Source organism: Sporolactobacillus laevolacticus DSM 442 (genome assembly GCF_000497245.1).
GTDB lineage: Bacteria > Bacillota > Bacilli > Bacillales > Sporolactobacillaceae > Sporolactobacillus > Sporolactobacillus laevolacticus.
Map to the genome: position 1 here is coordinate 1 of NZ_AWTC01000015.1, position 57,671 is coordinate 57,671.

Genomic DNA, 57,671 nt, shown 5'->3' on the forward strand with positions numbered 1-57,671 from the left:
CGATCGTCAAAATACAGACGATCAGCGACCTTTTTTGTGTCAATAGTCTCGACCTACCAAAAAAAACATGAGTTTTTCAGTGGCCTCCCTGCACTCCCGCAGGCGTCTCGCGCTTTCGTGTTTGAATCAGAATTTTTTCCTAGCATTGCGCTGTTGATATGAACTCTGAATTAAAAATTTTATATACTTTCTTGCCCTGTAAGGAAAACCAGCCTAATCCTGTTCTTTAGTTATAAAACTGACCGCTGGCTTTTGAACATCACTCTCTGCTCGATTACACTCCAGTTGCTCGTATCAACAAGAACGCTCCGCAGGAGTCTCGCACTTCCGTGTTTGAATAAGAGCTATTTCCAGGCATTACGCCGCTTATATGAACCCTGAATTTATCATGCTTATCTTCAAAAAAAATCCATTCCTCACGATTGTGAAAAATGGATCTTTACTCTTCGATTAATTCTCCGTATTTAAGCATCCTGATGTAATAAATAAAATTGCTGGTTTGACCGATAATACTTGTTTTTCGGAATGCCACACGCATATCGTCTTCAGGAAGTTCCTCAGAACGGACAATTTCAAGATTATGACGCAATGAAAAGGCGTTAACTGCGTCACGAATTGAAGCTGCCTCAATGATTTTCTTTGGGAGCTTGATGTCAATCGGCATCCTGCGTTGACCGTTGAACTCTTCATAAATAGCAAATCGGTTCATCGTTTCTCCTCCTCTGATGGTCTTCATTATTCCTACTTTTCCCCATTCGTGCCATCCTAATCTTACTGATGGATTGCGCCAACTTTATGAGTATGAAAACAATTGTTTTTCGGCACACTAAAAAGTGAACCTTTGGAAAGGCAAAGTTTCCACTTATGAACACTTTTATTAAGAAGTTAATCGGTTTTTCAATCGGTCCGGTCGTCGGCGCGATGATTTCATTTATCACCATTCCTGTGACAACCTATTTTATTAACCCTGCGGAATATGGTAAAGCGAGCATGTTCCTGCTTTTTCAGACCATTGTCGGTACCTTCCTTTTTCTCGGAATCGATCAGTCCTACACGCGTGAATACCACTCAGCAACCGATAAAACGCGACTTCTGCAAAACGCCTTACTGCTTCCAATGGTACTGGCGATTGGCGTTCTGCTGACTGCACTGATCGCTCCGGGCACGTTATCGCGCGCACTTTTTGGGCGCGCGGACTATACACTCCCGACCATTCTTTTTGGTGTGATGACCATTTTCATTGTTCTCGAACGTTTCCTGATGCTCTCCATTCGCATGCGTGAACAAGCATATGAATATTCATTGCAGGCGATTCTGGTCAAATCTGCTGTGCTGATTCTGACGCTGATCTACATATTTTTTATTCGCCGTGATTTTCTGGCTGTGGTCTATTCCACTGTGCTCGGACAAATCACCGGGGATCTCTATTTATTCTGGCGCTACCGAAATTTACTTAATCCGAAAGTATTCCGTTTGAATCGTTCCTTATTAAAAGCGTTGAGCAAGTTCGGCCTACCTATTATGGTTGCCACGTCATTCTCCAGCCTGCTAAATGGCATGGATCGACTCGCACTTCGTTTGTGGAGCGACTTTGATCAAATCGGTATCTTTTCCGCCACTTTGAAAATTGCTGCTATTCTCTCTGTCATCCAAACCAGTTTTACGAGCTTTTGGATTCCCACTGCTTACCGTTGGTATTCAGAAGGTCGTCCAATTGATTATTTTAAGGTTGTCAGTGACGCAATTCTACTTGGCATGTCGCTGCTCGCAGCCGGTATCTTCTTATTTAAAAATGTCATCATTTTTATCTTATCTGATCAATACAGTGACGCGCAATATTTGGTGGGGTTTCTTTGCTTGCAGCCCTTAATCTACACCGTCAGCGAAACCACCTGCCTTGGCATTGTGTTTACGAAAAAAAGCTATTTAAGCATATGGGTCAGCCTGATCGCTCTCATTCCGGCAATACTTCTCGACATCCTGCTTGTCCCGTCCCTTGGCGCTGCAGGCGCAGCGATTGCCATTGCGGTCGCATATTTCTTCTTTTTTACGGCAAGAACCTACTTTTCCGGTAAGTATTGGATAAAACTGCCGGTAACTAAGCACTATGTCGTCTTTCTTTTCTTACTGGCCGGTGCTTTTCTGAATCTCTTCCACTTTCCAGGCATGTTGTTCATTAACTGCGTCTGGCTGCTTTTAACACTTGCCTTGCAGCAGAGCACCGTTCGTCAGCTTTGGAGATTCTGGAGGCAGCAAACATCTCAAAAAAAGAAATGAATGGAGAAGGATAAATGAAATTGGCAATCATCGGCACAGAAAAACTACCGGTGCCTGCTGTCCGAGGCGGCGCCGTTGAAACGTTAATCGACATGTTTATACAAAATAACGAGCGGCACCCACTGCTCGAACTCGATGTATATTCGATTGAAGACAATAAAGCTGAGCGTACAAGCAGGCGTTTTCATCATACACGGTTCATTTATATTAATTCGGCTAATCCTTTGAATCCATTTTACAGCTTCACAAACCGACTGTGTCTTAAATGTCACGTTCCTTTTTATAAGAATATCTTTCTAATGCGGACCATTCGTGAACTGAAAAAGCGGGATTACGACTGGATTGTTGTTGAAAATCGTCCACTTTTTATTAAACCATTGCGCCGGCAGCTTGGCAGTAAAGTATCGATCGCATTGCATCTGCACAATGATACCCTCAATCCAGATCGTTTCTATGCTCAATCAGTGATTCATCAATGCGACCGTATTGTGTCCGTCAGCCATTTTATCAATGAGCGAGTGAAAGCAGCAGCCGATGAACATGATGTACAAAAAATGCGGGTACTCTACAACAGGATCGACACTAGTCTGTTCCAACCATCGCTGGACGCCGGCTTGTCTCGCAGAATCCGTGAGCAATGCGCCATACCGGAAGATCGCCAGGTTGTTCTCTATTACGGCCGGTTGAACGTTGGAAAAGGCGTGCTCAAACTCATTCAATCCTTTGATCGGGCCGTGCAACAAAACAAAGCACTTTACCTAGTCCTTTGCGGCAGTTTTCCTAATAAAAAGGAATATCAAAGAATTCATCCGGCACTCGAACGACTCCCAAGCAATGCATATTGCGTGCTGAATTACATTACCCACGAAGAATTGCCCGCCTATCTTTCTGTGGCAGACATGATCGTGCTACCTTCACTATGGAATGAAGCTTTTGGTCTCACCATCGCTGAATCCATGGCACTCGGAAAAGCGATCATCACAACGAACGCCGGCGCCATTCCTGAGCTGATTGGTAACGGCAGCGGATTAATCATTAAAGCAGATAATCAGATCAGCGACCGTTTATCCGCCGCTATTGTTCGCTTGGCTGCCCATCCCGATCTTCGAAAAGTACTTGGCGAAAAAGCAAGAAGAAGTGCCATGCTGCGTTTTCATCAAGAAGGTTATCTTGATGAATTGCTTGAGAAGCTAAACTAATCATCATAAGATGTGTACGTGAAAAATCCTCGAACTTAGGAAACAAAGTTCGAGGATTTTTAAGCACCACAAGTGAATGCGTATGGTTTCAAATTCCGTAATTCAAATTAATAAACTTCACATTAACGTAATCATCGATGCCTTGATGGCCGTTTTCCCTGCCAAAGCCGGAGTGCTTCACACCACCAAACGGGGTTTGAGTGAACGCAACCGTGTTGCTGTTGACACCAACCATCCCATATTGCAAGCCTTGGCTGACCTTAGCAATACGTTTCAAATCCAAGGTATAAAAATAGCTCGCAAGTCCGTAGTTGGTATCATTGGCCATGCGGATCACTTCGTCCGTATCAGTGAAGGAAATCACAGGGAGAACCGGTCCGAATGTTTCCTGATAGAAAATATCCATTTTGTTCGTCACACCAGTAAGAACAGTCGGCGCAAAGAAGTAACCGTTCGCGTATTCACCGTCAGTTATACGATCGCCACCGGTCACCACTGTTGCACCTTTAGCCACACTGTCCGTTATCTGACGTTTGATTTTGCCAATCGCGTCTTCACGGATCAGCGGACCTGCATCAACACCTTCATCTAAGCCGTTTCCAACCTTGACCTGCTTTACAGCAGCCACCAGTTTTTCTGTAAATTCGTCGATGATTGATTCATGGACAAAAATTCGGTTCGGTGATGTGCAGACTTGCCCGTTATTGCGGAATTTAGAAGTGACCAGATCGTTTACCACTTGATCAACCGGAGCGTCATCAAATACGATAAACGGTGCGTGCCCGCCAAGCTCTAGCGATACTTTTTTCACCGTGTCGGCGGACTGACCGAACAGCATCTTACCGACGCCAGTAGAGCCCGTAAAAGTGATCTTGCGCACGACGTTACTGGAAGTCAAGACTTTGCCAATTGCCGGTGCATCGCCCATGACCAGATTTACCGTTCCATCAGGCAGTCCCGCTTCTTGAAAAATCTTCATCAATGAAGTCGCTGAAAGCGGCGTTTCAGGCGATGGCTTGAGCACAATTGTATTCCCGCCGGCAAGCGCCGGAGAAATTTTCCGTGTAATCATCGATGATGGAAAATTCCATGGGGTAATCGCGCCGACCACACCGAGCGGCTCCTTCTGAACGAGGAATAAATGACCGTTTGGTCCGGGAATCGTTTCTCCGTAAATCCGGCGCATTTCTTCTGCGTGCCAGCGTACACTTTCTGCGCCGCCCAGCACTTCGCCTTTTGCCTGGGCAAGCGGTTTTCCTTGTTCGATCGTCATAATTGCTGCCAATTCGTCTGCTTTATCTACAATCAGATCAGCAATTTTGCGCAGGATTTTCGCACGAGTGTCTACATCCATTGTAGACCATACCGGAAATGCCTTCTGAGCTGCTTCAATCGCTTTTTCAGCATCCAGCGCGCCACCGCGAGCAACACGTGCGATCACTTCACCAGTTGCAGGATTGACCACGTCATCAAGCTCGCCACTATCTGCATCAAGCCATTCGCCCCCGATAAAGAGCTGTTTCGGCGCCTTTTCTACATACGAATCTATTTCTGTCATCATGTGTTCACCTCGTTAGTAATAATGAATCTATGCAAACTTCCAAACTTTCAAATCTATACCAAGCATACCCGATCTCATCCACACTTTCCACAAAAAATCCTGTTTGCGAGATTCCATAAAAAATGTATCTGTCTTAGCAGTTTTTTTCAATAGCTATCTATTCAACATATAATAGTAGAATCAATAATGACTAAACGCTAGTTGCTCTTACAATTAGTTAGATTGGCCAAGTTGAGCCGGTCGAATTCATCTCTCTTTTTTGTGCCTGTACAAACTTGAAGGTAGTTCGATCTAACTTTTTGAGAGGATGGTCTAACTTTTACCCGGTTCGGTCTAACTTCTATTTTTCGAACATTATTCTTCTGAATCTCTATTTTTCTTGTTTGAGAAAAAAGGGCTGCTCCATGTTTCAGGAGCGGCCCTAAATTTTCTTTTTGATCATTTTATTGGAAAGGATGTTTTACGACAGTCGCATCGCTCTTCTTTACAAAGGCAATCCGATGATTATAAGAAACTTGGTAGTATTCATCATTGCCACTGACAACATGGTAGGTTTCGGGAGCGTTAAAGAGCTTCGCATAGTAATAATCCGATTGTACCGGTTTTTCAGCGACATAGTACTGACCGGCTGGCATTGTGTAGATCGGTGCCATGCCGACTGCCGGGATCCCAAACGGCGTATACGCGGCTGCTTCTGGATAAGCGGATCCATAAACAGGAATTGAATCCACACCTTTTTTCGGTGTAATCAGCGTGCCGCTTCCTTTAACGGTGTTTGCGTCTTTCGGATTGTAAAACCATGCCTTCTGTCCGCCAAAATCAATGGCCGTCCAATCCTTCGTCTGATCCACCTTGTAATAAGATCGGCCCGCAACGGCTTTGTCTCCCCAGTCGTTGATCGCTGTCGTCCCGGTTCCGTTCGGATGAAGAAGCGGATCGCTGAGCAGTGGCGCACTGAAACTAGGCGCCGTATACAAATAAACAAAATTAGAAGGTTTTGCTTCAAGTGGTGCGTTATTATAGGTTACATCAGGCTTATTCGTTTGATAATCCGGATTGATCGTTACAATATTGTTGCTCTTACCGAAGCCTATTTTATGTTTGCCGGATGAGAACGGCGCGCCGAGCAATTTAAAGTAGTGCGCCCAATCCCAATATGCGGCCGGATCCCAGTGCATGCCAACTTGGCGTGCCGGAGTCAATCCAGGCACTTCCTCATGCCCGAGAATATGCTCGCGGTCCAGCGGTATATCGTATTTTTTCGCTAAGTATTTAACAAGCTTTGCTGATGCACGGTACATCGGTTCACTGTACCAGGTTGATCCTTCAACGGCATACCCTTCATGCTCTATGCCAATAGAATGGCTGTTGATGTACCAGTTGCCTGCGTGCCATGCAACGTCTTTCGGATCTACCATTTTGGTAATCTGCCCGTCAGATGACCGAATCACATAATGTGAACTCACATAAGTTTGCTGTAAAAAGGTATTGATGGTACCTTCATAGCTGACTTCAGAATCATGGATGATAATATAACGAATCTGCTGTCCATCATACGGACGATTGGCAAGATCATAATTACCGTAGTCGCCAGGAGTGTCTGAAAATGCCTTGTATAAAGCCGGAACGTTTTGCATGTCGACCCCTTGCAATTCATCTCCTTGACTCTTTTTTAATTTATGAAGATGGAGCGCAGCCAAGCCCTGTTTATTAGGCTTTATTGATTCGGATGCAAGTTGAACAGTGCCGGATACGGAAAAGTGTCCTGATGCTCCTTGCTGGATCGTGGTGTACACTTGATCCGCAAAGTCGGAAGCCGTGTCATAATCAGTGGATCCGCTGTATTTTGCGACCGCACTGTACCAATCCGCAGGATCACTTGAAAGTTTTCCAGTGATCTTTTTCTGATAATCGGCAAGAAGTGCAGCTCCGCCTAGAATATTTTTTTCCGTGTCGGTCTTCAATGTTTCAGCGGGAACACCAATCAATTTTGCCGCTTCATCTAATGTATGTGTGCTTTCTTCAGGTGGTGTTGCGCTTGAACGCTTATTGATTTTGTCACCCTTAGCCGAGAGGTCCTCTAAATTGTCGAGTTGAGTCAGATGCATTACACCGTAGCCTCCGGAAGTGCTCGGCTGACCATGATGACTCTCCCATCGTGTCTCATTGTAAGAAACGGACATCAAGACGTTAAGCGGTACATGATATGCTGCCGCGGCTTTTTGGAATTCGGATTGAAGGCTTGTCTTTCCGGCATTTTGCGATTCAGCATAAGCGGGTCCACTTACCGTAAAGATGAGCAAAAATAAAAGAAACAGCCATGAAACAATGCTGTATCGATTCAACAAATTAACACTGTTTTTCTCGGTCATGCGTTCACCCCTCGTTTATTTTGGCTTACCTTTCACAGGCAGAAGGCAGATAGATAGAAATAGATCCCTCGAAAAGACATCACCTCCAGAGCAACAAAGTTAGATTGGAAATTTTGCCGTTGATCTTCCTATTAAAAATGGGACTGACGACCAATTCAGCACTGAAAAAAGCGAAAAACCAGCCCAGAATCTTGCGCAGGCTGGTTTTTGTCTAGGTTTATGTAGACAAAGCAGACGATGTCAGTACGTTCAATATCCTTTGGACTTACGTGCGTACCGAAAAAATCAGCACACCTTTTCCATGAATTTCAGATGATTCAAGCGGCCAACAATGGGTAATTGCGGAATCTCGAAACGTGAAATCCTTTGGAATAAATTCAGTATAGAATCGGTCTGTATAATTGTCAATATTATAAATATTTAGCTTCATCGGAATTTACAGATACTTTAGTCCCGGGACAATCCACTTACCCAATGTAAATGGAGACAGAGGTCCCAGCCTATACGATTACGTGATGCTTTTAAAGTCACCGAAAATCATAATGGTAAAATAATCCAAGTGTCCTTTTTCCTAAATCTCATCAATTTTTTCAAAATTTACGTTTTAAAAATTTTATCTTAGAATGATCGCATTTTTTCGTCTAGCTCTTATCTATCTGTCTTGCTGACCGCCGTCTGATTCACCACAAACTCCGGTTTTTCATGGTGCATGAATTTACGAATGTTTTCAACAGTCACATCCGCCACACGCGAAATGCTTTCCTGTGTTGTTCCGCCAATATGCGGCGAAACAATCAGATTGTCCAGATCCGGCAGTGATTTCGGAGGTTCTGTTTCAAACACATCAAGCGCTGCCCCGGCAATCTGTTTCTGGCGCAATGCTTCAAGAAGAACCGGCTCGTCAATCAATGCGCCTCTAGAGATATTTACAAGGAATGCCGTTGACTTCATCAAAGCAATGGCTTGTTTGTCGATCAAATGATAGTTTGACTGGTTAAGTGCAGTACTGATCACGATGTAATCTGCCTCACGGAGCAGCTGATCAAGCTCGACGAATGTCGTGTTCAGGCGCTGAGCCGCATCGGTATCCTGATAATTTCCATAGGCGATCACACGCATCGTGAACGCACCGGCGTATCGAGCAATCTTTTGTCCAATCGATCCAAAGCCGATAACACCAACGGTTTTGCCGGCCAGCTCATAGCTGTCACCGCTCGGCCATTCCCCTTTTTTGGTTTTCCGGTCCAACATAGGAATCATTCGTGACAAGCTGATCATCTGCCCAAAGGCTAGTTCAGCAACTGAAATCGCATTTTCGCCCGGCGCATTGCTGACCAGAATGCCTTTTTCCGTTGCGTAATCCAGATCAACATTGTCCAATCCCGTCCCAGTCTTTAACACATATTTTAATTGAGGAGCAGAATCAATCACCTCGCGATCGCAGGCCGAGATCGCTGTGATATACACCTGCACATCTTGAATCGATTTTTTGATCAATGCTTTATCCCATGCCTGATCATACATCAGGCAGCTGACACGCGCACCCATCGCTTCCAATTGATTCACCATCTGGCGGTAGATCGGAATATAGGATTTTCCAACACAAAAAAGGATGTGCATGATTAACGCCTCCCCAAATTTTCATCAAACGTTCTGAATACTTCCGGTACGTTTCTTGCATTCGTTATTAATATACCAAAAACATGGATTTGTTCCTAAACAAATGTACCGGATAGCATCAAAAATAAAGAAATTGATAACTTATGGACTTCAATGAACATGTCGATCGGTTGAAAAGCAGTAGTCATCATGCTAAATTATGAACAATGACTAGAATGAGAAAATTTAGAAAGTAGGGATGAGGCAGATGGAAATTAGTGATTCGATACAATCGAAAGTGATGTCACTATTCAACTATTTACATACGCACGCAGAGATCAGCATGAAGGAAATTGCGACAACAGCGTTTATCAAAGAACAACTGGATGAACTTGGCTACCGTACGAAAACATTCGATGACTGCCCGGGTGTGATCGGTGAAATCGGCAGCGGAAAACCTGTGGTCGCTTTACGTGCGGATATGGATGCACTCTGGCAGGAAGTCAACGGAAAATTACAGGCGAACCACTCCTGTGGCCATGACGCGCATATGTCAATGGTGCTTGGTGCCGCCATGCTGCTTAAAGAAAAAATTGGCCAGTTAAACGGTACAATCCGGCTTGTCTTTCAGCCCGCCGAAGAAATCGGTAAAGGTGCATTGGAACTGAGTAAGCGTAGAGTCCTGGATGACGCAGACTACTTCTTCGGAGTTCATCTGCGCCCGATTGAAGAAACAAAAGATGGCCGTGCGCGTCCGGCTATTCTGCACGGCGCTTGTGCGACGATCCGTGGCGTGATTGACGGTGAAGATGCGCACGGTGCACGCCCGCACCTCGGTACCAATGCAATTGAAGTTGCCTCTTCAATCGTGAATGAGCTCGGTCATCTCCATGTGAATCCGATGATCCCAAGCTCGGTGAAAATGACAACCCTGCATGCAGGCTCAGCAACGAACATCATTCCCGGCCATGCAGAATTCAACTTGGATGTGCGCGCGCAGTCAAATGAAGTCATGGCTAAGCTTAAAGAAAAAATACAGCAAGTTGTTAAAGGTGTTGCTGAAAGTTATGGAGTGAACATCACTCTGGATGCCTCACACGGAAGTCCGGCAGCAGTCTCGGATCCGGAAGCCATTGACATCATGGGCGAAGCAATCAAGGATGTTTTGGGCGAGGATCATTTCGATCCGGCCGGACTTTCCAGTGGCGGTGATGACTTCCACCAATATGCAATTCGAACACCTAAGTTGAAGTCGACGATGCTCGGACTTGGCTGCGACCTGAAGCCGGGATTACATCATCCTTATATGACGTTCAATCACGATGCGATGTTCGACGGTGTGCTGATTTTGTCAACTGCCGTACTTAAGACATTTGAAAAAGTGAACGGTTTGACGGTCGCTTCAGCAAAGGAGTGAGTTGAGTGGATACGCATGAATCCGAGTTGCTTCAAAAAGCGCAACTGCTTAAGCCTCAATTAATCAAATGGCGGCGTGATTTCCACAAGCACCCTGAACTTGCTTTTGAAGAGGTTCGGACATCTGAAATGGTCGCTGGTTTCCTCAAATCACTGAATTTTGATGTAAAGCAGCATGTTGGCGGCACTGGAATTGTTGCTTTTCTCAGAGGAGACAAGCCTGGTAAAACGATCGGGCTCCGTGCGGATATGGACGCGTTGCCTATCCAAGAACAAAATACATTTGATTTTCATTCGATTAACTCTGGAAAAAGTCATGCTTGCGGACATGATGCACATACGGCCATGCTTATGGGGGCTGCTCAGTTGTTGAGCACTCATCGGCCGAAGCAAGGCAATATTGCCTTCCTCTTTCAGCCGGCGGAAGAAATTAGTGAAGGAGCGAAAGCAATGATTGAAGCCGGCGCCCTGAATGGCATCGATGTTATGGCCGGACTCCATATCAACGCGGGCGTTGATCTTGGAAAAGTCGCTTTTGCCGGAAAAGTGGGCTGCGGTTCCACCGATTTCTTCTCACTCACCGTTATTGGAAAAGGCGGTCATGCAGCACATCCTGATCTAACAGTGGATTCAATCGCGGTTACAGGGCAATTGATCACTGCACTCCAACAGTTCGCGAGTCGCCAGATGGACCCGGTAGAACCATTCGTGTTGACGATTGCGACAATCCAAGGCGGATCCGCCAATAATGCAATTGCTCCCGAAGTCAAAATGACCGGAACGGTACGGACCCTGAATCCTGAGTTGCGCGAAACTGCGCCGCAACGCATTGAAAAAATCATTCAGGGGGTAACCTTGGCTTTTGGTGCGGACTACGATTTCCAATATACCTTTAGTGCCCCATCTATTATCAATGATGCGCAAATGACTGAACTAGCTGAACGAACAGTTGACATTACGATGGGAACAGGGCACCGCATCAAAAGTAAGCCAAGCCTTGGCGGTGAAGACTTCTCCTTTTATACAGAGCATCTGCCGTCGGTTTTCTTTGTACTCGGCGCCGGCAGCGACTCCATTGCAAGGCACCCGAACCATCATCCAAAATTTACCGTGGATGAAGATGCACTTCCTTATGGATCAGCATTGCTCGCAGCAATTGCGCTGAACTACCTTGATACAGAAACGTCATCCCTGTAAAAATAGCTTAACAACAAGTTGGAAGGACTGGGCAAAAAATACCCAGTTCTTTTTGATTTTGTCTGGCCATATTCGATCCAAACGTTTGCGAATGCATCTTGCTGTTTGAATCATCGATATTCGACAAACGAATCGAGATATATCCGCAGCTCAGAACCGTTCATCGCTGAATTGTTTTCTTAAAGAACAAGAAAAGAACCTTCGCCAATGGAAGATTCCTTTTTCTTAACTATGAAGTTTGATCTCTTAAACTTCCGAATTCGCTTGTTTCATTTCTTTACAGGTGTCGACAAAATGCTTGAAAAGATCGAGCATTAATTCACTTCCGCCTGCCGTCATGGACTCCGGATGCCACTGAACGCCCATCAACAAGCCGTTATCCGTCATGTCAATGGCTTCAATAATGCCATCGGATGAGAACGCGGCAGTTCGTAATCCATCCCCCAGCCGGTCAATCGATTGATGGTGAAGGCTGTTCACGACAATGGACTCTTGTTCTTTCAAAACCTTATACAACTGTGTCTCTTTTTCAAGACTTACGCGATGACTTCCTTGTCTGCGCGGCACTTTTTGCTCATGCTGAATCGGATGATCCAATTCACTCGGAATATCTTGGATCAGCGTGCCGCCCAGTGCGACATTCATGACTTGCAGTCCGCGGCAAATGCCGAAAACGGGTTTGCTTTTTTTGATTGCCAGGCGAACCAATTGAAATTCCGCCTCGTCACGTTCCGTATCGAACACACCGCAACCCGGACTCGGATCTTCCCCGAAATATTGTGGATTTACATCACAGCCGCCGCTGAGCAAAAAACCATCGCATAATTCAGCGTACTGGTCAACACATGGACCTGGAGCGATCGGTAGGATCAAAGGCACTGCCCCGGCTTTGATCAGTGAAGTAATATAGTCCTGATGCGCATAATCGCCTTCTGAAAAATTGCTGAGTTTCACAAATCCGCTGGTGATCCCAATTATAGGTTTAGTCACTGCTTAGCTCCTCTCTACCGTTCTCCTTTATTTAAAAACAAATATAGTGAACTTTCATGCAGGCGTCAACGATTTCTTACTAAATTCCGATATGAAAACGATTGATTTTATGAACGCCTATTTTAGGTTGCGTCAAAACTGATGTTAAGTTCATTTTTCTTCATTTTGCTCAAATAACGGTAAATCGTTGCTTCCGAAGTCTTAAGCTCCTTCGCCACGATACCGACAATACCCTTAAGCAGGAAAATGCCATTGTCATTCAGCTTATTCACAACATCTAGCTTTTCCTGCTGTGACATACGTTCTGAAGGAACGTTCATGCTTGAGACAATATCTTTAATACTGCTGATGGCAATATCTTCAATAGATGGACTAAGATGATCGATATTTGATTCTTCTTTTCCATCTGATCTCAAATCAACTCCGACAAAGTCGCTTAAGTACCGGATCGCTTCTTCCATCTTTTTAAAATTAATGTTGATGCATAACATGCCGATAATTTCATCGTTCTCGTCTCGAATAAAATATGTTGAAGATCTGAGGACGGTTCCGTCTTGGGCTTCTCCCTCAAAATTGGTGATAAATGATTTATTTGATTTCTTTCCTTCGATAAGCATTTTTAAGATCAAATTGGTCACCGGAGAACCGATTTTGCGACCACTCAAATTGGTTTCACTCACCGCAATCACCGAATTCTCCAAATCCCGGACATCATGAAGGATGATCTCAGCATCCTCGCCCATGACATCCCCTAAGAAAGAGACCAGCTTCTTGTATCGATGCAGTTTATCTTTAATGTTTGTCCCCTCCTTATATCACTGGTTTCAGGCAACCTTTTCATCCATTAATTGCTCGTTTCATCAACCATAAAAATCTGCTATGTAGTCCGTTAAATCATAAGATAATTTGTTATTACAATAATAATTTATTTGATGTTTTTATTTTCTTTCTTTTATGAAAATAAGTCAATAACTTTTGTCCCTTTTGCAAAACTTAGCATGAAAAAATTTCCAAATAAAAAACCCCTATTTACTGGGGTTTAATAGTTTTATCTTCTATATTTCTTGAAGGATTTTGTTGATCATAATCTTCTGTGAAAGAAATTCCCTAGACATCGGTTATTTTCCTTTACCGCTTTGAATCAGGTCCTCAATCGCCTTGTGCCGATCTCTACTGTTGAATACTGCCGAACCTGCAACAAATAGAGACGCGCCGGCCTGCAGGCAAAGGGGCAGTGTTTCAGAATTAATACCTCCGTCAACCTCGATTTCCACCGGCAGATTCAAAAACGTAATCATTTCATGCACTGCTTGGATTTTCTCAACCATGGAATGAATAAAGCGCTGACCCCCGAACCCAGGGTCTACGGTCATAATCAAGACATAATCTACATCTTTAATGATGGATGTCAGCGAAGATGCAGGCGTCGAAGGATTCAGAACAACTCCCGCTTTCGCTCCGCCGTCTTTAATGATTTGAATCGCACGATGCAAATGTTTGCAGGCTTCGATGTGGACAGAAATCATGTCTGCACCTGCCTCTAAAAAGGACGGCAAGAGGTTGACGGGTTCCTCAACCATGAGATGTACATCCTGAGCAACCTTTGTTTCGCGTTTCAAAGCCTGAACGACATTGGCACCCATCGTTATATTGGGTACAAAATGACCATCCATTACATCGACATGAATGAGATCAACATCGTTTTCTATATCTCGGACATCCTCGGCTAAAGCCGCAAAATTAGCAGATAGAATTGACGGCAAAATTTTCATCGCGCAGTTCCTCCTCTTTGTGCAAACGTTTTCCAATCAGTCATTTTACGACTTCAAGTCAGTAATGTCAAAGTCATTAAAATGAACATTTGTGCACATAATTAACATTTTTTGCATATTGATACCGTTTCCTTTATTCTAATGGAGTAATAAGCTCTTTCGCAATGAATTCGTTATCTTATCATTGTTTTTCAAGGAGGAAATAGAATGAAAACCATCTATTTTATCAGGCATGGGCAAACACTCTTTAATAAGCTAGGCAGAGTTCAGGGTATTTCTGATTCTCCTTTGACACAGTTGGGTGAAACTGCCGCCGATAAATTAGGAACTCTATTTAAGAAACAAGATATTCATTTTGACGTCGCTTATACCAGTGACCTCGGACGTGCGCGGCAAACAACAAAACGGATTGTCAGTCACTCAAATAATCCCGACACCCCAATTCTCGAATTAACTGACCTGCGAGAAGTATCGTTCGGGGCGTTTGAAGGCGGCCTAAGCGAAACCATGTGGGAGGAAGCAAGTAAATTTTCTGATGGCTTGGTAGTTCGCGATTCATCGTCCGATGAAGATAAAATGAAAATACTTACATCAATCAAAGCTATTGACACTGTCGATCTTGCAGAAAGTTTTGAGGATGTCGCAGAACGCGTCAATCGAGTGCTGGATTTAATTCGTACATCAGACGCTTCAAATCTATTGTTGGTCAGCCATTGCCTTTATATTGATTGTGTCCTTTACGTACTGTCTAATCAAACCTATCACGCTACATACATTCCAAACACCAGCGTCACAAAAATCGTTTATGATCAAGGCGACTTTACAGTTAAATACATTGGCGAAGTTGAACATTTTTAACAATCCACATTCTAACCGAGCGTTTATTGTAGATAAGTGCTGAATCTGCTGTCTTTCGATAAGTTGTGCCTTCTTTGTTTCGTCACATTTTACCTTTGATTCGTTTATTATCAAAAGGTTCCCCTTATCACACGCACTCCACTGCTTCATCATAAAATGCTAACTGAAATAGAGAACCGCGGTCTGCTGCAATGACAGCGAACCGCGGTTCTTCACAAATGAATGATCTTTTATTAAATGGTTTCTGCATGTTCAAGAACATATTCTTCAGCAGCTTTTGACCAAAGACCGTGATTCTGAACAAGGACATCCTTCAATCCTGCATAGAATGGATCGGAATAATCACCGGCAACGATTTCTTCCAAGGATTTCCGCGGCAGATTTTTGTGCGTATAGATTAATTTTTTTCCTCCGGGAATTGACGGCAGATTCAGCGTCGTATCGGCTACAGCATTCAAACCAAGAAGATGCGACACGACTTTTTCAACGTTCACTTTCCGTTCTTCGACGAGCTTGATTGCCGCCCGCATATCATCCGTATTCCCACCTGAAGTTCCAACATAGTGTGTAAAATTATAGTGCACATCGTATAGATTGATCTCAGCCGAGAAATGCTTATCCCGTGGACCGGCGAAGAAATTCAGGCAGCCGTCTTTCGCAAGCAACGTAGATGCCTGTGTAATCACCGGTTTTACAGGAACAAGTGCAAAGATGTCATCATAGGACTCATCATTAACCAGTGACTGCAAGTAAGCGACTTGATCCTCATATTTGCTGACATTTACATAGTAGAGATTAATTCCGTCCTTCTTAGCATCTTCAGGTGAATACAGCTTTGCTGCCGCCTCAATTTTTTCATCAGAGAGATCTGTTACAACCAGGTTCTTCGGATTAATTGGTCCATGAAGGGCGTAATCGATCTGCAGGAGCCCCATAGGTCCTGTTCCACCCATGATCAGCAGATTGCCGCCTTCTTTAATGCCCATCTTGTGCTCGTAAGTGCCTTCAATGAGATGATAATTGGCATTAAATCCACCGATTACACAAGATAGCGGTTCCAACAGTGACCCCTCAAAATAGGTTTCTCCGTTATATTCCAGCAAGCAATCATGTTCCATAACTTCACGCGGAATAACGACATAAGTTGCATCTCCGCCAATATAAGGGAACGAGTAACCTGGGCAATCTGGACGGTCTGGCAGCTGCAGGTTCGGCTGAATAGCGAATTTGCTGCCTTCATGAAATTTATCTTTCCATTTGTCGCCGACCTTTACAATTCTTCCACAGAATTCATGGCCGACAATAATTGGATTTTCAGCGATATCATTGGGTACTTTTTTATGATCCGCACCGATTTTCGCTTCTTTCCAGGAAGACATACAGATACTATCGGTCACAACCTCAGCAAGAATTTCATCACTTTTAATTTCAGGAAGTTCAAATTTCTCAAGTCTCAAGTCTTCTTTTCCATAAAGTCTAAGTGCAGTCGTTTCCATTTCTCATTCTCCCTTTATTTTTTTATATTTAGTCAATTTTTATTTACCTGCTGATTTTCGCTCCATGCGCTCGCATCAACAGGTACGGCCGCGGGCGATCCGCGAGCCTCCTCGCTCGGGTACCTCACTGCGGGGTCTCGCCTGGCTCGCTGGTCCCGCAGGAGTCTCGCACCTTACACTCCATTCAGCAGAATACAAAATCAACACTGAGATTAAACATAGCCAATATCTATTAGATTATTTAAGAATACCTAACCAGTAGCCAAGAATCCCTACACCAAACAGGGCAAAGATTAGCAAAATCGGGCTTGCCTTCTTCTTCAGCAAATACATCATCAAGAGTGTCAACCCAAGGGCAAGAAGTCCGGGACAAAGTTGGTCGAGTATTCCCTGGACGGTCATCGTCGATTTTACGCCAGCTTGATTTGTTGTCTGCGAGATGACAATCGGTACATTGATTTTCGTCCATTTCGTCACGAGCACGCCCATAACAAAGAGTCCGAGAATACTTGCGCCTTCTGTTAATCTCGTTAGCGTGTTCGTAGCCATGTCCTTTACAATGCCCATTCCCGCTCTGTATCCATAAGTAAGTCCATACCACTTAAGTGCCAAGCGAACGGCATTAAAGCTGAAAAAGAACAACAATGGTCCTAAGATGTTTCCATTTAGTGCGAAGGAAGCACCAAGTGCTGCGGTTATCGGCCGGAGTGTTCCCCAGATCAGCGGATCACCAACACCTGCGAGCGGTCCCATCAGTCCGACCTTCAAACTGTTAATTGCGCCATCGTCAATCGCTTCTCCATCTGATCTCGCTTCTTCCATTGCTGCCGTCACACCGACAACAGGTCCGCAAACGGCAGGTGTTGTGTTGAAGAAGGCCAAATGACGTTTTAACGCAAGCTTTCGTTCTTCTTCCGTTTTATAGAACTTTTTAATTGCCGGAATCATGTCGAAGCAAAAGCCTAGCGCATGAATACGTTCATAGTTAAAGGATGCCTGCTGAAAATTTGAACGGACGAACATATTAAACAGATCTTTTTTGCTTAATTTTTTTAGTGTTTCGCTCATCGCCTTCTCCCCCTAATCCTCTAACATGTCATCAGCAAGCGGTGCTGAAGGTCCTGCTGTCGTTACTGATTGGTTTTTCTCGTGATATTTCGGATTGAGCTGTAAGTAGACAAAAGCGATGATCAAACCCACAGCGCCAAAGCTTAGCAAGCTTAAATTTAAGTAGGATGCCAAAATAAATCCAAGGAAGAAGAAAGGCATCAAATATTTTGCGCCCATCATGTTGAGCACCATCGCATAACCAACAGCCACGATAAATCCGCCGGCCACATTCAGCCCTCCGGTAACTACACTAGGAATCGAGTTAAGCAGATGCTGTACACTTCCGGCATTCATAAATACAGATACAAGCAATGCCGGAATGGCTACGCGTAATGCTTGAACAACGAGTGCGGAAAGGTGCAAAAAATCAAGTAATCTAAAATTCACCTTCTCTGCGGCGCGGTCAGCAGCATGCTGAAAGAACACGGTGATTGTCCGAGCAAACACAGTCAATACTTGCCCCGCTGCCGCTACCGGAAGAGCAATCGCAATGCCCGCTTGAATACTTTGGTGACCGACGATGACAAGAATCGCCGATATAATGCTTGCTAAAGCCGAGTCCGGTGATTGAGCAGCTCCAATATTCATCCATCCAAGCGCAATGAGCTCCAACGTTCCGCCAAGGATAATTCCCGTCTGAATATCGCCAAGGATTAAGCCGATAACCGTACAAGCAATCAACGGCCGATGTGTTTGAAACTCATCCAGCACGCTGCCCATACCAGCAATACAGGAGAAAATAAAGATGAGTATGACTTGATAGAATTGAATTTCCATAGTCTCGCCCCCTTTTATTGTGCTGAAGATAATCCTTCAATCTTTTTCATGATGTCCACAGGTGTGTCACTATCAACAACACGTAATTCAAGTTTGACGCCGTGTTCATTCAGTTTTCGAAAAGCTTCAATATCTTCCGGACCCACTGATACCGCCTTCGTAATTTGTGTCTTGCCTTCTCGATACGCCATGCCCCCAATGTTCAACGTTTTAATCGGGACATTCTGTTCGACCATTCTCAGCACATCTGTGGGATTCACAAATAAATAGAAAACGGTTTCATTTTCGTATACAGGATTAAAATAAACTTTGACTGCTTTATCAACCTCACATATGTTCACCTTAGTTCCAGGTGGTGCGGCTTGTTTCAGCAGCGTTTTGCGAATCTCATCATGTGCGACTTCATCGCTACAGATGATAATTCTTTTTGCGTTCGCTTTTTTCACCCATACTGTGGTTACCTGGCCATGGATTAAACGATCGTCAATTCTTGCAAAGTTTATGATCATAGCTGCTCCCCCTCTTCCTGATTAGTTAAAACATCTTTGAGCACTTTGAATGTATCCGGAGCAACGCTTCTGAGCCAGTCAATGATTTCATCCAGTGTTTTGATTTGTTGATTTGAAACTGCCTCAAGACATAATGGAAGATTTACTCCACTAATCACTTCAATACCAGGATTAGTCATTGCGTAGGCGGCAGATGCATTGTAAGGGCTTCCACAAAAGATATCTGTAAAAATAAGTACATCTTTTAAATGATTGCCTTCAATGGTATCTGTTAATTTCTTTTTAATATCTTCCACATTCTCTCCTTGAACAAATCGGACGGGATAGAATGCTTTTGCTTCTCCAAAAATCATTTCTACCGACCTTTTTAATGATTCCGCTAAGTCTCCATGAGCACATACGACAATTGAAAACATTGCAATCACTTCCTCTTTTTGTTTCAGAATTAGCGCGTTACCCTCTTGTTTTTCCGCCGGCAATATTATAAGTCGTCCCGGTAATGTAGCTTGCACGATCTGAACTCAGAAACACAACAAGATCGGCAACTTCAGATAATTTTCCATCTCTCTTGAGCGGAATGGATTTATTCGTATAGCCTTGGCGAAGCTGTTGAACGGTTATACCGCGTGTATACGCCAATGCTTCTTCATAAGCCGGTGTGCGAAGACCTGTTTTTTCAAGAATACCCGGCGCTAATCCCACTACTCGGACATTATATTTGCCCAGCTCTTTCGCCCATGAACGTGTAAAGCTATAAATAGCAGCTTTTGTCGCCGCATAAGCGCTTTGACCTTCCGAGCCCTCTAAACCGCTTTCAGAAACCATGTTGACAATAACACCTTTCCCAGCTTTGACCATCTCCCTGCCTGCCGCTTGTGAGCAGAGAAAGACACCTTTTTGGTTAATGTTAACCATTTTTTCAAAGATCGCATCGTTCAATTCAAATTGACTCTCATCTTGTTTTGGGTCAACCAATAACCGCGGTATATTAATTCCGGCGTTATTGACAAGGACATCAATTTTGCCGTACTTCTTTTTTGCTTCATTTACAATATTTTCAACACTCGACCGTTCAGTAACATTAGTTCGTACAAACAGCAGTTGATCATCATTAGCTTTGTCATACAATTCCTGCTGCGGTTCCTGCAAATCTGCGAGTACTACATTGGCGTTGTTTTCTAGCAATGCTTCGACCACCGCTTTTCCGATCCCTGAAGAACCCCCCGTTACAATAACTGTTCGACCTTCAAGCTCAAGCCATTCACTCATGTTTAAAACCTCCTGTAAATAATTCGTTTAGAAAGAGAAGATGAATTGCACATTTGTGATTACATTGATCATTTGTGATTACGTTTTCAGTATAAAATAGATTTTTCCATTGTCAATCAATAAAATGTGACAAAACAGTTAATGCGTTAAGCGCTTTCATATAAATTTTACAAAATATTGAAAAAGGCATATAATAAACAAATGAAAGTTGCACATTATTTATCCTATTGATCATTTGTGCAAAACATGAGGTGTTTCTATGAACAATCAAGAGTTAAAGAAAAAATACATTCAAATTGCTCAATTGTACTATGAGCAAAACATGACTCAAAATGAAATTGCCCAGAAGACCGGCATTAATCGAACATCGATCAGCCGTATCCTTAAGAAAATTCGTGAAGACGGCATTGTCAAAATCACGATTAACTATGATCTGAAGGATCTTTCACTTGCTGAACAATTAGAGAAACGTTTTCATTTAAAAAAAGCAATTGTTGTTCCTGTTGAACAAGAACAGCCGGCACAGGTAAAACTAACGGCAATCGGCCAAGCTGCAGCACAATTTTTAAATACGATTCTTGAGGACAATGATGTGATTGGCTTCTCGTGGGGAAGCAGCCTGGAGTCGGTTGTTGAAGCACTTGAACCGACAGCGATCCGCAAAAATATATTTTGTGTGCCAATGGTCGGTGGACCGGCAGGGAAACTTGAGAGCCGTTACCATGTGAATACCATCTGTTTCCAGGCGGCCGAAAAACTTAAAGGAAGATCATTAATGATTGACGTGCCTGCCATTGTTGAAAAACCGTCAATGAAAGAGGATTTTACTCATACGTCGTACTTCAAAGAAATCGCAAATATGTGGAAGCACATTAGTGTTGCATTGTTTGGTATTGGCTCGATCAATAGTACCGGCCAGTCTACTTGGCATGCATTCTACAGCGAAAGTGCCGTTGAAAAATTTAAGGATGAAAAGGTTGCAGGGGATATTTGCTCTCGATTCTACGACATTAATGGCCAAACGGTCCGAACGCATCTAACCGACCGAACGCTCTCGGTACCGCTTGAACTTCTCAAAACAGCCCGTTATTCAATAGGCGTCGCAGAATCAAAAGAAAAATTACCAGGCATCCTTGGGGCATTAAATGGCGGTCATCTCAATACACTGATCACTACCGATGAAACCGCACTTGGTTTATTAGCTACTGATCAAAGCTGAGTATGCTTGCTTTTATCAAAAATACTGTGGTGACGCAATTGTCACCACAGTATTTTTTAATTACTTCCATGAACTTGTACCAAAGTGGATAAGTGTTCACAAAATTGCCAGAAGTAAAGACTGATTTTTTTAAATCATTTTACCATTTTGTTAACTTATCCTGTATAGTAGGTATTAGATACTATTTCATGTTTCCTATGCTCACTCATTCCAAGATAATGCCTCCAAGACTTTTACCTCAAACCAATCGAAAGGATGCTTTTCTATGACTTATTCCCAGCACATGAAACCCGGCTTTCCAAATCAAGAGTTTGCTTTTGAACAATTACTGAAAAGATGTCAGCCGCTGATCCATTCATCTGTACAAAAATACATGATCGTGTTTCAGGAGCGGGTGACACAAGAACTGGTTCATGAATGCCGGAAGGCAATCTGGCTGGCGGATCAATCCTTTGACCCTGACGATGTATCGCCAGGCAAGAATCCTGATGACCTTTTTAATGCCTCTCTCCGTACTGCAATAAAAAAGCAGCTTGATCAATACGTCAAGAAAAAATCAGTTAAGCATTATCAACTAGTACAAGAAACAAACCACGACTATAAGCTTCGCCAAGAACGAATTCCCCAAAAAGAACCTCTATTTCAACTATCATTTCCATCATTTACAGAAACTGAGTACAATTTCTACCGAATGTATATGATTCATGGCTATTCGATCAGTCAAATTGCACGCAAGCATCGAGTAACCGCCCACACCGTGCACAACTGGAGAAGACAAACCATGAAGACCTTAAGAAACCATTTTAGACAAAACTAGTATTGGCCCTTATCTCCGATTAACTGGGTGTCTATTTCATAAATCCAAAACATCTTTATTTCCCCGGAAATCGTCATTTATCTACATGGAAAAGTATGAAAGAAAAAAAGCAGTCCCTAATAAAAGAGACTGCGTGTTCCGATCCTGTACTGATTATTTTTTGTTGAGTGAAAAACGTGCTACAATCTGTCGGAGCTCATCTGCCAGTGTTGAGAGATTCGTCGCGTTATTTGCGATCTCTTCCATAGATGCCGATTGCTCTTCTGCTGCAGCAGAAACATTTTCCGTCAGTCCACTCGCATCCTCAGAAAGTTGGGCAATGTCGGCAATTCGTTTCACGATTTCTCCAGTCTCTCCGGATATCGCCTCTACAGAACGTGTCACGTCATCGGTAGCATTTGAGACAGAAGCGACGGTATCTTCGATGTTATTAAAGGACTGTGTCGCTTCATCTGCAACCGCAATGCCTTTTTCCACCTGCTCTGCTCCGCTTTGCATCGATTGAACAAGTTCCTGGACTTTTTCTGAGATCGATTGTTCCACTTCAGAAATTTTTTTCGTAGACTCAGAGGACTGATTCGCCAATTTCTGTATCTCTTCTGCAACAACACTAAATCCTTTGCCATGTTCGCCGGCTCGAGCAGCCTCAATAGCAGCGTTCAGAGACAAAAGGTGCGTCTGAGAAGCAATGTCGTTGATCAGATTGTTGGTGTAATCAATCAATTTCATCTTCTCAATTAAATCATTAAGCGCAGTCATGACGTTATTATTTGTCGAACGGATGATTTTAATCTGTTCAGCAACCTGGGTGAGCGATTGCTTGCCGCTATTAACTGTGCCTGTTGCTGCAATGGATTTATCATGCAAGGTTGAAGCCTTTGTTGAGATGTTCTCAATTTCTTGGTAAATGGCGTCAACATTCTTCTTAGAAGCATCAACCTTCTGATTTTGATCTTGCGCACCTGACGCAATTTCTTGAATAGAATGCGCCACTTCATCGGATGTTGCCTTATTTTCCTCAGTTGAAGCTGTCAATTCCTCGGATGAAGATGCAAGAGCCGTGGCTTTATCATCAACCTGATTGAGCACTTCACTTAATGAATCGATCATTTGATTAAACCCTTGTCCCAAATGCTTGAACTCTTCAAATCCATCTGTATGGGCGTATTCCGTTAAATTTTTCTCCGCAACTTTTCTAGCTACACTAATCAGATTCTTTATTGGACGGACAATCAGTACCACTGCAAATAGTGAAACGATGACGGCAATTAAAGCGGTAATCCCACCAACTAAAAGGGAGCGAAACAGGATGCTGTTCGTGTTTGAAGAAACTTCATCTTTCATCAGGGAACCGATGATGATCCAGCCGGTATCTTTATTTGTCATATAAATATCCCGCTTCGCATCCCCTTTATAAACGGTGTCAAAGGCACCTTGTCCACTTTTTCTCGTAACTTTAAAAAGCTTCGCATCAGGCACCATGGTACCTGGCTTCAGCTTTGGATGGGCAACAATGTAACCGTCTCTACTCAGAATAAAGGAATACCCTTTTTCACCGACTTTAACACCGTTCGAAATGGATTGAATGTCATCCAATTTCAAATCCATACCGACAACACCTTGCCCATCAGTTGTCGTTTCTGAAATGGATACCACATAGTCCTTAACTAACTCTGAACTATAGGGCTCATTCACAACAATATGATCGCGATTTGCCATTGCTGCTTTAAACCACGGCCGCTTAGAAGGGTTGTAACCCGCCGGTTTAATCAACGATTGCGGCGTATACACATAATACCCCTTCTTGTTTCCCACATAAACCTGTGCCAACCCATCATCCGATTGCTGCTGGGATAACAATGTATTTAAGATCTCGCGATTTTCACCGTTAGTCATATTTTCAGCCGATATATGGCTAGCCAAATAGTCCAATCGTGTTTTTTCTTTTGCAATAACCTGTGTTATGTTTTGGTTGAGTAATGTCACGCTCGTTTTCGCACTATTTTCCATCTGATCAGTGACCGCTTGTTTTGCGTTAAAAAATGAAGACACGCCAACAATAGCCGCCGGAAGAAGTGTGAAAAGCACAGCAGCGATAATCAACGATCTCTTTAAAGTTAGTTTAAAAAAATTAATCCGATAAGAAGCCTTCTTTTCTGACATTTTTCTACACAAATCCCTTCTTTTCTCTGTTATTTTTTATATCGGAAAAAAATAGAAAATTGTAAGCAAATTGCAAAAACAAACTGTGATCTATTTAACATTCACTATTTAATATTTCCAGCAAAGCATAGTTACTTCAACTGTTCCATAAAGAAACGAATCGCCTCTCCGCGCATTGTAATATGATTATTCAACTTCTCAGTTTGGTGACCTTCATCCTCAAACAAGGTTAACTGCACACTCTTTCCATACTTCTTCATTTCTTTTTCCAAATTTATGGATTCACTTACGGGAACCCGTGAATCATTCAGGCCATGAAAAATGAGGAGTGGTGATTTTATCTTGGTAACATGATTAATCGGCGCAACCTCTTCAAAAAAATCTTGGTCCGATTCCAGATGACCATATTCGCAGGAGCGTTGTGCCCGTCGCCATTCGCCTGTCTGTGAGAGCATAGATGTGAAATGCGTGATCCCGACAACATCGACCGCTGCTGCCCATAATTCGGGATACTCCGTGATCGCCGACATCACCATAAATCCCCCATAGCTGCGGCCGATAATGCCGATACGTTTTGGATCCACTTGATGATTTTTGATTAAATCCTTTACCAGCCAGGCCAGATCTCTAACAGAATCCATTCGCTTCCGCTGATCGTCTAATTCTAAATACGCGCGTCCGTAACCATTGCTTCCTCGAACATTTGGCGCTGCGACCGCGAATCCTTGTTTCGCCAAGTATTGAATCATTGGATGGTAATCCGGCTTATATTGACTTTCCGGACCGCCATGCACATAGATGACTGCCGGCTTTTGTGCAGATGGCTGCTGTTCATAGTAAAAATAGGGGATGGGCAGGTGATCAAATGATTGATAATGATTAAGTTCGGGTTCGATTAAAAATGAGCCGATGGTTGAAGACTGACTGATCGAAGTCAGCCTTGTCGCTTTTCGGTCAGATAGGTCATATCTCCAAATGTCACCAGCAATAGTGGCACTTTTTAATCCGAGAATCAGTGCCTCTTGATCCAGCCATGCCAATGAATCAATAATACCTTCAGGCATGCCAGTGACGAGCCGACTTTTAGCCGTACTCAAATCGTGTAAACCAAGCAGTGACCGCCCATCCTCATTAACTGTAAATGCAATCTGCTTCCCGTCAGGAGAGCATGTGATTTTTTCAAGATCCCATTTGCCCCAGTTGTATATCGTTTGCAACTGTTCCGGATGCGAAGCATCAAATCTGCAAAGGCGCAGATTATCTGCTCCAGCATCAGTAAGTACATAGCCAACGTTATGATCGGGATGGAAAATCACTGATTGATAGCGAGCGGATACGTTTCCAATTCGCCTTTTTTCTTTTGTGTTGATATTGAGTAAATAAAAAGCGACATTCAGGTTGGTCTCATCAATACGGATTAGTATTTGGTTCTCGTCATACCAGCTAACTGGTACGCAAAATTGATCTGAATTGTAAATCGTTTGTAATGTTCCAGTGTCTGTGTGGAGCATAAAAAGATCAAAGCTGCCCGGATGGCGTCGATTGCTACTGAAACAGATCGATCTTCCATCCGGCGACCAGCCGCCTATATAATGAAAGGAATCCGGAGAAACCGCCAGCGGTTTAGCCTCGGCGTCCCCTGCATGGTACAAGTAGATTTGCTGTTTTTCATTTCCTTTGTGATCCATGCCGATCACAGTCCGGTCTCCAAGCGGAGAGTGTGCATAGTAAAGGACGCGGTCAATTGTTTCCACATAGGGAACAGGCTGCCTTCGTTCATTCAATGTCCATAGCTGTGGGAGGCCAGTAATTTTTGTAAGAAATGTCAACTGTGTCTTCCCTGGAATCCGCTTCGGTGAATAAGCTGCGGTTACCGTCAGATAGTGCATATAATCCTGATAATCTGGGCGCATGTTTTACCAGCCTTTCATACTTTTTTCTATGTCACTGTTTCCTTATTATTTTAACTTATTGGAATGGTGCTCCCAACCCCGCACTTTTTATTCAAAAAAAATACGCTCATTTCTTGTGAGCGAATGCATTCTCCATTAAAATTGACTTTCTTCCGGATTCTTCAGATAAAAACAATAAACGCATTGGTTTTGATGCGCGGATGAAGAGACTGAATCACAGGGCAATTTTCCGCAATCTGAAAAAAAACCTGTTTAATCTCTTCGCAATCACGATCTCTTGTTTTCAAATAAAAGCGCACATCAATTTGTGACACAGGATTAGGATAGTACACATCTAATTGATACTCGAAAAGAACTTTTTTCATTTCGTACGGTATGCCACGATCATCGAGTAGTTTTTCAAATACATAGGTGCTGCACGATGCCGCCGAGGCTGCAACAAGCTGGACCGGTGAAAACCCGGACTCACGGTCCAGCAACCAATTCCCATTCGCGTGAACAAGTTCAAGCGCCTCTGATGGCTGAATCAATTCCATGGACATCACCTCCAAATTGCGGCTCCAGATTGGAGAAAATACTGGCGTTCGAAATAATTTCAAAAAAAATCTTCTAAACACTATATGACACCTATATGATCCTTATGTTCCTACGAATAATTAGCTAGGTTCAGGCAGGACGGTTCACTTTGGTCGGCAATCCATTCCCTTAATCCACCTTTTTGTACAGATTCTGCTTGTGCGTGAAAGCAAATCCGCAAAAAAGTGGGACTTTTATCCATCATATAATGAAAATAAAGTCGAATTTTTGCTATACTAGTTGAATGGAATCGAAAATAATGGACGATCTGAACGACGCCCTGCGCACCATAACCAGCTTCCAAGTGAATTGATATGCGTGAACAGGGAATGCTCGCGTCATATAAAGTCATTCTGCCAGCTAAAAGGAGAAAAAAATGGTTAAGAAAAATGAATCCTCTAATTCAAGAAGTGATTTCAGAAAATCGAGAAAACGGCATAGAGTCCTTCGATATGTTCTGTTAACGCTCGCCTTTCTGCTTGTCGCCGGAACTGCTTTCGGTTTTTATGAATATCATCGGCTCAAGCCAGAAAATCACTTCAGTAATTTGAAAACGATTGGTTCAGCAGCAAATAACACTAATTTGAAAAATTACAAAGAGAAGGCCGGCGTATTCAATGTCCTGCTGATCGGCTCGGATGCACGAAAAGGCAATACGGTAAGCCACACGGACTCTATGGTCCTGATTCACGCCGATATGAATAATCATACGTATAACATGCTAAGCATTCCGCGTGATACGCGTGTGTATATGCAAGGCTACGGCTACACAAAACTCACAAGTGTTCAGTACATTTCACAAGTGAAACACGGTACAAAACAAGGAATTGTTGACGCGGTTACCGCAGTGTCCAACCTCACTGGAGTGCCGATTCATTACTATGCAGAAACCAACTATTGGGGCCTTCAATATATGGTTGATGCCATCGGTGGTATTCAGATGAACCTTCCGTTCAAAGTCACGTTAACTCATGCTTGGTATCAGAGGAATAATGGCAAAACATTTGCTCCTGGTGTCCATAACTTGAACGGCGAAATGGTTGCCGAGCTTACCCATGAACGCTACTCGCTTCCGGGTACGGACTATGGCCGTCAGCAACTGCAGCAAGCTGCGCTGATCGGTATCGCCAAGAAAATGATGCAGCCTTCAAATGTCACTCGCTTGCCGGCATTGTCCCGTTCACTTTCAAAATTCTTGGTCGCGACAAATATGTCCACTGAAGATATGGTCAGCATGGGCTTAGGCGTCAAAGGTGACTTCCATCCGGAACAACAGATTAAATACCGGCAAGTTAAAGGCCGCAGCGCCACAATGTACGATGACCTGCTGAAAGCAAACAACAGTCAAGTCATTCTTGATAAAACCGAACTTCAGGCAACAATCAAAAAATACTTTTCGAATTAATGAGCATAGAATCTTTCTGCTCTATATAGAAAATAAACCAGACCTTTTTATTCGTGGTCTGGTTTGTTTTTACCCATCAAATTACTGGTTTTGCTAACGTTCCGTGTATAAACCAGCTCTAAAAAATGACAATAAACCGAGCAGCTATGTGCTCGGCTTATTTCATTGCCTATATTTTTAAAGGAGGAAATTAACTCTGCAACTCTGAGTGCTTTGCATCTGCTGATAGATCGTGATAGATCGCTTTCAGTCGTTCTTCTGTGATCTTAACCGGATTATTGTTCATATTCGGTGCAAAGCTTTTGCTAACCAATTGATCCAGCTCATCTGCGTGGATGCCGGCTTCTTCCAATGTGGAACGGAGCTGCATCACCCTTTTCATTTGATCAATGCGATCTGCAAGAGCGAACGCATCATTAAAGCCAAGACGTTTACTGAACGCTTGCAGTCTTTCAGCTTCCGGTCCCTCTGTGCTGTTGATTCGCCAGAAGGATGGAAGTGTAAAAGCACACGCCTCGCCATGCGGTATGCCATAGTCCTGAGTCAGCGGATAGGAGCATGCGTGAGCAGCCGCGGTTTGTGTCAGATTGAATGCCAACCCCGCGGTGACAGATGCCTCACTCATTTTTGATCGTGCTTCTTTGTTATCCGGTTCCTGATAAGCAATCAGCAGATAACGAAAGACGAGAGATGCCGCCCGTTCTGCGGCGAGATCGGTTAACGGCTGATGCTTTTTCCCATAGAACGCCTCAAGTGAATGAGCAAGCACATCAAGACCGCTCGCCGCCGTCACCTGCGCGGGACAACTCATTGTCAGTTCAGGATCAACAAGCGCGTACACCGGATATAAATAATCACTGGCAAGCAAGGCTTTTACATCTCGATCCGTATCCGTTAAAACAGACGCTGTCGTTACTTCGCTCGCTGTTCCAGAAGTGGTCGGCACAGCGATCAGCGGAATGCCGGGCTTATCGATCTGCCGTTCCCCAGAAAGAAACACTGACGCGCTGTAAGGCGTTCCGGCAACAAAACAGGCTGCTTTCGCACAATCCATGACACTGCCCCCGCCAAGCGCGATCGCGAACTCGCATGCGTTGTCCCGAAGCAGTGCTGCACAGGCATCAGTATTCGCAACTGTTGGATTGGGTTGAATATCAGAGAAAATTCCTATAATCCGTCCTTCCGACTGCTCAACTACTTCCTGCGCGATCCCAGCACGAACCATTGACGGTGCGCTGATTAATAGTCCGCGATTAACATTCATTTGTTTCATGATCTCAGGCAACCGCCTCAATTTTCCATATCCGAAATCAATCGGAACCGGTTGCTTATAGAAAAATTGCTCCATATGCTCCACCCCTCTTGTTACCTAATTTATTATTTTTGCTTGCCTCATCCTATAAAAATGATTATTTCTTTTTATTACTTTGAGTTGAGCACCTTTGCTCAGTTTTCCAAAAGCGGTCTGTGAATGTTTGGTTCGAATTATTCTTATCATAAAACATCATGAATGAGAAACAAGGCCACTGCGAACGAAAATGATTATGCAGATGCACAAACATTAACGCTGAACGTATGTATAGCGATTAATGGGCCAGCGCTTGAGCAATATGAACGACATCTTCCGGACGTTCAGCTATGTAATCCGGTTTCGCGTTTCGTACATTTTCGATACTGTCAAATCCCCATTTTGCCCAGATAACCTTAATGCCGCATTTCTTACTCGCCACAATATCCCGCTCTTCGTCACCCACATACAGCACTTCTGATACATCGAAATTGTTGTGCTTCACATATTTACGCATTAACCGATCTTTGGCAAATAGCTTTTTCGAGCACAAAATCGTAGAGAAATAGTTAAGCTCATGAATCTGTAGAAATGTGCGTATATTTTTTTCTTCGTTTGATGAAATGATCGCAAGCGCATAGCCCAATTCACTGAGTTCACGCAGCATGTCGACAGCGCCTTCCATCATCTGAATGTATTTCAGTGATTGTTTGTACTGTTTTGAAAGTTCACCGATCAAAAAAGGAATTTTGTGTAAGGGAATGCCTAGCATCGAACATCGCTCTTTAATGGAGAGTTTCTTTAACTCATCAAACAAAGCCCAAGTCATCGCTGGATAACCATGCCTTTCAGCAATCTGATTATAGGCGGAGAGAAATGCTTCTTTGGAATCCGCCAGTGTTCCGTCAAAATCAAAAACAATCGTTTTAAGCATGTACATTGACCTCATTATTCCATTATTTGTCACCTAATAATGATAACTCATAGGACCTTAGATTGCCTTTCTATTCGAAAAGACCCATGACAATTCTTCTGATTTGATCAAATTTAACAGAATAGACATATCTTACATTACTTTTTCATCAGGAAATTTTATCCATTACTTTGGGATAATAAACTTAGAGGAGATGATGATTATGGCACGCCAATTACGTCCATCGAACGAACTCATTCTGGATATCGTCACTTTGCTAAAAAAAGAAAAGCAACCAATATATTCTTATGAGATTGCCCGTAAATTAAACAAAGACGTTCAAGATATCCTTCTAATTTTGTTTAATCAAGCTTATCAAAAACTCATTGAAATTGTCATCAATAAAGACGATACAAATAAAATCTGCCAGCCCTCCTATAAGATTCGAGAATGAAGACCGCAAGAGGTATGTTGTTTGGATAAAGCTCATTTTATAATTCAAGACATTATTTTTAGTAAGCATCTCGATAACAAATCATAGATTCGCTTGCCTTTCCCAACCTAAAAAAAGTTTAATAGAACATCCAGCGAAAACGCACTGATCACGGTTGTAATTAAGGTGCAGCTGGAAACAAACTGGGGTTTAGCATTGAACTGAATCGCATACAATGTCGTATTCGCGGCACTCGGCATCGCCGCCATGACAATGATGACATTCCTCAACAAAGGGTCCACAGGAAACAAGAGACAAACAAAATAAGCGATGACCGGGGAAATAATGAGGCGAATAAACGTCGCCAGACTGATTCGTCCCCAATTCATGTTTCGGATCTTTACATTGGCAAGCTGCATTCCCAAAATGATCATGATAATCGGAATGGATGTTCCACTGACCAATTCAATGCTTTTCAAGAAGTTCCCAGGAATATGGATCTGGAATTTCTGCAAGATCATTGCCGGAATGATCACGTAATTCATCGGCTGCCTGAGAACGGTTTTAATCGCCATTTTTGTGCTGCCTTGTCCATTTGCGGCAATATAGATCCCTACAAACCCCATCAGAATCGCGTGAAAAACCATCAGGGGCATTGCAAAGGCCACACCCTGTTTTCCAAAAGCAAAGAGAATGATCGGAACGCCATAGTTGCCGCTATTCGGAAAAATCGTGGACAACAGGAATGCATTCATCTCACTTTTGCTGTAGTGAAGGCATTTGCACACAATCACGCCAATCACTATTAAAGTGATCATGATAATCGTCGAAGTGATTACAATATAAAAGAAACTAAGATTCATAGGTGTGGAATAAAAAGTAGTAAAGACTAGAAAAGGTAATAATAGATAGACGGCAAGTGTCGAAATCGGTTTAATATCCAACCTGAATATCTTCTGCAAAATAAAGCCACACATAAAAATGAAAAAAACAGGTAAAATGACATCAATAAAAATAAGAATGAATAACCCTTCTCCCCCATATGTACGTTCTCGTCGATTTATGTATCTAAACGCTCTTACTCACATTGATTTAGCCAACAATAAATAGCTGGCAGAATTATCGTCAGTCACCCACTTATTTTACTGTGTCACTTCATTAAAGATCAAGATGCTCGTGTTGCATAGAAAAAATAAAGCAGGAGAAACCGAACTGATCCGGTTTCCTCTGCTTATTTAGAACTTTTGCATGCTGTACAACAAAAAAAGAAATGAACGATCTTTTTCAGATCTAATACAGTTTTTTAAATTTTTCTTGAATCAATCTGCCGCGTCCGTCGATTTCAACTGCTGAACCTGTTCTGCTAAATGGAGCAGATCAACAAGCATTTCGTGACTTTTCGCCTCTAATCCGTGCTTCTTCGCAGCTTTGACAATATAGCCGTTAATATAGTCCACCTCGGTCGGGCGGCCGTTCACCATATCCTGATACATAGACGGACGATGAAGCGGATTGACCTTTGAGCTCTCATGCTCAATGATTTTCGCCATTTCTTCACGGCTCTGCATGAACTGAACGCCGTCTGCCCGTCCTGCTTCGTATCCTTCTTCAATCAGACGGCGCGTTAGTGCATGCGCTCCTGAATAAGCAACATACTCGCCCATTGTGATGTCCATCAAGGTACACAGTGTATTAATGACTGAGTTCATCAGGAGCTTGGACCACAGAGTGCCCTTGTAATTGGTCTGCAGTGTTGGATTCATTCCTGCTTTTTCAAATTCCTGAACGACCTTCAATGTGAAGGCATCCGGTTTTTCAGTCACATTGACCAACTGGGTATGTGCCGCGCCTTTAGCACCCATGAAGTCAACTTTTCCCGGTGCGTCAAGTACAGTAGCAATCAAAGCGATGCCGGCGATAATTCGTTCATCAGGCACAAACTTCCTGATCACATCAACGGATCCGATTCCGTTCTGATTGGTCAATACATAAGTGTGCTCGCCAATAAAATGGCTGCAGGCGTGCATGGCTTCATCCGACTGCATCTGCTTCGTAAATAAAATCACAAGTTCCGGATTCTGATCATATTCCGACGGTAAGTATACATCAACCGGTACTAGGTGCTGATTCTGATGATCACGTGAGACATAGACCCCTCCTTGTTTGCGGATCGCTCGATAACTCGGTTCCCACGGTTCAACAAAATCAACATCATTTCCCACTTCCTGAAGCAACACACCATAACGTAATCCCATCGCTCCTGCACCAATAACAGCAATTTTCATCTTGTGATCACTCCATTCCAATTATGTATGGGCCAGTCCGGCAAACAAGCCTTCTCTTAAACTCATCATACACCATTGTCGTGGAGTCAGAAATACAAGAAGCAAAGCGATTAGATTAGTTACCCAATCTCAATTTCATCACCGAATATCCCTTTTAAATGGTCATCAAAATGTTCGTGGACCTTCTTAAATTTTTCATCAAATTCATTCTGTGAGATGATCCCCTTTTCCATTAATAAATAAAACAATGCTGTAATCCGCTCGTAATTAAGAACCGCCTCTGAACCAAGTTCAGTCAATATTTCATCATTGGTCATTGAACGCATCTCCCATGGAAAAATTATGTACGTACTCTTGTCTTATCATGAGCCGAGGAACATGTTCTTATCCATGAAAAAAAGCTGAGCAAGAAAACAAATGTTCTCGCTCAGCGTCAGGTTAGTTATCTTTAGAGACCAAGACCAACCTTATTGCAAATCTTTAATTATATCTCGGCACATCAAATTTTAATGTGTAAGTGGAAAGGAGACCATATAAACCTTTGATAATGGTTGCTTGTTTGATCGCCCAGCCAATATCGGAGGCATACTGGTGCGTCGCGGGACCAAGCTTTGCCGGATTCCAACGCATTTTATAGAGTGTGTCCTGATGGTACACAGTACTGTTGATGTAATTACTTCCGATAAATTGGGCGCCGCCGATAATCGCAGCCTCCGGTGTGAACCAGCCCTGTTGATAGGCAAATTCAGCACCTTTGGTATTCGGATCGGAATCCACAGCTCCTATGCCGAACATATTGTATACAGTTTTTGATTCAACCGGCTGTCCGTTTATACTTGAGACCTGAATTCCATTTGCGAGTGGTGACGATCCGTTTCCTGTTTCGAGCAGCGCATGCGCAATCAGATAAATCTCATTGATGTGCTGTTCATTTGCCGCTTGAATGAAGGCTGCCGCTTTACCGGCCAAAATGCCTCTGCCATTTAAAATTTTATTATTCACTTCGTCCGCATTAACGGCAGTTGGTGCCGAGAGATTCAAAAATTGAAACGCTCCATCGGTACCGTTCGGAAAGTTATTAGGATCAAGATTATATTGCACATCGGAAGGCGACGCGTTTACCCATCCTGTGTTGAATTTCACTTGGTACCAGTCATTGTTATCAAACTGCAACACTTGAACTGGTTTCCCCTGCGCCAGTTGTGTAACTACCCATGCATTATTATCGGCACCGCCTCGAACACCCGTATCAGCTGTTGTTAACCACTGGCTTCCATCAAAGAAAAGATTACTTTTTGGAACAAACAGACTGTACTTTGCATCCGTCTGTGGAGACGTGCTCATTTGCTTATTAACCGCGTCGCTAAGTGTGTACGGATACTGGGTCGTCACATAACCAAGATCCGGAGGAGGTGTCGAGCCAAGATAATTCGCCTGAACATAACCGGTCGTCCCATCAACCTGAACCAGAGCATACTTATTTCCTTTTCCGATAACCGTCACCTGATCCCTGATTTGCATCGTCCGCAGCACCTGATATTTTGTACTAGCATGATCGCGAATTTTTAGTGTTGGCGAGAGTACGTAAGCTGTATAGGGAGAAAAAGGAGTCGTCGTTAGGTACTTATTCTGCACATAACCTTTTGTTCCGCCCGCACTAATAAGTGCGTACTTATTCCCTTTGCCTACAACCGTAACTTGGTTACCTAAGGTCAGTGTTTGTCTAACCGCATAGTGGACACTTGCATTGCTGCGGACCTTTAACGTGTAAACCGTCACATAAGCATTATATGCTTTATACTTTTGCCTGCTTAGACTACTCGTCTGTACATAACCCGTGGTTTTGCCATAGCTGATCTTGGAATAGGCACCTCTTATTCCAGTCACCTTTACTTTGTTTCCCATAGTTAATGTGCGCAGTGTCCGGTAATGCGTGCTTGACTGACTTCGAACCTTCAGCGTATACGATTTGACATAAGCACTGTATAAAGTACGCGCATACGCGTGATTTTCAATTGGCAAAAAAGCGGCAAACACGAACACAAGGACCAGCATACCTGTAATAAATTTACGCATATGTAATTTTCAAGCTCCTTCCTTTCGTGATCTACCTTATATGTAGAAAAAAACGATTAATAGGTTTATAGATTGCTAAGAGTTGTTTAAAGATTGATGCGATATCAAAAGCCGCATGAACCGAGGCTAAAGCTATGAGGCCGTATTTCACGTGGATCATTACCCAATAGGCTATTTTAATTTTCTCACATTTTATGGAAATCGTCCATGCAATTCTATCCCGGCCATTAAGCTCACTCTGATCATATACAGAATAAAACCCTAGTAAACGCACTGAAGTTTACTAGGGGTACAGTTCATCTTTTCAATTGCTCACAAGTTCTTATCCATACTAAAGGTCAGTTTCGACAGCGACATAGACGCTGTCGTTAATTCCTGCAAAAGTTCGCGCGTCTTACGCAGTGCCAACTCAGCATTCTGATTGCTGGCATCCGTCAGAATACCGGTGATTTTTTCTTGGTCCGCGTTTTCCGCCTCTTTGTCTGCCTGTGCGATCTTACCCAGAAATTGGCTATGCAAATGATCTTTGTAATCGAGCACCTGCTTCAAAAACGCTGTATAATGCGGTTCGACGATTACAGGAATCGTTTTATAGAGCCAATAGGCTGATGAAAGTGATAATTTCATCGGTGTGACCGCATAAGCTTCAGGCACCGATGTGATGTTTGTATAAAACGGAACATAAGGGCTGAAGGTGCCGGCGAGCGATACCCATTGAATACCCGCGAGTTCATCAGGAACATTCGGACGAATCTGCAAAATATGCGAGTCCTGTGTCCGATTCAGTGAAATGGCGCGGAAAGTCGTTCGTTCTGCTTCACTCCCGCTACCAAGCGGATCATAGGGTGTCTCCTGGTAATGCGAGTCCAGAATATAGGCAATGTCTTCCACACCAATTTTACGATTTGCTTTACGCAGAAACGGCAGGTCATTAGACATCGGATCCTGCTCACATTCCGGATTCAAGTATTTCTGCCCGTACCAGACACGCGGTGTATTGTAGTGATGATCAAAGAGCGTTTGTGTGCCGAAAATGTTTCTGAAGTTGATCGTATCAAAGCCGGTATTCAAGTGGTACTTATCGATAAATTCTATCAAATGTGAGGCCAACATGAAATTATCTTTGTCATCCGGATCGATTTCTTGAATCGCTGTCTGATTTGCAACGACCGCATAGGAATCATCGGGAATACGCTGCGCCACCCATTGATGCCCCGTAGCGATTTCCATGTACCAAACTTCATCTTTATCTGAGAATAATACACCGTTAGATTCTGCTGCACCATAAGTCTCGACAATTTCACCAAGCCTACGCACACCATCACGTGCCGATGTAACGTACGGAAGCACAACTGTCACCATACAATCTTCAGCAATACCGTTTTCGACAAGCGGATCATACCCCAACACACGGGGATTACCATAGATGCTTTCTGTCGCACTCATGCCGACATTTTTTTCATTAATGCCCGCGTCTTCGAACGTCACATAGCGATCCTCTCGATCCGGAATCCCAGTGTATCGGTAACGTTCTTTTGGAAGCGTGATTGTAAATCGATTGCCTGGCGACACATAGACTTCATCTTTTTCCAAGACTTGGTGCGGATGTACCGTTACCCTTTTCGGAACGAGTACTTCATAGCTGTCCCCGTTCCGCGCAATCATCGTTGAGCCGTCAAGTGTCGCACCTTTGCCGACAAGAACTGTCGTGCAAGCCGCATGTGAATTCTTTTGCTGCATCGTGCCATCCCTTTGTCCATGTGATTTAGTCATTCAACTGTTCATTAATCTTTACCTTTTATTCTAGTACATCGTCACTCAACTTTGTAGCATGAAAATCCCAGGTAGATCATAAACAGACCTTCTGTTTATTGTTAAAATCCTCTATCCTCAATCTTGTATTTGATTAAACGTACTCAGTCTCAGATTTGTTAATTTAACAGTGGAAGCATCAGAAAATAAAGTGATTAAATCATCGTTCAGTTCTGAATTGATAACATCACTCATCACATACTTTCCATTATCGATAAACACTTCGACTGTTGTTTTATCTACGAACAACTGGACATGATGTACCTGTTGGTCATTCTTGGTCGCCCATTGATCATTTAGAACGGTTGTGCGTTCAAATCGCTTGAGATACTGATCAGGATTAGGGGTAGAAGATCGATCCAAATAAATCTCTTTACCATCGAATCCAAGCTCAACAAAACGTGTTCCGTCAGCCGATTGCCTGAAACGGATCCCTGCATGATTCGTATTTTTCGTTTGTAGGTTAAATGAAAGCTCATAGGAAACGCCCGTACCGATTACTCTTGTCTTTTCCTTTGTTCCATTCACCGACTGATTAGGAAGCGTTTTTTCTGTTTTCGTGTACGCTTCAAGATTAGGGTTCGGCGCGGAGTATAAATGATAACCTGTTCCTTCCTTTTTCAAATTGATCACGCGAACAAGAGAATCCGTTCCATTGAATCCTTCTTTTTCCCAGGTTACTGTGTTCGTGACATAATCCCAGTTATTCATCCATCCGATTGCATAGCGATTGGTTAGTGGATCATTATCTTTACTGTAATTTTCCCATGTCACGCCCGCGTACCAGTCCCATCCTTGATCAAGCCATTGCTCCTTCTCATTTATCGGACGAAAGGTTTTGCCATCGAAATTGCCGACCCAATAGGCATATGTGTTGGGCTCGCCGATGCTTTTACCATTAGCACCTGTACCAAGGATCCAATGAATTGAACCATCATCCGCTTTCATTTGAAAAAGGTCAGGGCATTCAAATACACCAAGATTATCTTTCGAAAATGTTCCGGTCTTCTCCCAGTGAACCAGATTCTTAGATTGATAGAATCCGAGTTGATTACCTTCTGCTAACACCATGACCCATCGATTGTTTTCAGGATCCCATACAACTTTCGGGTCTCTGAAATCTGTTTTCCCCGGATTGGCAAGAACGGGCTGCTGGCCGTAGGCCTTAAAATGTTCCCCGCCATCGATAGAGTAATACAAAAACTGTGCCTGTGGGCGGTCCGGTTTTGTGGCATCTAGAGCGGTCACAATGCTGACCACCGCATTTTTTCCGAATCCAGCCGTATTTCTTTCATCAACAACCGTTGATCCGCTCCAGATACTCTTTCCATCCGGAGCAAGCGCTTTTGGAATCGCATCCCCCTTATCTTGAAACGAGACAAGATCATTTGATTGAGCCAAGTGATAAGAAGTCCCAATGATATTTTTTGAATAATCTCCGTTGTACAGATAGTAAAAGTTGTAATGTCCATTCACATATACCGGACGCTGCGGATCATTCATCCATTCACTAGGAACGGTAAAATGATAGGTTGGTCGATAATTGAGTTCAGCAGTGGAAGTGTTGGGATCGATATTTTGTTTGGCAACAGCGAGGTCAGGATGAGAAATTGTAAGGGACAACAGCAACACAGCTAAAATAATCGATATATGTTTAACCATATTCATGTGACTCATTCCGTTCTCTCCTCTTCTGAAAACGTTTTTATTTTATTTCCTCACAACAAAAAGAGGCCAGCAGCTCTAAAGCTCAGCGGCCTCTCCAAGACGTTGTCATACCGTTCTTTTCTTCTTTGCCCCACCCGATTAAACCCGTTATTTCCTTCGGATATAGTTCCATCTAACGCGTGTCAAAGGTTGCTCATTTGTTGTATTGCTTCAGATCAGACTTTGACGGATCATTTCTCCCAGATGCTTTTGAAATGTGAAGCGATCGCATGAGTGATCGCGACTTTTCCATTGCTAGCAAAGAAAGACAACTTCTTCGAATCAAGCGGATGATCAGGATTTGGGTAGACAACTTGTGTCAGGACTTTTTCACCATCGTTTACAAACACTTCGATTGAAGACGTATCCACATAAACGGTTAGCTTCACGTTCGTTGGATCTCCCTCTAATTTCACTTTGCTATTTGACCGGCTGATATTTTCTCCATCGGTTGTTCGATCGATATATACCAACTGACTGCGTGGATCATAGCCAACCGTAATATACTTTGAACCATCCTCCGATTCTCTGAGATTGAATCCGAAACGATTCGGTTTCTTTTTATCCTTCCATGAAAAATCAGCGCTCACTTTATACTGTGTGCCCGAGAAATTGTTAATTTGAGACGTCTTATATATTTTTGAGGTGGCGTTTATTTTTCTGTCACCTAAAGAAATCGTCCCCTGACTAAGAGTGTCATCCACTTCACCAACAGGCTGCTGTTTCAGTACATAGCTGTCTCCTTGTTTTTCCAATGAAAGTTCTCTAGGCAGAGTCATTTCACCATGCCATGGCGATGTCTTTTGTTCACCAACATAGGACCAGTTCGACATCCATCCCAGCATAATCGTGCGACCAGGCGTATTGCCAAAAGTGACTCCGGCATAGAAATCTTCACCATAGTCCAGCCATTGTGGATTCTTCATTGTATCCTTTGTTTCAGGAATGAACGTCTTTCCATCAAAATTGCCGATAAAATACTGCATGCCTGAACCGCCGGCAGGTGCACCCTGTTGAACACTGATCGATAACACCCACTTCGTTTGGTTCGTTCCCTTAACCTTCATGGGGATCAAATCAGGACACTCCCAAACTCCGTTTCCAACATCATGTTCCCGTTTGATCGCCGATTGATATGTCCAATCCTTTAGGTTAGTTGAAGTAAAGATATCGACCTCCTGTCCGGATACAAGCGGCATCACCCACTGCTTGTTTGCTTCGTCATAAACTACTTTCGGATCACGGAAGTTGCCGGCATCGCTTGTCGGCACTTGAGTCACCGGGATCACCGGATTTTGATGGTTATATTTTGTAAAGGTTTTGCCTCCGTCCGTACTATAAGCCATATTTTGTTCCTGTACTTCTCGGACACCCAAATAATTACCCCATGAATCTTTACTATAATCATCATCTCTAACAGCGACCTGGTAAGTACTTGTATAGTAAGCAATCAGTGTATTCTTGCCGAATCCCGCAACATTATCTTTATCCAAAATGACAGATCCGCTGAATATATACCGCTTCCCGTTTGGATTTCCAGCGTCCCAGTTTGTCGTCGGGCGCCCAATATAATGAACGGGTTTCGCGTCATCCTTCGTCTTCATCCAGAAATCGACCCATGCATTGTCATCACTTTCCGGAATAGCTACAGGTTGTTCCTTCCAGTGAACAAGATCCGTACTTGTCGCATGCCCCCAGGTCATGTTGCCCCATTGATTGCCATACGGATTATACTGATAGAACATATGATAAACACCGTCATATTTGATCAATCCGTTCGGATCATTCAGCCAATTTTGTTGTGCCGAGTAATGGTATTGATCACGGTAGGGTTCTTGATAATAAGCATCTTCCGCCTTTGCCTTGGTAGATAGAACCGGCAAAGTAATGCCAAGAATTAAAAGCAGCGCGATCCATACCTTCACTATTTTCCTCACGTTAACTCCTCCTTGGTTTAAGCGCTTTCATTTTCATCACCGCTTATGCAACATGATCCGTCAATCAAAAAATGATTTGCCCATCTCGTACTAAGCTCGAATAGCCCAGACTTCAGTCAACAGGCAGCTTACGTTTTCTCTGTGCGGACTATCCATTTGATTTGTAGCAATTTTCGTTCCAGTTTGTGTGTCGTTTTCATATCGTTTGGTATCCGGCAGTAGCAATCCTGGTCCAAAGGGAAAAAGGAGCGGGAATGGATTTCAGTATGGACAACCTTTTGGTCACTAAATCAAAAATACAAAACACTTAGCTTGTAAAATAGCACACTAACCGCCGAAATAAAGCGTTTTCAAAACACTGCCAGCTTCTAATAAAACACATTTTTGGTGGCTTTTAAGAAATTTCATATCTTTTCAGATCAGAATTTCACATCTGCAATAAAAAATCGAATAACCGCCTGCAAAGCGCAGGCGGTTACAAACTTAGCTATAATGCGGAATAGTGATCCGTGATATGAGGGACGACGTTACAAATTCTGTTATTTTTGCTGTGCGCGAAATTCTTTCGCAAAGAGTAAGTATTTATTCTTTCCATTTTTAAGATGTAAGTCATGAACAAAAGCGGATTGTATTTTTTTATTTCCCGTTATTCTCCAATCAACACGATTTCCTTTGGCTTCCATCTCTTTTTTCTTGATATCAAACCAATTGATCATCTTGATCTTAGGAAAGTGAACCGATAGGTCCAAGGCTTGTTTTGTATCACCGAAAGTATTAAAAACCTGATTCCACCAAGCACGCTTAATCGCAAGTTCACTTGCTCCTTTTTGCTTCGTGTTATAAAATGCAGCCGTTTCAGTGATCGCCATTGGTTTTTTATGGGTGCCGTCACTACAAAACAAAGCGTAAAAATCGGGTACCGCACTCATGTAGCCACCTAAGCCGTTATAATTACCGGTGATATAATCGGTAAAACTTCTAGCCTCGGGCAATTCATTCTCGAGCCACGGATATTTATTACCCCAGTGATAGACGGACATTCCGACCCAATCAACTGCATCATCCCCTGGATAATAGGGCGTGTACATATCGTCATGCATCGTTAATTTACCATTCTTGTCCGTATCGAGCACTGAAAAATCATTAGTGCCGCGTTTTGCTTCGTAAGGTCCTCCGGAAAATGGGTAACCACCGCCACTGTTTGGTGCCCAAAGCATGGCTGTATTTTGGGTTTTGGCGTGGATATATTTTGCCAGCGAACGAAATTTTTCCTTGTATAAGGTTGGTTGCTGACTCCAAGGATACCAAGAACCATTCATTTCATGAGCAAAACGCACCATAACACCAAGTCCGTGTTTTTCAATTTTCGCACAGAGCGCAGCAAAGTCACGATCGTCCTTCTTACTTATAGCTTTAAGTCCGTCTAAAGGTTCCAATGTAATTAATAAAATACCGCCTGTTGGGGCAATTTCTTTGGTTAAAGCATTTAACTTATCAATATCCTGCTGTCTCATTGGGAATTTAACAAAAGTCACATAAGAAGCCGGGGTAATGCCTATTTTTGCATCATAGCTGTGAATACTTTTCCTCGTGATATCATCTCTAACGATTCCAAAATAGATACCACGCTGAGGCTCGAGCGGTGCATACCCATCTTTAATTTTTGTCATCTTTTTCGAAGATACTGACTGATCATCACTAGTGGTCTTTGGGTTTGAACATGCTGTGATGACAAAAGATAATAAAAGCACCATGAAAAGTAAAATGGTTTTCTTCACACTGATTCACCTCTACTGATTTGTATTTACTATTGGCCAACTCCGTATTCCTACACATTTACACGGTAATAAACCGGGGAGAAAGAGGACATGTTTTTCTCTCCGGTTATTGGTTCTAAATAAAATTCAGATAAGCCTTGATTCAATTTATTTCCCCGTGAAGGACAATGCTTCCGAATAGATAGGATTTGGAACTGTTCCAGCTTCAATCTCTTTCACTCTTGGAACATGAATATACAAGTATTCAACTAATGCATGGCGTGCGGATTGAGACATCGATGAGATCTCAGATCCAACCATTTTGTTTCCCTGTTTTAAATGAGAAACGTGAAGAACATTAATGTTAAGAGTTACAGGACGATTCAAGTTTAGTTTTAAGGTAACCTGATCGGGCAAGTTGTATTCTGCAGGGATAACAAAGCCTGCACCATTCATCGACAAATTGGTTACTTGCACCGGTAGCGCATGTTTATTCCCCATTTTTATTGTCCCTCGTAATTCAAGAGGAAAACGATAGTCATTTCTCATATATTTACGGTTCAATACCGATAATATGGTAAATCCATACAACCCAGTATTTAATAACACCCAAAATACTGCAGCCAGTGTATCTAGATCAGATAAATTAAATGCAAATGAGATTGATCCGTAAATAATGGACAGAGCACAAAAGAGAAAGCATACAAATAGCGGATTGAGCCGTATCATATCCTGCTTTTTCACTGAGACTTCCACAGTTTTCGGAGTGACTTTGAACTTCAGCTGTTTTTGTAATCCAGCGAAGAGTGTGGCACGAATAAATAAAAACATTTTTAGAATATTAAACCGTTCGACAGCGAAATACCTGAAGTATCCTCTTCCCGATGCAACATTGGCAATCATCCCAAGGACGAAATAAGGCAACCAGTAGTATAAAAATGTAATCGGGCTTACAGACATTGGCAATTGCCCGGACAACAAACACCAGGATGGAATAATCAGGAATATAAGCTTTTGATATGAATCAAAATAGGTCCACATTGAAGCAAAATGGCTCAATCTCTGCTTCCAGGAAAGTCCAGGTAAAATCAAAGGATTTTCTTTGCTGAAGAAAATCTTCATGCCTCCCTGAGCCCAGCGCAATCGCTGTACACTGAAAGCTGTTAAGGTCTGCGGCGCAATGCCATAGGCTAAGACTTCATGATGATATTTTATTTTCCAGCCTTTCGCGTTTAGCCTTAATGACGTCTGAAGATCTTCAGTAACCGACTCAGTGGCCACCCCGCCAACATCCTCAAGTGCAGTTCTCCTCACAAGTGAAGGGCTTCCGCACCAGAATGGAGCACCGAGATTATTCTTTCCAGGCTGAATCACGCGATAAAACAGCTGCTGTTCATGCCATGAAAAACGACTTGCAATATGTTGAACTGAATCAAGATTATAAAATTCTTGAGGAAGTTGAACGACAGAAACCTTTTCATCTTTAAAATAACCTAATGTTTTATCAAAAAAATCAGGTTGCGGGACAGTGTCTGCATCGAATATTGCAATAATCTCTCCGTCCGTTTGTAATAAAGCGTGATTAATATTCCCCGCCTTTGCATGATCGTTATTTGGTCGGGTAATATATGCACAGCCCAAAGATTCAGCTAGCTTTCGTACTTCCGAACGTTTTCCATCATCAAGTACAAAAGTTTGATGGGGATAGGACATATTTTTACATCCGATTAACGTAGCTTCTAGTATTTCAATACTTTCGTTATAAGTGGGCACAAACACATCGACCTTAACAGGAGCACTTGGCGGCAAGGGCTGTTCTTCTTTCAAACGCCATGTCATAAAAGAAAATAATAGAAAGTTCATGATTCCATGAGCTTCAGCTGCAAAAAAAACAATGGAAAAGATCATCGCAGCTGGATTGAAAGTTCCCAACCTCCACCAAAGATAATAGATGAGATAGATTCCCGTACACACCGTGATCGTGTGAATCCATAATTCTCGTTTCAAACGAATCAAATTCCTTTCCTAATTAGACTTCAGCGCCATCCGACCTTCCAATATTCATGTTTTTATTTCACGCAATATACATTCCGAATAACGTTCGTATAGGGACACCTCAGCGAACCGATAAAACACATGTAAAAGCAAAGACCGTTACTTTATAAATTGAGATGGAAAACATCTCAAGAATTCTCCTACTAGTCTCCAAAGCTGCTATTTTCAAATTGTACAATAAAGAGATTACGAGATACAGATGATTCCAGAACTTTCCATAATTTCAGATAATATATACCGGTTCTTAGGTCATATATTGATTGAATATCTAAAGCTAGAAAAAACCCGATCAGCCGCGTACTGATTGGCTAATCGGTTTCAATTTTCACCCTATGCTTTTTTACTTTATAAATCATAGATCCTGATTATTTCTTCACATCTTTGCCCCAGACATAACCTATTTTCCCACTATAGACCACTTTATAATAGTATTTGCCCTTCGTCAGTACGATGATCTTGGTATTCTTTTTCAAATTCCTAATGACATGTGATTTCTTTGAAGCTGCTGAGTACAAGGTATGTTTTTTCGTAAGCTTTCCTGTAAACAAGGACTTGTTGATCGTTTTGCCCCAGACATAGCATTTCGCACCTTTATAACTGATCTTTATCCAGGAACCACTTTTCTGTCCTTTGACGGCCGTACCTTTCGGAAGAGTGGCAACCTTCCGTGCTTTTGTCGAGGCCCCGACACGCACCGCCTGCTTTTGTGTGAGATAACCGGTGAAGGACGTCGCTTTGTCGTGCTTCACCTTCTTGTCGATCGTCAGCTGTACCATACTCAGATGCCAGAGTAGTTCAGTCTTGAGACTCCCGGAAGGTAGCTGATTGACCAGTGTCTGCGCAGCATCAACATCTTTCTGTGACTTACTCGATTCTGCCTTTTCAACTGCAGTCGTCGCAGCAATAAATCGATCTTTGGCTTGTTTGTTTATGAGCTGCTGAACAGTATCTAATCGATCCGACAAACTATTTTTCACGCTGCCGTTTGCTAATTTATCAACTAAAGCTCGGGCATCGTTCAAATCACTCTGAAGTCTACTCGATTCCGCTTTTACAACAGCGCTTGTTGCCGTACCTTCAGCGATCAATTCTTGAACCGCATCCAGACGCTTGAGCAGATTCGTCTTTACATCACCTGCTGCGAGTTTCTCAACAAGCGTATTGGCCGCGTCAACATCTGGTTGAGATTTGCTCGCTTCTGCTTTCTCAACAACTGCCGTCGCCGCTTGTTCAGCTTTAGCTGTATCAATAGCCTGCTGAACTGCCTTGAGTTTGCTGCTTAGATCCGCTTTTACCTGCGCATCGGCGAGTCGCTCAACCAGAGTTTGTGCCGCATCGACATCACTTTGGGATTTGCTCGCTTCTACTTTGGCAACCGCAGCTTTGGCTTCTTCAACGGACGACGCAATGACGATTTGCACGTTATGTTCCTCTGATGCCGGAATACGTACATAGAGCGTACTCGAATCTGAGTCAAAATAATATCCTCTCTGATCCTGGTCGAGATCGTTCGCGTTCTTCTCTTTCGTAAAGCTCGCGCCGCCGGCTGTGATTGAATACGGTTCAGTTGTGCCATGTAGCTTGAGTGTATAGGACTTGATTTTTGAATCATAACCTTGCTTTGTTTTATTTTGTGCAAAAGAAATTATGTCTCCGTTTTTCTTCAGATCAAACTGTGTGGTATTGTACGCACCCTTTTGATAATTAAATGTTTCGCCGTCATCTTCGTAGAAGGCGCTCTGTGCCCCACTCGAAAGATACGTATCCAGAATCAGGTTTGTCAAAGGTTTTTCTTCGGTACTTTGTTGAACATCACGTGTCGGAATGATCGAGTCATCCTTTACATAGATCGGCATAGTCCCCAAATCAGCATCACGTGTAATCGTCTGTCCCCCGTTATAGAACTTGCCGGTCCAGTAATCAATCCAGTTTGCCCCTTCAGGGAGATACACTTTTCGGCTCGTTTTTCCCTCTGAAACCACAGGCGCAACCATGATGCTATTGCCAAGCATGAACTGATCATTGATGTTGTACGTGTTTCCATCATTCTGGAATTGATAGACCAGCGGCTGCTGAACAGGTGCACCTGTTTCAGAAGCAGTAATAAAAGCGTTATAGAGATACGGAAGCAGCTGGTAACGCAGGCTAATGTATTTGCGGGTGATGTCCTCAACTTGCTTGCCAAACTGCCATGGTTCCTGATCTTTCTTGTCAATCGAATAATGGTCACGTGCGAATGGTACAAGCGAACCAACTTCAATCCAGCGGGCAAACAAATCAGGCGTTGCGCGCGGGCCGGCAAAACCGCCGATATCATTTCCTACAAATGGCTGCCCGGAAAGGCCGATGTTCCCGTTCATCGGAATACTCATGGCCAAGTGCTCCCAATCGCTCTGATTGTCTCCGGTCCAAATCGCAGCGTAGCGCTGAGTGCCGGCATACATGTCACGAGTAAGTATAAATGGCCGCTGATTCGGTTTCAGTCGCAGGTATCCGTCATAGGCGGCATGATTCTCTTCATGGGCAAAAATATTATGGAATTCGGCTGAGGTTTGATAGCCAAACACAACATCAAGCGGAGCCGTACCTCCAGGACCATTAAAAATCGACGGCTCATTCATATCATTCCAAATTCCGTCAACACCGGCGTTAAGAAGCGCCGACTGGTTATTGCCCCACCAGTTTCGAACCTCTTCTCTTGAAAAATCAGGGAATACGGAATCCCCTGGCCAGACGGTACCATGAAAAACGGAACCATCCGGGTTTTTGGCAAAATAATTATTTTTAATGCCATCATAATAGACGGAGTAATTATTATCCGCTTTGACACCAGGATCAACGATGGTCACGGCACGGAACCCTTCGTCCTTCAACGTTCTCAATACCTTCTTATACTGAGTATCCCAGGTGAATACACGGTATCCATTCATATAATTAATATCAAATACCATCGTATCTAACGGTATATTTTTGTCGCGATAAGTCTGAGCAACATTCAATAATTCTTCAGGTGTATAACCGTATTTGCTCTGTTGGAATCCGAGCGACCAGAGCGGTGGCTTGTTCATTTTACCCGTAAGATCGGTGTAGGTATTGAGCACATCCTGGATTTTCGGGCCATAGATAAAATAGTACGTCAGCTTGCCGCCATCCGCATAGAAATAGTAATAGCCATTGTTTTCACGAGCCATATCAAAATGCGACTTGTACGTATTGTCAAAGAAAATACCGTAGGCTTTCTGATCTTTGAGTCCGATGAAAAACGGAATGGACGTATACAAACTGTCCGTGTTGTTGTCGTACCCATACGCATCGGTATTCCAAAGGGTCATTTTTTCTCCGTACTTATTCAGATTGCCTGCGCGTTCCCCAAATCCATAAAAACTTTCCCGATCACTTGGGTTCAGTTTCTTATAGACATAGGGCTTACCGTTATTGTCATAACCGCTTCCTTTATCCATGAAATCTTCATTAATTACATTTCCTTGTTTATCCGTGTATTTCACACCAAAAGGCTTTTTGTTGATATAGATATTGATTTTATCGGTAGCGAGCAAATAGGCGTCATCGCTCTCGCTGACCGTAAAATTCGGCGCGTTCCAATCTTTCTTCGCAATGCCCGGAGAAATATATTCTGATTCGCCTTTTTTTAAAACAGACACTTTGGACATCGTTGGTGTAAGCAAGCGAATGTATCCGTCATAGTTACTCCCGAGATCAAGCTTGATTCCGTCATTTTCTTTAGTGTACCCGCTGACGATTAATGGCGTTCGGCCATCTAAAGACAAGCCATCAGCGGAATCTGCATGTACACTGATCGGGCTGAGCAGCATTGGCAGCAGGAGCACTACGCTCAAAATCAGAGAAAGCATACTTTTGAACAGCTTTTTCTCAAACATAACGTAACCCCTTTCATTATTAAAAATGTTCATTATCTCAATAAGTCACTCATCAGCAGCTCAAACTTCAACGCGTATTATTTTTGCTTAATATCTTTGCTCCAAACATAACCAACTTTTCCACTATAAACGACCTTATCCCAATGCTTGCCCTTAGCCAGAACGTTGACGGATGTCTTCTTTTTTAAATTCTTGATCACGTGGGCACTCGATGAAGTTCCCGACCGAAAGGCATGTTTTTTCACCAATAGTCCGGTAAACAAGCGTTTTTTGACATCGCTGCCCCAAACATAGCGTTTCTTGCCTTGATCGCTGATCGTTATCCATTTACCTGTTTTGAGGACCTTTACCGCCGTTCCCGCTGGAAGCGTTTTGACAACCTTTGCGTGAATCGATGCCCCAGTGCGTACCGCGTGCTTTTTAATCAAATAGGCTGTGAAAAATTTAAATGCTTTCTGTTCCGGTTTGATCGTTGCCTGAATCACAGCCAGATGCACAAGCAGTTCAGTTTTGAGACTTCCTGCAGGCAGCAGGTTAACACGCTTACGGGCAGTATCCACATTTTCGCGGGATTTGATTGATTCTGCTTTCTGAACGGCATCAACCGCTTCGGACACTGCCTTACGAAGATCAATCGCATGTTGAAGCTGATCTAATCGGTTTGTGAGCTTCGTTTTCACATCACCTGATGTTAGTTTCTCCACCAAAGTTCTTGCATGGTCAACATCTGTTTGGGATTTGCTCGCTTCTGCTTTCTCTACCGCACTCGTCGCCGCGCGTTCCGCATTATCCTTATCAATGGCGTTCTGGACCGCATCCAAGCGTTTGGTCAGATCCGTTTTTACAGCACTATCCGCTAAGTTCTGAACAAGCGTTTCGGCTGCATCAATATCCTCCTGAGCTTTGCTCGCTTCTGCCTTCTCCACCGCTAGTGTTGCGACATGTTCCGTTTTATTCTTATCAATGATGTTCTGGACCGCGTCTAATCGTTTGGTCAGATCCATTTTTACCAAACCATCTGCTAACTTCTGAACAAGCGTTTCGGCTGCATCGATATCTTCTTGAGTTTTACTTGCTTCTGCCTTTTCCGTGGCTTGCGTTGCTGCACGTTCAGCTTTATCTGTATCAATCGCATGTTGAACGGCATTTAGCCGATTGGTCAGATCTGTTTTCACCGCACCGTCTGCGAGTTCCTGAACAAGCGTTCGAGCCGTATCGACGTCATCCTGAGCCTTGCTAGCCTCCGCTTTTTCCACGGCTTGCGTTGCTGCAAGTTCTGCTTTGCTTGCCTGCTGATTGTAGTAGTCGTTAATGCCAAGGATGTACGACCCGGAGCCAAAACCGGCCATTGGCACAGAACCGGCGTAATCTTGCGTATTCCAGTCAAGCAGTTCCGGAATCAGATCATAATTCGCCGTAGCCTGGCTGGTCATCCAATCCAGCAAAGTCTTGCTTTGACTGTTGTTTCCCATTCTGGCAAGTGCGCCGGCGATTCTCAGATCAATAAATCCCCACTCTCGGGAATCATAGGTATCCCCGTCTTGATCGCGTTTGTATCCCGGGGTGCTGCCCGTAGTAATTCTCAGGTTGTTATCAAAGGCATTGATCATGCCCTTTGCCAGATCACTCGAAGGATCCACAAGGCCGAAGTTGATCGCTTCAACCGTTGAACCATCGTTAAATTTCAACGGATCACTTTTTCTCTCCAAAGAGGAAGCGATTGTCTGGGCACCATTCGTATCCACAACAAAATGGTCCAAAATCGCTTTTTGCAGATTCACTGCATCTTGAGTATACTTAGCTGCGGATTCCGTATCACCTGCTAAACTGGCTAGATGTGCCGCAGACTTAAACCCTTGATAGGTCGTAATATTCGTATAAGCAAAATGCTGCCGAGCAGGTGCGTTTCCGATATTTTCAAATGGTTTCCAATGCTCTTCCCAAATTGAAGAATCCGGCTGCATCAATCCAGTATCTTTATCAATTAATTCTTCAAGCAGATCGGCGTCACGTGTTTTCAGCTTATGCCAGTAAGTGTTCAGGAAAGATGTGTCCCCGGTTGCTTTGACATATTGATCTGCGCCCCACAGAGCAAGACCCCATCCATCAAATTCAATATTTGGTCCGTTATTATTCCAGTCGGATTCTTCAGTGCCGTTTCCGAAAAAGCGGCAAACAGAGATCAGATAATTATTGGAGAGATTCACGCCAAGACCATACGTTGGATCCGATTTATCCGTACTCTCGATAAATTTTTGCTGATAGTAATTCTCTCCGGACCCGTCATCCGCTTTTCTCATGTCGGCATTGAACATGAACTTAAGACCGTCCCGAGCCTCATCATAATGTCCTGAATCGATAAGTGCTTGGATCGAGTAGATACCGTCTCGCGCCCAAGCAATACTCCATTCCCCAGGAATTAAGCTCGCCAGAATCTGCCCGTCGCTATCGCCCGTTTCTCTGGATTGTGCCATTTTTAGAACAGTCGTTGATTGTTTGTAGACGTGTTGCTCTTGATCGGACAAACCGGCAGGCATTGTTTCCTTGCTGTGCCAATCTGCCCACCAGTTCTCTTCTTGTGTCAACAGTGCCTCAGGACTGCTCCCGAGTGCGGGCTCTGCCAGCGACATAACATCGTTACTCAGATGATCTTCGTTGCCGTCTTCGGTCAGGCCAATAATCACGCCATACCATTTCGATTGACCGGTAGACAGGTTGTTTGCCCGGTTTTCATAGCCAACAGAAATGTCATTGGCTTTGTCAACAACATGATCGTCCAAGCGTCCTTTATATTTGGCATCAAACCAAGGATTACCATTCGTTCCGTCTCCAGAAGCCCCTGTTTCATGATGCTCTCCGGACAAATTAAGATTCTTGTAAATTGCTAAATGGCCGTTACTGCCGTTATATTCCTTTAAATAATCTTTACTTGAGTTATAAGAAGATTGTTCATTGTCCGTGTTGCCATCGGTGCCTAAATGCATGTTCTGCGTGGAAAAAATCGAAACCTCTTTATCTGTGTCGCTCGTATTCGTCACTTTCATCAGCATCACGAGCATGTTCGACTGATATTTATTGTCTCCCGAAAAAGGTGTGAAGTAGTAGCTGCTAAATTCCAAGCCATTGTCTTTCTGAACGGCATTAATAATGTTGGTACCGTTTACATATTTGGCAGAATCAACATTCACATCGCTCAACCATGTCCCATTTCCACCATTCACACCATATCCAAAGTAGGAATCCCACATATAATTCTTTGTCGTTGTATTTTCGTCATAGTGGCTATAGATATGGGGTTGGTAGCGAATCAATTTCTTCTGATCCGCGGAGTAGATCGCAGCCGCAAGACCGTTTGAAGTAGTCAGCTGGTTCCATGATTTATGCCCACTATAATTCGGTGTTGCATTACTTGTTCCGTCCGCCTTAACCGTTGGCAGCCGGATCGCCGACATCGATACAAAAACCGCAAGCGACAATAAAGCAATGAATAATTTCTTCGATATTTTGACGAATCGATTCATGAATAATCCTCCCTCTTTTCTTGTTACTCATGATTAACATTGCAAGTCTTGTGCCATGTATTTGCACAGTTGCTTTTGCACACATACACGTGCTTTTCTATTAAATTTCCAACCTCCGATCTATGAAAAAAGTTTCTGATTCTATCAATTTTTGCTGATCTTCTTCGAAAAAATGGTAGTGAGCAGCTGATTCCTCGCACAGATGCGCACACATGCTGATCTGTGCAAAAACGGTTGCACACCTTCATCTACGAGGAACACAATATGGAGAAAAACGAGCAAATGCCGAAGAGAAACTCTATCATTATTGGTCCGATTGACAGAACGACCAACTCATTCTCTCCTAATAAGAATCCTTAGCTTAGATGATGGTACCGAAAAAGTTGCTCACCTGTTGAATAAACCGCTCACCTTGTGAATCCGAGCAGCTATTTGCTGAATTCCGGATGGATTCCTAACATCAACACAGATAAAAGAAGGCCCAAAAATTCACTTTCAGAATTTTTGAGCCTTCTTTTTGAATAAAACTATTAAAGTTCTTTGAAATGGCTTAACATGCGACCGTTGGCAAAATGACTCATTGTCACCCACAACTTATTCGTGCATGCTGCGCAGCAGTTCGGTTTCTTCCCATAGAATTTTATTGTCTTCAATGACGACTCCGAATTCGGTCTTTGCACGATCCAATGAAATGTATTCATCGAGAACATCTGCGAGGACGGTCTCCGGATCGCGGGTGTATGGATCTCCATATCCGCCGCCGCAAGGACCAACAATCTCAAGTGTTTCGCCGGCATGTGTTTTTTTATACGGAACTTTCGAAGGCAGTGACGTTTCATTTCCCTCACTATCCCGAAAAATTAATTTGCTTGGCGTTCCATCATAGCCGCCGTCAAATCCCCACGGCGCATACTTTTGCCCTTCACCTTCTACAGAGAAGCCGCCTTCATCGGTAAATTCAATATCTCGGATCGGGCCGACACCTCCTCGGTATTTTCCTGATGCCGCGGCGTTATCTGGAAACTCATATCTCGTCACACTGAGCGGATGGTGCGATTCAATATCTTCAATCGGGTTATTTCGTGTATTGGCGTAGAGTACATCAATGGCATCCATGCCGTCCCTTCCATAGCGTCCCCCGGAACTACCGGCCATGATATCCATATACACCCAATACTTTTTGTCAATCATGCCACTATAGGCGACCATGTATAGGTTACCGATACCGGCACAAATTTGGTCGGGAACCGCCTGCCCTAAAGCACGCATGATCGTGTCCGCGAGTGCGTTCCCTGGGCAGAAGCGGGAAATGGTCGGTGCTGGATACGTCGGATTAACCAGTGTGCCTTCCGGAGCGATAATTTTGATTGGTTTAACGAGTCCGGCATTCTGGGGGATATAGCCGAACTTTTGTGAATCGAGCAAAATGGTCCGGATCGTTAAATATACGGCCATATCTGTAGTACCTGGAAAAGGCATGTTGATCGGACGATCATCGACTTGATCGGAAGTGCCGGTCAAGTCAACGATCATGTCATCCCCTTTAACGGTGAGATTGACGTTAAATTTCAAATCCTTACGTTTTGGATCCTGGCTGTCCAGATAGCCATCAATATACCCTTCCGAATGATAGGTGCCATCTGGAATTTTCGAGATTTCATGACGCAAGACGCGTTCAGAGTAATCAATCATATAATCCCGGGCCGCACGCACCGTTTCCAATCCAAATTTTTCAACAAGTTCCAGATAGCGCTGCGCGCCGATTCGGCACGTCGCAATTTGTGCTTCCATATCTCCGACAACCATATCGGTTGCCCGCACGTTGTCCCGAATTAGTCGCCAAACCATATCCACCGGTTTTCCTTCCTCATACACCTTGATTGCTTTAAACTGCAAACCTTCAGCGAAGCAATCCACCGCATCAATAATACCGATTGAACCTGGTGACAGAGCACCCAAATCCAGCTGATGCGCTGTCGAGCATGAAAAACCAACCAATTCATCCTTATAATAGACTGGTACGAAAAATCCACAGTCGGGTTGATGCGTTGCACCGTAAAAGGAAGAGTTATGAAGAATCACATCACCCGGTTTGAAATCATAGCCTCTTTCTGCCATTATTTTGCGGATCCCTTGAAGATAGCCAGGAATCGGACCGGACTGCAGTGGCGTGCTATTCACCGATTCGCATAGCTGCTGTCCATGTTCGTCAAGCAGCGCACAACCAAAATCATTCGATTCGCGGATGATACTTGAGTAGGACATCCGTGCCAGCTTGTGACCCATTTCGATCGCTATATTTTTCAGCGCTCCACTGAGTACCTGGGCAGTGATTGGATCGATCGCTCTCTTCGTATCTACCATTACGCCTCGCCCCCTATTTTTACGATAATGCTTCCGTTCGATAACATGGTTGCGATGCAATCAGGAGGGATCACCGAGGTTGTATCTTTCTGAAGGATGACGCACGGACCTGCAATCTCCTCATTGATCGGCAGATTACTTTTCGTATAGTGCGGCGTATCGAACGACTTCAGCTCACCATCTGCTCGGAACCAAGCGGGCGCCACTTTTACTAATGCTTCATCAAGAGAATGGCTGCCACCAGCAAAATTGGGATCACCGATTTTCGGCATTTCGCCAATACCCGTCACGCGCATGTTCACAATTTCAATCGGTGCATTAAAGAATGAGTGGCCATATTCACGTTTATGAACGGTATGGAAAGTATTCCAAATGTCCGCCACGTTGGTTTCGTCAATTACACCGGAATCGACAGAAATGCGCAATTCATAGCCCTGCCCAACATAGCGGCAGTCAAAGAAACGTAAAAGTGAGATCTGTTCAGATTCAAAGCCGGCTTCTTTCAATTGAGCTGTAATATCTTCTTCAAGATCCGTAAACCGCTGATTCAGATAGTCCAGATCAACCTTGTCACTGGACATAAAAATCGTCTGGACAGCATCATACTTAAGATCCGTTGTCAAAAGACCGGTTGCAGAAGTGATGCCTGGATACGGAGGAATGATGACTTCAGGGATATCAAGAATTTTGGCGACTTCAATGGAACACATCGGTCCGCCTCCGCCCAAGGCAGCTAAACTGAAGCCGCGCGGATCAAAGCCTTTCTGGATCGTTCGCGAACGAATCGCATTCGCCATATTATTGTTCACAATCGTCAAGATGCCTTCAGCCGTTTCATATAAACCGAGCCCGAGTTCCGATGCAAGGTTTTGAACCGCCTGAACGGCTTTTTCAGGATAGATTTCCATTTCGCCGTCAAGAAAATGATCGGGATCAAGTCGCCCAAGCACTAAAGTAGCGTCAGTTACAGTTGGCAGTTCTCCGCCGCGTCCATAACATGCAGGACCTGGATAAGATCCGGCACTTTGCGGACCAACCTGAAATGCACCGCCGGCGTCAACATAAGCAATGCTTCCACCTCCAGCGCCAATGGTATAAATGTCGATCATCGGCACCTGCACAGGATAGCCGGCAATTTGAGTATCACCTGCTGAGGATTCAGAAAAACCGAGTTCCGTTACAATGCCGATATCCGCACTCGTACCACCAACATCAAACGTGATTAGCCGCTGATGTTGAGACAATTTACCTGCCCATTGTCCGCCCAGCACGCCGGCCGCAGGTCCTGATAATAGCGTCATGACTGGTTTTTCCGATATCGTCTTGGAATTTGCGACACCGCCGTTTGATGTCATGATCAAGAGATCACATTCCACCCCGGCATCGCGAAGACGCGACTCCAGACTTTCAATATAGCCCTTCATTTTTGGACCGACAAACCCATTCATGCTCGCCGTCGCAAACCGTTCAAATTCTCGGAACTGCGGCGAAATGTTGGCGGATGTTGTCACATAGAAATTCGGAAACTTTTCGTTGATGATTTCTTTTACACGCTCCTCATGTTCCGAATCTAAATACGAGAAAAGAAATCCGACAACGACGGACTCAACGCCTTCTTCCTTAAACTCATCCAATATTCTAATAACCGCATCCTCATCCAAAGGAACTTTTTCATACGCTTTACCATCTAGAACGCTGATGCGCTCGGAAACCGTTTTCCGGTAGCGACGTTCAACCATCGTTCTGTCCTGCCACGGTATTTCCTGAGCAATTGAATAGTTCTCCGGCCGCTGATGCCGACCAATCTGCAAAATATCCCGATAACCTTCTGTAGTGATCAGACCAGTTTTGGCTCCTTTGTGTTCAAGTGCGGCATTGGTCGCGATCGTTGTCCCATGAAACACGTGATCAACGCTTTGTCTATCAATGCCATAGCGGCTGCACAGTTCTGTGATTCCATTGACCATTCCAACGGACGGGTCTTGTGTGGTAGTCGGCGTCTTATGAATGCGTGAAACACCGGTATCTGTATCCGTATAAATCACATCTGTAAACGTACCGCCAATGTCTACTCCAATAAGTTTCATACCGTCCCATGCCTCCATCCACAATTAAAGGTTATTCTGATCCGCGGTCCACAAAAATTTACTAGACTTGGCATCTACTTTCTTTCGTTCGGTTCTACTTTTACTCCATTCGGTTCCACTTTTCCCGTATTAGGTTCTACTTTTGTTCGATTCGATTCTACTTTCTTCTTTTTAGGTTCTACTCTCGGGAAGCCTTAGTTGCGATTTACTCACTCTTAAATAGATCGTTATGTCCTTGATTCTTCCATTTTCTTTGTGCTTAACTGATTCGTTAAATATATTCTGGCATCCGGAGTGAGCAGGTGTAGGGTGGTGATACGCTCTTCATCTGTCTGATCTGCCAATTGAAAACTGACAAAGGCGCCGCTTAGATTCTCTTTTACGCTCACAATCTTGCAATCATTCTGCAGCAGCATGTCAATTTCTTCTTTTTCTTTTAAAAAGAGCTCGTGTTCATGCATCGTTTAACCCCCAAACGTATGAAGCAGCCGCTGTCGTTCATTCCAGGTCATCGAGATGTCGCTCGGCTTGTCAATCATGTCGATCGCGCCTTCTGCCGGACAGACAATAGAGCAAAGATTGCAGCCGACACAATCCTCTTCGCGAACTTTTAGTGAACGCCGGCCATTTGCATCCGTGAAAAATTCAATGCATTGATGTGCAGTATCTTCGCAGGCAATATGACACTTGTTGCAATGGATACAATAATCCTGATTAATAAGGGCAACTACTTTATGGTTAAGATCGAGATCGCCCCAGCTCATGTATTTAGAAACGGACTGTCCGACTAAATCCATGACCGAGTCTAGCCCTTTTTCATCAAGATAATTCGTTAACCCATCGATCATATCTTCGACGATACGAAAACCGTGGTGCATCGCCGCTGTACAGACTTGAACACCGGTCGCACCCATGAGCATAAATTCGGCCGCGTCCCTCCAATTCTCGATTCCACCAATGCCTGAGATTGGCAGGTTAATATCCGGCTGCTTGGCACATTCGCCAACCATGCTGAGCGCAATTGGCTTTACTGCCGGACCGC

42 protein-coding genes (1 of these 42 running past the window's edge) are annotated in these 57,671 nt (G+C 43.5%); 9 read left to right on the forward strand and 33 right to left on the reverse strand.

Annotation, left to right across the window (positions count from 1 at the left end; all coding sequences use genetic code 11):
• Window positions 1–439: 439 nt before the first annotated feature.
• Window positions 440–709: a hypothetical protein gene (locus P343_RS32405; protein ID WP_023511053.1), complete on the reverse strand. Its 270-nt coding sequence runs from the start codon at window positions 707–709 to the stop codon at window positions 440–442.
• A gap of 155 nt (window positions 710–864) precedes the next feature.
• On the opposite strand from P343_RS32405, the gene P343_RS32410 reads away from it, so the two are divergent.
• Both P343_RS32410 and P343_RS32415 read left to right on the forward strand, forming a co-directional pair.
• Entirely contained in the window at window positions 865–2,277 is a 1,413-nt protein-coding gene (locus tag P343_RS32410; protein ID WP_023511054.1) for a lipopolysaccharide biosynthesis protein, read from the forward strand.
• 14 nt (window positions 2,278–2,291) lie between these two features.
• Window positions 2,292–3,476, forward strand: coding sequence for a glycosyltransferase family 4 protein (locus tag P343_RS32415; RefSeq protein ID WP_023511055.1), 1,185 nt, complete (start codon window positions 2,292–2,294; stop codon window positions 3,474–3,476).
• Between the two features lie 88 nt (window positions 3,477–3,564).
• On the opposite strand, the gene P343_RS32420 is transcribed toward P343_RS32415, so the two are convergent.
• From P343_RS32420 to P343_RS32430, 3 genes are all read right to left on the reverse strand, one after another.
• Complete coding sequence (locus tag P343_RS32420) at window positions 3,565–5,034, reverse strand: NAD-dependent succinate-semialdehyde dehydrogenase (protein ID WP_031264143.1); 1,470 nt, start codon at window positions 5,032–5,034, stop codon at window positions 3,565–3,567.
• Between the two features lie 446 nt (window positions 5,035–5,480).
• A complete protein-coding gene (locus tag P343_RS32425; protein ID WP_023511057.1) occupies window positions 5,481–7,409 on the reverse strand; it encodes an N-acetylmuramoyl-L-alanine amidase in 1,929 nt (642 codons plus the stop codon).
• Between the two features lie 648 nt (window positions 7,410–8,057).
• Window positions 8,058–9,029 (reverse strand): phosphoglycerate dehydrogenase, encoded by a 972-nt coding sequence (locus P343_RS32430; protein ID WP_023511059.1) that lies wholly within the window; start codon window positions 9,027–9,029, stop codon window positions 8,058–8,060.
• Window positions 9,030–9,276: 247 nt separating this feature from the next.
• On the opposite strand from P343_RS32430, the gene P343_RS32435 reads away from it, so the two are divergent.
• A complete protein-coding gene (locus tag P343_RS32435) occupies window positions 9,277–10,425 on the forward strand; it encodes a M20 peptidase aminoacylase family protein (protein WP_023511060.1) in 1,149 nt (382 codons plus the stop codon).
• 5 nt (window positions 10,426–10,430) lie between these two features.
• Window positions 10,431–11,621, forward strand: coding sequence for a M20 metallopeptidase family protein (locus P343_RS32440; protein ID WP_023511061.1), 1,191 nt, complete (start codon window positions 10,431–10,433; stop codon window positions 11,619–11,621).
• A gap of 246 nt (window positions 11,622–11,867) precedes the next feature.
• Here P343_RS32440 and P343_RS32445 read toward each other — a convergent pair whose 3' ends face one another.
• From P343_RS32445 to rpe, 3 genes are all read right to left on the reverse strand, one after another.
• Window positions 11,868–12,611 (reverse strand): gamma-glutamyl-gamma-aminobutyrate hydrolase family protein, encoded by a 744-nt coding sequence (locus tag P343_RS32445; RefSeq protein ID WP_023511062.1) that lies wholly within the window; start codon window positions 12,609–12,611, stop codon window positions 11,868–11,870.
• 122 nt (window positions 12,612–12,733) lie between these two features.
• Window positions 12,734–13,408: a helix-turn-helix transcriptional regulator gene (locus P343_RS32450; protein WP_037594004.1), complete on the reverse strand. Its 675-nt coding sequence runs from the start codon at window positions 13,406–13,408 to the stop codon at window positions 12,734–12,736.
• 321 nt (window positions 13,409–13,729) lie between these two features.
• Window positions 13,730–14,383, reverse strand: a complete 654-nt coding sequence (rpe, locus tag P343_RS32455; RefSeq protein WP_023511064.1) for a ribulose-phosphate 3-epimerase — start codon at window positions 14,381–14,383, stop codon at window positions 13,730–13,732.
• A 207-nt stretch (window positions 14,384–14,590) separates the two neighbouring features.
• Between rpe and P343_RS32460 the strand changes: the two genes are divergently transcribed.
• Window positions 14,591–15,241 (forward strand): histidine phosphatase family protein, encoded by a 651-nt coding sequence (locus P343_RS32460; RefSeq protein WP_023511065.1) that lies wholly within the window; start codon window positions 14,591–14,593, stop codon window positions 15,239–15,241.
• 233 nt (window positions 15,242–15,474) lie between these two features.
• Here the strand turns inward: P343_RS32460 and P343_RS32465 are convergent, their stop codons facing one another.
• From P343_RS32465 to P343_RS32490, 6 genes are all read right to left on the reverse strand, one after another.
• A complete protein-coding gene (locus P343_RS32465) occupies window positions 15,475–16,737 on the reverse strand; it encodes a zinc-binding dehydrogenase (protein WP_023511066.1) in 1,263 nt (420 codons plus the stop codon).
• Window positions 16,738–16,974: 237 nt separating this feature from the next.
• A complete protein-coding gene (locus P343_RS32470; protein WP_023511067.1) occupies window positions 16,975–17,805 on the reverse strand; it encodes a mannose/fructose/sorbose PTS transporter subunit IID in 831 nt (276 codons plus the stop codon).
• Window positions 17,806–17,817: 12 nt separating this feature from the next.
• Entirely contained in the window at window positions 17,818–18,618 is an 801-nt protein-coding gene (locus tag P343_RS32475; protein ID WP_317134712.1) for a PTS mannose/fructose/sorbose transporter subunit IIC, read from the reverse strand.
• A 20-nt stretch (window positions 18,619–18,638) separates the two neighbouring features.
• Complete coding sequence (locus P343_RS32480; RefSeq protein WP_023511069.1) at window positions 18,639–19,133, reverse strand: PTS sugar transporter subunit IIB; 495 nt, start codon at window positions 19,131–19,133, stop codon at window positions 18,639–18,641.
• Entirely contained in the window at window positions 19,130–19,612 is a 483-nt protein-coding gene (locus P343_RS32485) for a PTS sugar transporter subunit IIA (protein ID WP_023511070.1), read from the reverse strand. The genes P343_RS32480 and P343_RS32485 overlap by 4 nt, the downstream gene beginning before the upstream one ends.
• Window positions 19,587–20,402, reverse strand: coding sequence for an SDR family oxidoreductase (locus P343_RS32490; RefSeq protein WP_023511071.1), 816 nt, complete (start codon window positions 20,400–20,402; stop codon window positions 19,587–19,589). The genes P343_RS32485 and P343_RS32490 overlap by 26 nt, the downstream gene beginning before the upstream one ends.
• 259 nt (window positions 20,403–20,661) lie before the next feature.
• On the opposite strand from P343_RS32490, the gene P343_RS32495 reads away from it, so the two are divergent.
• Both P343_RS32495 and P343_RS32500 read left to right on the forward strand, forming a co-directional pair.
• Window positions 20,662–21,621: a sugar-binding transcriptional regulator gene (locus P343_RS32495; protein WP_023511072.1), complete on the forward strand. Its 960-nt coding sequence runs from the start codon at window positions 20,662–20,664 to the stop codon at window positions 21,619–21,621.
• A 265-nt stretch (window positions 21,622–21,886) separates the two neighbouring features.
• Window positions 21,887–22,438: a sigma-70 family RNA polymerase sigma factor gene (locus tag P343_RS32500; RefSeq protein ID WP_023511073.1), complete on the forward strand. Its 552-nt coding sequence runs from the start codon at window positions 21,887–21,889 to the stop codon at window positions 22,436–22,438.
• A gap of 153 nt (window positions 22,439–22,591) precedes the next feature.
• On the opposite strand, the gene P343_RS32505 is transcribed toward P343_RS32500, so the two are convergent.
• The 3 genes from P343_RS32505 to P343_RS32515 all read right to left on the reverse strand — a co-directional run bounded on the left by P343_RS32505 (window position 22,592) and on the right by P343_RS32515 (window position 27,050).
• Entirely contained in the window at window positions 22,592–24,601 is a 2,010-nt protein-coding gene (locus P343_RS32505; protein WP_023511074.1) for a methyl-accepting chemotaxis protein, read from the reverse strand.
• A gap of 131 nt (window positions 24,602–24,732) precedes the next feature.
• Window positions 24,733–26,514 (reverse strand): S9 family peptidase, encoded by a 1,782-nt coding sequence (locus P343_RS32510; RefSeq protein WP_023511075.1) that lies wholly within the window; start codon window positions 26,512–26,514, stop codon window positions 24,733–24,735.
• 161 nt (window positions 26,515–26,675) lie between these two features.
• Complete coding sequence (locus P343_RS32515) at window positions 26,676–27,050, reverse strand: OsmC family protein (protein ID WP_023511076.1); 375 nt, start codon at window positions 27,048–27,050, stop codon at window positions 26,676–26,678.
• Window positions 27,051–27,466: 416 nt separating this feature from the next.
• Between P343_RS32515 and P343_RS32520 the strand changes: the two genes are divergently transcribed.
• Window positions 27,467–28,495, forward strand: a complete 1,029-nt coding sequence (locus P343_RS32520) for an LCP family protein (RefSeq protein ID WP_023511077.1) — start codon at window positions 27,467–27,469, stop codon at window positions 28,493–28,495.
• Between the two features lie 190 nt (window positions 28,496–28,685).
• Here the strand turns inward: P343_RS32520 and P343_RS32525 are convergent, their stop codons facing one another.
• Window positions 28,686–29,843 carry an iron-containing alcohol dehydrogenase family protein gene (locus tag P343_RS32525; protein WP_023511078.1) on the reverse strand — a complete coding sequence of 386 codons (1,158 nt, stop codon included), beginning with the start codon at window positions 29,841–29,843 and terminating at the stop codon, window positions 28,686–28,688.
• A gap of 238 nt (window positions 29,844–30,081) precedes the next feature.
• The gene (locus tag P343_RS32530; protein ID WP_023511079.1) at window positions 30,082–30,717 is read right to left on the reverse strand and encodes an HAD-IA family hydrolase; all 636 of its coding nucleotides are present in this window, start codon (window positions 30,715–30,717) and stop codon (window positions 30,082–30,084) included.
• A 202-nt stretch (window positions 30,718–30,919) separates the two neighbouring features.
• On the opposite strand from P343_RS32530, the gene P343_RS32535 reads away from it, so the two are divergent.
• On the forward strand, window positions 30,920–31,150 hold the full coding sequence (locus tag P343_RS32535; RefSeq protein ID WP_023511080.1) for a hypothetical protein: 231 nt from the start codon (window positions 30,920–30,922) through the stop codon (window positions 31,148–31,150).
• Window positions 31,151–31,257: 107 nt separating this feature from the next.
• On the opposite strand, the gene P343_RS32540 is transcribed toward P343_RS32535, so the two are convergent.
• From P343_RS32540 to preA, 15 genes are all read right to left on the reverse strand, one after another.
• Entirely contained in the window at window positions 31,258–32,193 is a 936-nt protein-coding gene (locus P343_RS32540) for an AEC family transporter (RefSeq protein ID WP_317134713.1), read from the reverse strand.
• Between the two features lie 255 nt (window positions 32,194–32,448).
• Window positions 32,449–33,414 (reverse strand): ketopantoate reductase family protein, encoded by a 966-nt coding sequence (locus P343_RS32545; RefSeq protein ID WP_023511082.1) that lies wholly within the window; start codon window positions 33,412–33,414, stop codon window positions 32,449–32,451.
• 119 nt (window positions 33,415–33,533) lie between these two features.
• A complete protein-coding gene (locus P343_RS32550) occupies window positions 33,534–33,731 on the reverse strand; it encodes a hypothetical protein (RefSeq protein ID WP_023511083.1) in 198 nt (65 codons plus the stop codon).
• Window positions 33,732–33,894: 163 nt separating this feature from the next.
• Complete coding sequence (locus P343_RS36465) at window positions 33,895–35,490, reverse strand: SH3 domain-containing protein (RefSeq protein ID WP_023511084.1); 1,596 nt, start codon at window positions 35,488–35,490, stop codon at window positions 33,895–33,897.
• Between the two features lie 312 nt (window positions 35,491–35,802).
• Window positions 35,803–37,230 carry a C69 family dipeptidase gene (locus P343_RS32560; protein WP_023511085.1) on the reverse strand — a complete coding sequence of 476 codons (1,428 nt, stop codon included), beginning with the start codon at window positions 37,228–37,230 and terminating at the stop codon, window positions 35,803–35,805.
• 150 nt (window positions 37,231–37,380) lie between these two features.
• The gene (locus P343_RS0119070; RefSeq protein WP_031264150.1) at window positions 37,381–38,979 is read right to left on the reverse strand and encodes a glycoside hydrolase family 32 protein; all 1,599 of its coding nucleotides are present in this window, start codon (window positions 38,977–38,979) and stop codon (window positions 37,381–37,383) included.
• A gap of 221 nt (window positions 38,980–39,200) precedes the next feature.
• Window positions 39,201–40,946 carry a glycoside hydrolase family 32 protein gene (locus P343_RS32565; protein ID WP_051384780.1) on the reverse strand — a complete coding sequence of 582 codons (1,746 nt, stop codon included), beginning with the start codon at window positions 40,944–40,946 and terminating at the stop codon, window positions 39,201–39,203.
• A 539-nt stretch (window positions 40,947–41,485) separates the two neighbouring features.
• Window positions 41,486–42,724 (reverse strand): glycosyl hydrolase, encoded by a 1,239-nt coding sequence (locus tag P343_RS0119080; protein ID WP_023511086.1) that lies wholly within the window; start codon window positions 42,722–42,724, stop codon window positions 41,486–41,488.
• Window positions 42,725–42,871: 147 nt separating this feature from the next.
• Complete coding sequence (locus P343_RS32570) at window positions 42,872–44,710, reverse strand: glycosyltransferase family 2 protein (RefSeq protein WP_152525313.1); 1,839 nt, start codon at window positions 44,708–44,710, stop codon at window positions 42,872–42,874.
• Between the two features lie 413 nt (window positions 44,711–45,123).
• Window positions 45,124–48,657: a TIM-barrel domain-containing protein gene (locus P343_RS32575; RefSeq protein ID WP_023511088.1), complete on the reverse strand. Its 3,534-nt coding sequence runs from the start codon at window positions 48,655–48,657 to the stop codon at window positions 45,124–45,126.
• Between the two features lie 77 nt (window positions 48,658–48,734).
• Window positions 48,735–52,178 (reverse strand): glucoamylase, encoded by a 3,444-nt coding sequence (locus P343_RS37345; protein ID WP_023511089.1) that lies wholly within the window; start codon window positions 52,176–52,178, stop codon window positions 48,735–48,737.
• 594 nt (window positions 52,179–52,772) lie between these two features.
• A complete protein-coding gene (locus P343_RS32580; protein WP_023511090.1) occupies window positions 52,773–54,542 on the reverse strand; it encodes a hydantoinase B/oxoprolinase family protein in 1,770 nt (589 codons plus the stop codon).
• Window positions 54,542–56,629, reverse strand: a complete 2,088-nt coding sequence (locus tag P343_RS32585; RefSeq protein WP_023511091.1) for a hydantoinase/oxoprolinase family protein — start codon at window positions 56,627–56,629, stop codon at window positions 54,542–54,544. Before P343_RS32585 ends, P343_RS32580 begins: the two co-directional genes overlap by 1 nt.
• A gap of 227 nt (window positions 56,630–56,856) precedes the next feature.
• Entirely contained in the window at window positions 56,857–57,090 is a 234-nt protein-coding gene (locus P343_RS32590) for a hypothetical protein (RefSeq protein ID WP_023511092.1), read from the reverse strand.
• 3 nt (window positions 57,091–57,093) lie between these two features.
• Window positions 57,094–57,671, reverse strand: partial view of an NAD-dependent dihydropyrimidine dehydrogenase subunit PreA gene (gene preA / locus P343_RS32595; protein WP_023511093.1) — the final stretch only. The gene runs 685 nt beyond the window's last position; the window shows 578 of its 1,263 coding nt (coding positions 686–1,263); its start codon lies off the right edge, out of view; its stop codon occupies window positions 57,094–57,096.

Bases quoted from the DNA above. Each gene is read 5' to 3' on its own strand.
- P343_RS32405 (WP_023511053.1), bottom strand. From the start codon at position 709: ATGAACCGATTTGCTATTTATGAAGAGTTCAACGGTCAACGCAGGATG.
- P343_RS32410 (WP_023511054.1), top strand. From the start codon at position 865: ATGAACACTTTTATTAAGAAGTTAATCGGTTTTTCAATCGGTCCGGTC.
- P343_RS32415 (WP_023511055.1), top strand. From the start codon at position 2,292: ATGAAATTGGCAATCATCGGCACAGAAAAACTACCGGTGCCTGCTGTC.
- P343_RS32420 (WP_031264143.1), bottom strand. From the start codon at position 5,034: ATGACAGAAATAGATTCGTATGTAGAAAAGGCGCCGAAACAGCTCTTT.
- P343_RS32425 (WP_023511057.1), bottom strand. From the start codon at position 7,409: ATGACCGAGAAAAACAGTGTTAATTTGTTGAATCGATACAGCATTGTT.
- P343_RS32430 (WP_023511059.1), bottom strand. From the start codon at position 9,029: ATGCACATCCTTTTTTGTGTTGGAAAATCCTATATTCCGATCTACCGC.
- P343_RS32435 (WP_023511060.1), top strand. From the start codon at position 9,277: ATGGAAATTAGTGATTCGATACAATCGAAAGTGATGTCACTATTCAAC.
- rpe (WP_023511064.1), bottom strand. From the start codon at position 14,383: ATGAAAATTTTGCCGTCAATTCTATCTGCTAATTTTGCGGCTTTAGCC.
- P343_RS32460 (WP_023511065.1), top strand. From the start codon at position 14,591: ATGAAAACCATCTATTTTATCAGGCATGGGCAAACACTCTTTAATAAG.
- P343_RS32465 (WP_023511066.1), bottom strand. From the start codon at position 16,737: ATGGAAACGACTGCACTTAGACTTTATGGAAAAGAAGACTTGAGACTT.
- P343_RS32470 (WP_023511067.1), bottom strand. From the start codon at position 17,805: ATGAGCGAAACACTAAAAAAATTAAGCAAAAAAGATCTGTTTAATATG.
- P343_RS32480 (WP_023511069.1), bottom strand. From the start codon at position 19,133: ATGATCATAAACTTTGCAAGAATTGACGATCGTTTAATCCATGGCCAG.
- P343_RS32490 (WP_023511071.1), bottom strand. From the start codon at position 20,402: ATGAGTGAATGGCTTGAGCTTGAAGGTCGAACAGTTATTGTAACGGGG.
- P343_RS32495 (WP_023511072.1), top strand. From the start codon at position 20,662: ATGAACAATCAAGAGTTAAAGAAAAAATACATTCAAATTGCTCAATTG.
- P343_RS32500 (WP_023511073.1), top strand. From the start codon at position 21,887: ATGACTTATTCCCAGCACATGAAACCCGGCTTTCCAAATCAAGAGTTT.
- P343_RS32505 (WP_023511074.1), bottom strand. From the start codon at position 24,601: ATGTCAGAAAAGAAGGCTTCTTATCGGATTAATTTTTTTAAACTAACT.
- P343_RS32510 (WP_023511075.1), bottom strand. From the start codon at position 26,514: ATGCGCCCAGATTATCAGGATTATATGCACTATCTGACGGTAACCGCA.
- P343_RS32515 (WP_023511076.1), bottom strand. From the start codon at position 27,050: ATGGAATTGATTCAGCCATCAGAGGCGCTTGAACTTGTTCACGCGAAT.
- P343_RS32520 (WP_023511077.1), top strand. From the start codon at position 27,467: ATGGTTAAGAAAAATGAATCCTCTAATTCAAGAAGTGATTTCAGAAAA.
- P343_RS32525 (WP_023511078.1), bottom strand. From the start codon at position 29,843: ATGGAGCAATTTTTCTATAAGCAACCGGTTCCGATTGATTTCGGATAT.
- P343_RS32530 (WP_023511079.1), bottom strand. From the start codon at position 30,717: ATGCTTAAAACGATTGTTTTTGATTTTGACGGAACACTGGCGGATTCC.
- P343_RS32535 (WP_023511080.1), top strand. From the start codon at position 30,920: ATGGCACGCCAATTACGTCCATCGAACGAACTCATTCTGGATATCGTC.
- P343_RS32545 (WP_023511082.1), bottom strand. From the start codon at position 33,414: ATGAAAATTGCTGTTATTGGTGCAGGAGCGATGGGATTACGTTATGGT.
- P343_RS32550 (WP_023511083.1), bottom strand. From the start codon at position 33,731: ATGACCAATGATGAAATATTGACTGAACTTGGTTCAGAGGCGGTTCTT.
- P343_RS36465 (WP_023511084.1), bottom strand. From the start codon at position 35,490: ATGCGTAAATTTATTACAGGTATGCTGGTCCTTGTGTTCGTGTTTGCC.
- P343_RS32560 (WP_023511085.1), bottom strand. From the start codon at position 37,230: ATGCAGCAAAAGAATTCACATGCGGCTTGCACGACAGTTCTTGTCGGC.
- P343_RS0119070 (WP_031264150.1), bottom strand. From the start codon at position 38,979: ATGAGTCACATGAATATGGTTAAACATATATCGATTATTTTAGCTGTG.
- P343_RS32575 (WP_023511088.1), bottom strand. From the start codon at position 48,657: ATGTTTGAGAAAAAGCTGTTCAAAAGTATGCTTTCTCTGATTTTGAGC.
- P343_RS37345 (WP_023511089.1), bottom strand. From the start codon at position 52,178: ATGAATCGATTCGTCAAAATATCGAAGAAATTATTCATTGCTTTATTG.
- P343_RS32580 (WP_023511090.1), bottom strand. From the start codon at position 54,542: ATGGTAGATACGAAGAGAGCGATCGATCCAATCACTGCCCAGGTACTC.
- P343_RS32585 (WP_023511091.1), bottom strand. From the start codon at position 56,629: ATGAAACTTATTGGAGTAGACATTGGCGGTACGTTTACAGATGTGATT.
- P343_RS32590 (WP_023511092.1), bottom strand. From the start codon at position 57,090: ATGCATGAACACGAGCTCTTTTTAAAAGAAAAAGAAGAAATTGACATG.